The organism is Arsenicicoccus sp. UBA2120 (genome assembly GCF_002330965.1).
Lineage (GTDB): Bacteria > Actinomycetota > Actinomycetes > Actinomycetales > Dermatophilaceae > Arsenicicoccus > Arsenicicoccus bolidensis.
In genome coordinates this window covers 1-50,686 of the sequence record NZ_DCYC01000097.1, presented here as the reverse complement: position 1 = coordinate 50,686, position 50,686 = coordinate 1, and the positions used below count along the sequence as shown (strand labels likewise).

General features: G+C 72.0%; 51 protein-coding genes and 3 tRNA genes. 22 read left to right on the top strand and 32 right to left on the bottom strand.

Annotation, left to right across the window (positions count from 1 at the left end; all coding sequences use genetic code 11):
• From B2P18_RS16935 to B2P18_RS16920, 4 genes are all read left to right on the top strand, one after another.
• Positions 1–720 (top strand): hypothetical protein (locus B2P18_RS16935; RefSeq protein ID WP_286961679.1); only part of this gene is annotated, 720 nt, incomplete at its 5' end.
• Positions 721–727: 7 nt separating this feature from the next.
• Positions 728–2,230, top strand: a complete 1,503-nt coding sequence (terL, locus tag B2P18_RS16930) for a phage terminase large subunit (protein WP_286961678.1) — start codon at positions 728–730, stop codon at positions 2,228–2,230.
• Between the two features lie 270 nt (positions 2,231–2,500).
• The gene (locus tag B2P18_RS16925) at positions 2,501–3,034 is read left to right on the top strand and encodes a Panacea domain-containing protein (RefSeq protein ID WP_286961677.1); all 534 of its coding nucleotides are present in this window, start codon (positions 2,501–2,503) and stop codon (positions 3,032–3,034) included.
• Positions 3,031–3,405, top strand: a complete 375-nt coding sequence (locus B2P18_RS16920) for a type II toxin-antitoxin system death-on-curing family toxin (RefSeq protein WP_286961676.1) — start codon at positions 3,031–3,033, stop codon at positions 3,403–3,405. Before B2P18_RS16925 ends, B2P18_RS16920 begins: the two co-directional genes overlap by 4 nt.
• 128 nt (positions 3,406–3,533) lie before the next feature.
• Here the strand turns inward: B2P18_RS16920 and B2P18_RS16915 are convergent, their stop codons facing one another.
• The 3 genes from B2P18_RS16915 to B2P18_RS16905 form a co-directional block, all read right to left on the bottom strand.
• On the bottom strand, positions 3,534–5,771 hold the full coding sequence (locus B2P18_RS16915) for an FtsK/SpoIIIE domain-containing protein (RefSeq protein ID WP_286961675.1): 2,238 nt from the start codon (positions 5,769–5,771) through the stop codon (positions 3,534–3,536).
• Complete coding sequence (locus B2P18_RS16910) at positions 5,768–6,127, bottom strand: hypothetical protein (protein WP_286961674.1); 360 nt, start codon at positions 6,125–6,127, stop codon at positions 5,768–5,770. Before B2P18_RS16910 ends, B2P18_RS16915 begins: the two co-directional genes overlap by 4 nt.
• 298 nt (positions 6,128–6,425) lie before the next feature.
• Complete coding sequence (locus B2P18_RS16905; RefSeq protein WP_029210765.1) at positions 6,426–6,932, bottom strand: nitroreductase/quinone reductase family protein; 507 nt, start codon at positions 6,930–6,932, stop codon at positions 6,426–6,428.
• Positions 6,933–6,963: 31 nt separating this feature from the next.
• Here B2P18_RS16905 and B2P18_RS16900 point away from each other — a divergent pair, with 31 nt between their 5' ends.
• The 7 genes from B2P18_RS16900 to B2P18_RS16875 all read left to right on the top strand — a co-directional run bounded on the left by B2P18_RS16900 (position 6,964) and on the right by B2P18_RS16875 (position 11,987).
• The gene (locus B2P18_RS16900; protein ID WP_286961673.1) at positions 6,964–7,383 is read left to right on the top strand and encodes a hypothetical protein; all 420 of its coding nucleotides are present in this window, start codon (positions 6,964–6,966) and stop codon (positions 7,381–7,383) included.
• A gap of 36 nt (positions 7,384–7,419) precedes the next feature.
• Positions 7,420–8,091, top strand: coding sequence for a cyclase family protein (locus tag B2P18_RS16895; RefSeq protein WP_313535057.1), 672 nt, complete (start codon positions 7,420–7,422; stop codon positions 8,089–8,091).
• Entirely contained in the window at positions 8,088–9,770 is a 1,683-nt protein-coding gene (locus B2P18_RS16890; RefSeq protein WP_286960140.1) for an AMP-binding protein, read from the top strand. The genes B2P18_RS16895 and B2P18_RS16890 overlap by 4 nt, the downstream gene beginning before the upstream one ends.
• Positions 9,767–10,141, top strand: a complete 375-nt coding sequence (locus B2P18_RS18800; protein ID WP_349677495.1) for an iron-containing alcohol dehydrogenase — start codon at positions 9,767–9,769, stop codon at positions 10,139–10,141. Before B2P18_RS16890 ends, B2P18_RS18800 begins: the two co-directional genes overlap by 4 nt.
• Positions 10,141–11,052 (top strand): hydroxyacid-oxoacid transhydrogenase, encoded by a 912-nt coding sequence (locus B2P18_RS16885; RefSeq protein WP_349677494.1) that lies wholly within the window; start codon positions 10,141–10,143, stop codon positions 11,050–11,052. The genes B2P18_RS18800 and B2P18_RS16885 overlap by 1 nt, the downstream gene beginning before the upstream one ends.
• Before the next feature lie 25 nt (positions 11,053–11,077).
• A complete protein-coding gene (locus B2P18_RS16880) occupies positions 11,078–11,470 on the top strand; it encodes a DUF952 domain-containing protein (protein ID WP_019286890.1) in 393 nt (130 codons plus the stop codon).
• 160 nt (positions 11,471–11,630) lie between these two features.
• The gene (locus tag B2P18_RS16875; protein WP_286960137.1) at positions 11,631–11,987 is read left to right on the top strand and encodes a hypothetical protein; all 357 of its coding nucleotides are present in this window, start codon (positions 11,631–11,633) and stop codon (positions 11,985–11,987) included.
• 4 nt (positions 11,988–11,991) lie between these two features.
• Here the strand turns inward: B2P18_RS16875 and B2P18_RS16870 are convergent, their stop codons facing one another.
• Complete coding sequence (locus B2P18_RS16870; protein WP_286961671.1) at positions 11,992–12,723, bottom strand: hypothetical protein; 732 nt, start codon at positions 12,721–12,723, stop codon at positions 11,992–11,994.
• A gap of 62 nt (positions 12,724–12,785) precedes the next feature.
• On the opposite strand from B2P18_RS16870, the gene B2P18_RS16865 reads away from it, so the two are divergent.
• On the top strand, positions 12,786–13,079 hold the full coding sequence (locus tag B2P18_RS16865) for a hypothetical protein (RefSeq protein ID WP_239261317.1): 294 nt from the start codon (positions 12,786–12,788) through the stop codon (positions 13,077–13,079).
• 5 nt (positions 13,080–13,084) lie between these two features.
• On the opposite strand, the gene B2P18_RS16860 is transcribed toward B2P18_RS16865, so the two are convergent.
• Positions 13,085–13,267 carry a hypothetical protein gene (locus tag B2P18_RS16860; protein ID WP_286961670.1) on the bottom strand — a complete coding sequence of 61 codons (183 nt, stop codon included), beginning with the start codon at positions 13,265–13,267 and terminating at the stop codon, positions 13,085–13,087.
• Between the two features lie 162 nt (positions 13,268–13,429).
• Here B2P18_RS16860 and B2P18_RS16855 point away from each other — a divergent pair, with 162 nt between their 5' ends.
• Positions 13,430–14,050, top strand: a complete 621-nt coding sequence (locus tag B2P18_RS16855; RefSeq protein ID WP_286961669.1) for a hypothetical protein — start codon at positions 13,430–13,432, stop codon at positions 14,048–14,050.
• Positions 14,051–14,135: 85 nt separating this feature from the next.
• Here B2P18_RS16855 and B2P18_RS16850 read toward each other — a convergent pair whose 3' ends face one another.
• The 6 genes from B2P18_RS16850 to B2P18_RS16825 form a co-directional block, all read right to left on the bottom strand.
• Positions 14,136–15,419 carry an NAD(P)H-dependent oxidoreductase gene (locus B2P18_RS16850; protein WP_019284944.1) on the bottom strand — a complete coding sequence of 428 codons (1,284 nt, stop codon included), beginning with the start codon at positions 15,417–15,419 and terminating at the stop codon, positions 14,136–14,138.
• Positions 15,416–16,012 (bottom strand): dTDP-4-dehydrorhamnose 3,5-epimerase, encoded by a 597-nt coding sequence (rfbC, locus tag B2P18_RS16845; protein ID WP_286961667.1) that lies wholly within the window; start codon positions 16,010–16,012, stop codon positions 15,416–15,418. Before rfbC ends, B2P18_RS16850 begins: the two co-directional genes overlap by 4 nt.
• Positions 16,012–17,052, bottom strand: a complete 1,041-nt coding sequence (locus B2P18_RS16840; protein WP_019284946.1) for an NAD-dependent epimerase/dehydratase family protein — start codon at positions 17,050–17,052, stop codon at positions 16,012–16,014. Before B2P18_RS16840 ends, rfbC begins: the two co-directional genes overlap by 1 nt.
• Before the next feature lie 5 nt (positions 17,053–17,057).
• Entirely contained in the window at positions 17,058–17,909 is an 852-nt protein-coding gene (locus tag B2P18_RS16835; protein ID WP_051274011.1) for a sugar phosphate nucleotidyltransferase, read from the bottom strand.
• Positions 17,910–18,225: 316 nt separating this feature from the next.
• Positions 18,226–19,266 carry an L-glyceraldehyde 3-phosphate reductase gene (mgrA, locus tag B2P18_RS16830; RefSeq protein WP_286961665.1) on the bottom strand — a complete coding sequence of 347 codons (1,041 nt, stop codon included), beginning with the start codon at positions 19,264–19,266 and terminating at the stop codon, positions 18,226–18,228.
• A gap of 37 nt (positions 19,267–19,303) precedes the next feature.
• Positions 19,304–20,677: an L-serine ammonia-lyase gene (locus B2P18_RS16825; RefSeq protein ID WP_029210772.1), complete on the bottom strand. Its 1,374-nt coding sequence runs from the start codon at positions 20,675–20,677 to the stop codon at positions 19,304–19,306.
• 65 nt (positions 20,678–20,742) lie between these two features.
• Between B2P18_RS16825 and B2P18_RS16820 the strand changes: the two genes are divergently transcribed.
• The 4 genes from B2P18_RS16820 (at position 20,743) to B2P18_RS16805 (ending at position 22,301) form a co-directional block, all read left to right on the top strand.
• Positions 20,743–21,846 carry a PHP domain-containing protein gene (locus B2P18_RS16820; protein WP_029210773.1) on the top strand — a complete coding sequence of 368 codons (1,104 nt, stop codon included), beginning with the start codon at positions 20,743–20,745 and terminating at the stop codon, positions 21,844–21,846.
• A 105-nt stretch (positions 21,847–21,951) separates the two neighbouring features.
• Positions 21,952–22,024, top strand: a tRNA-Glu gene (locus tag B2P18_RS16815).
• Between the two features lie 77 nt (positions 22,025–22,101).
• A tRNA-Asp gene (locus tag B2P18_RS16810) sits at positions 22,102–22,178 on the top strand.
• A 46-nt stretch (positions 22,179–22,224) separates the two neighbouring features.
• Positions 22,225–22,301, top strand: a tRNA-Phe gene (locus tag B2P18_RS16805).
• Positions 22,302–22,464: 163 nt separating this feature from the next.
• Here B2P18_RS16805 and B2P18_RS16800 read toward each other — a convergent pair.
• The 7 genes from B2P18_RS16800 to B2P18_RS16770 form a co-directional block, all read right to left on the bottom strand.
• A complete protein-coding gene (locus tag B2P18_RS16800) occupies positions 22,465–23,214 on the bottom strand; it encodes a response regulator (protein ID WP_286960135.1) in 750 nt (249 codons plus the stop codon).
• A gap of 16 nt (positions 23,215–23,230) precedes the next feature.
• Entirely contained in the window at positions 23,231–23,752 is a 522-nt protein-coding gene (locus tag B2P18_RS16795; protein WP_019284953.1) for a hypothetical protein, read from the bottom strand.
• Complete coding sequence (locus B2P18_RS16790) at positions 23,743–24,810, bottom strand: hypothetical protein (RefSeq protein ID WP_156911161.1); 1,068 nt, start codon at positions 24,808–24,810, stop codon at positions 23,743–23,745. Before B2P18_RS16790 ends, B2P18_RS16795 begins: the two co-directional genes overlap by 10 nt.
• A 185-nt stretch (positions 24,811–24,995) precedes the next feature.
• Positions 24,996–26,573, bottom strand: a complete 1,578-nt coding sequence (locus B2P18_RS16785; protein ID WP_286960134.1) for a protein kinase domain-containing protein — start codon at positions 26,571–26,573, stop codon at positions 24,996–24,998.
• A 58-nt stretch (positions 26,574–26,631) separates the two neighbouring features.
• Positions 26,632–27,453, bottom strand: a complete 822-nt coding sequence (locus tag B2P18_RS16780; RefSeq protein WP_029210777.1) for a hypothetical protein — start codon at positions 27,451–27,453, stop codon at positions 26,632–26,634.
• Positions 27,454–27,461: 8 nt separating this feature from the next.
• The gene (locus tag B2P18_RS16775) at positions 27,462–28,133 is read right to left on the bottom strand and encodes a SatD family protein (RefSeq protein WP_051274012.1); all 672 of its coding nucleotides are present in this window, start codon (positions 28,131–28,133) and stop codon (positions 27,462–27,464) included.
• 107 nt (positions 28,134–28,240) lie between these two features.
• Entirely contained in the window at positions 28,241–28,456 is a 216-nt protein-coding gene (locus B2P18_RS16770) for a BldC family transcriptional regulator (protein WP_019284958.1), read from the bottom strand.
• Positions 28,457–28,867: 411 nt separating this feature from the next.
• Between B2P18_RS16770 and B2P18_RS16765 the strand changes: the two genes are divergently transcribed.
• Positions 28,868–29,065: a DUF3073 domain-containing protein gene (locus B2P18_RS16765; RefSeq protein ID WP_019284959.1), complete on the top strand. Its 198-nt coding sequence runs from the start codon at positions 28,868–28,870 to the stop codon at positions 29,063–29,065.
• Between the two features lie 183 nt (positions 29,066–29,248).
• Here B2P18_RS16765 and purM read toward each other — a convergent pair whose 3' ends face one another.
• The 6 genes from purM to B2P18_RS16735 form a co-directional block, all read right to left on the bottom strand.
• A complete protein-coding gene (purM, locus tag B2P18_RS16760; RefSeq protein WP_029210780.1) occupies positions 29,249–30,361 on the bottom strand; it encodes a phosphoribosylformylglycinamidine cyclo-ligase in 1,113 nt (370 codons plus the stop codon).
• A gap of 61 nt (positions 30,362–30,422) precedes the next feature.
• On the bottom strand, positions 30,423–31,895 hold the full coding sequence (gene purF, locus B2P18_RS16755; protein ID WP_029210781.1) for an amidophosphoribosyltransferase: 1,473 nt from the start codon (positions 31,893–31,895) through the stop codon (positions 30,423–30,425).
• Positions 31,896–31,948: 53 nt separating this feature from the next.
• Positions 31,949–32,263, bottom strand: a complete 315-nt coding sequence (locus B2P18_RS16750; RefSeq protein WP_029210782.1) for a hypothetical protein — start codon at positions 32,261–32,263, stop codon at positions 31,949–31,951.
• Positions 32,264–32,272: 9 nt separating this feature from the next.
• Positions 32,273–33,310, bottom strand: a complete 1,038-nt coding sequence (locus tag B2P18_RS16745; protein WP_286961663.1) for a beta-1,6-N-acetylglucosaminyltransferase — start codon at positions 33,308–33,310, stop codon at positions 32,273–32,275.
• Positions 33,311–33,418: 108 nt separating this feature from the next.
• Entirely contained in the window at positions 33,419–34,273 is an 855-nt protein-coding gene (locus B2P18_RS16740) for an LLM class flavin-dependent oxidoreductase (RefSeq protein WP_029210784.1), read from the bottom strand.
• Positions 34,270–34,677, bottom strand: coding sequence for a sterol carrier family protein (locus tag B2P18_RS16735; protein WP_286961661.1), 408 nt, complete (start codon positions 34,675–34,677; stop codon positions 34,270–34,272). Before B2P18_RS16735 ends, B2P18_RS16740 begins: the two co-directional genes overlap by 4 nt.
• A gap of 14 nt (positions 34,678–34,691) precedes the next feature.
• Here B2P18_RS16735 and B2P18_RS16730 point away from each other — a divergent pair, with 14 nt between their 5' ends.
• Together B2P18_RS16730 and B2P18_RS16725 are read left to right on the top strand one after the other, a co-directional pair.
• Complete coding sequence (locus B2P18_RS16730; RefSeq protein WP_029210785.1) at positions 34,692–35,738, top strand: zinc-dependent alcohol dehydrogenase family protein; 1,047 nt, start codon at positions 34,692–34,694, stop codon at positions 35,736–35,738.
• Between the two features lie 19 nt (positions 35,739–35,757).
• Complete coding sequence (locus B2P18_RS16725) at positions 35,758–36,603, top strand: spermidine synthase (protein ID WP_286961659.1); 846 nt, start codon at positions 35,758–35,760, stop codon at positions 36,601–36,603.
• A 192-nt stretch (positions 36,604–36,795) separates the two neighbouring features.
• On the opposite strand, the gene purL is transcribed toward B2P18_RS16725, so the two are convergent.
• The 6 genes from purL to B2P18_RS16695 all read right to left on the bottom strand — a co-directional run bounded on the left by purL (position 36,796) and on the right by B2P18_RS16695 (position 45,170).
• Positions 36,796–40,752: a phosphoribosylformylglycinamidine synthase gene (gene purL, locus B2P18_RS16720; protein WP_286961657.1), complete on the bottom strand. Its 3,957-nt coding sequence runs from the start codon at positions 40,750–40,752 to the stop codon at positions 36,796–36,798.
• A 53-nt stretch (positions 40,753–40,805) separates the two neighbouring features.
• A complete protein-coding gene (locus tag B2P18_RS16715; RefSeq protein WP_019284968.1) occupies positions 40,806–41,231 on the bottom strand; it encodes a hypothetical protein in 426 nt (141 codons plus the stop codon).
• A gap of 122 nt (positions 41,232–41,353) precedes the next feature.
• Positions 41,354–42,262: a phosphoribosylaminoimidazolesuccinocarboxamide synthase gene (locus B2P18_RS16710; protein WP_239261286.1), complete on the bottom strand. Its 909-nt coding sequence runs from the start codon at positions 42,260–42,262 to the stop codon at positions 41,354–41,356.
• Between the two features lie 23 nt (positions 42,263–42,285).
• Positions 42,286–43,557, bottom strand: coding sequence for a phosphoribosylamine--glycine ligase (gene purD / locus B2P18_RS16705; protein WP_029210788.1), 1,272 nt, complete (start codon positions 43,555–43,557; stop codon positions 42,286–42,288).
• A 66-nt stretch (positions 43,558–43,623) separates the two neighbouring features.
• Positions 43,624–43,989 (bottom strand): hypothetical protein, encoded by a 366-nt coding sequence (locus tag B2P18_RS16700; RefSeq protein ID WP_051274013.1) that lies wholly within the window; start codon positions 43,987–43,989, stop codon positions 43,624–43,626.
• A 248-nt stretch (positions 43,990–44,237) separates the two neighbouring features.
• Complete coding sequence (locus B2P18_RS16695; RefSeq protein WP_239261279.1) at positions 44,238–45,170, bottom strand: transcriptional regulator; 933 nt, start codon at positions 45,168–45,170, stop codon at positions 44,238–44,240.
• Between the two features lie 240 nt (positions 45,171–45,410).
• On the opposite strand from B2P18_RS16695, the gene B2P18_RS16690 reads away from it, so the two are divergent.
• On the top strand, positions 45,411–47,630 hold the full coding sequence (locus B2P18_RS16690) for a HelD family protein (protein WP_286961655.1): 2,220 nt from the start codon (positions 45,411–45,413) through the stop codon (positions 47,628–47,630).
• Between the two features lie 45 nt (positions 47,631–47,675).
• The gene (locus B2P18_RS16685; protein ID WP_019284974.1) at positions 47,676–48,008 is read left to right on the top strand and encodes a chorismate mutase; all 333 of its coding nucleotides are present in this window, start codon (positions 47,676–47,678) and stop codon (positions 48,006–48,008) included.
• A 39-nt stretch (positions 48,009–48,047) separates the two neighbouring features.
• On the opposite strand, the gene B2P18_RS16680 is transcribed toward B2P18_RS16685, so the two are convergent.
• The gene (locus tag B2P18_RS16680; protein WP_029210791.1) at positions 48,048–49,340 is read right to left on the bottom strand and encodes an adenylosuccinate synthase; all 1,293 of its coding nucleotides are present in this window, start codon (positions 49,338–49,340) and stop codon (positions 48,048–48,050) included.
• A 78-nt stretch (positions 49,341–49,418) separates the two neighbouring features.
• Positions 49,419–50,417: a helix-turn-helix domain-containing protein gene (locus B2P18_RS16675; protein WP_029210792.1), complete on the bottom strand. Its 999-nt coding sequence runs from the start codon at positions 50,415–50,417 to the stop codon at positions 49,419–49,421.
• Between the last annotated feature and the right edge of the window lie 269 nt (positions 50,418–50,686).

Below are 50,686 nucleotides of genomic sequence, written 5' to 3'. Positions count from 1 at the left end.
CCACTCCACGGGACTCTTACCGCGAACCGCGACAGCGGCCCACCCCGCCGCACCGGACGAGCCGAGACCAGGACACCGCTAGCCCAACGCGTCATCGAGGCCCGCACCACCGCCATCGACTCCCTCACGGCCGCGGTGATGACAGCCCGTGAGCAGATCCACGGACCCTGGCCGGCGCCACCCGAGCAACTCGGGATCCGGGAACGCGTCGCCATGCTCGAACCCCACGCCGACTGGCTCGACACCACGCACCCCGGCCTCGCCGCCAACCTCGACGCAGCCGTCAGCCAGCTCGAGGACATCGTCTACCCCGACCGCTCCGACCGGCAGCGCATCGGCTACTGCCCTCGCGCAGTCGACGCCAAAGACGGGCACGGGCAGGTCACCTGCGGTGGCCCGGTCGACGCGTACCCCGACCCGCCCGACGCGCTCGGCAGGGTGCACTACACCAGCGCCCAATGCCGGTGGTGCCGCTGCGACGCCGTCCTGCCGTGGTGGGCCGACCAGCTGCAGGCCACCGCCTACAAGACCCTCGTCACCACCCGCGAGCTCGTCAGCGTCCTCGCGTTCGAGGTGGGCCTCGCCACGAGCACCTCCACGATCCGGACGTGGGTCTCGCGCGGCATCCTGCAGGTCTCGGGCCGCGGCGAACGCGGTGCCGTCCTGTTCAACCGCGCCGACGCCATCGCCACCCTCCGCGCCCGACACATCGCGGCCTGAGGACGACATGGACTACGAACTCCTCGCCCGCCACCTCGAGCCCCCCGTACGCCGGTGGGCCACGCCCGGGGACCTCGCCCGCCACGTGAACCCCAAGACCGTCAGGACCCCAGCCCTCGACCTCATCGACCAGGCCCTCGTCGACCTCATGGACACCCCTGACGGGCGGCTCATCGTCACCGTCGCACCCCAGGAGGGAAAGAGCTCCCGCATCTCGATAGACCTGCCCACGTGGGTCCTGACCCAGTGGCCGGACACGAGGATCGTGACCGCGTCATACGGGCAGGACCTCGCGAACCGCAACGGCCTCGCGGTCCGGCGCCGCATCCAGGCGCACCCCGACCTCGGGCTCCGCATCGCGAAGGACAACGGCGCGGCCGCTGAATGGTCCATCGAGGGACACGTCGGCGGCGTCAAGAGCGTCGGCATCGGGGCCGGCATCACCGGGTTCGCCAGCGACCTCATGATCATCGACGACCCCGTGAGGTCGTGGAAGGAGGCCTACTCCAAGACGTACCGCGACAGCGTGTGGGACTGGTGGCAGGCCGAGGCGAACACCCGTCTGGCGCCCGGAGCGCCGGCCGTGGTGGTCCTGACCCGCTGGCACCACGACGACCTCGCTGGCCGGCTCCTGACCCGCGGTGAGGGGTGGAAGCTGCTGAACATCCCGGCGCAGTGCGTGGACCCCGTCACGGACCCCTTGGGCCGGGCCGAGGGAGAGTTCATGCAGTCCGCGCGTGGCCGCACGCAGGAGCAGTGGGAGCGGCGCAAGCGTGAGGCGGGGTCGAGGAGGTGGGCGTCGCTGTACCAGGGGAACCCGACCCCGGATGAGGGGAACATCCTGCAGCCGGACTGGTGGCGCAGGTGGGACGCAGCCCCGTTCGTAGAGCGTCCGGACGGTGCTCGCATCATCCCGGACCACGCGGGGGTCGAGCTCTGCCAGTCCTGGGACATGGCGTTCAAGGGCACCGACAGCAGCGACTTCGTGGTCGGGCAGGTGTGGATGCGTCGGGGCCCGCGCATGCTGCTCCTGGACCAGGTCCGTGGCCGGTTCACGTTCACGCAGACGGTGGACGCGGTGCGGGGCCTGACGGCGAGGTGGCCGCAGGCAGTCGCGAAACTGGTGGAGGACAAGGCGAACGGGCCGGCTGTGATGAACGCTCTGGCGGCCGAGATTGGTGGCTTCATCCCGGTGCAGCCGGAGGGGTCGAAGCAGGCCCGCGCGTCGGCGATCAGCCCGCTGGTGGAGGCGGGGAACGTCGAGCTGCCGCCGACTGCGGGGCACCCGTGGGTGGAGGAACTCATCGACGAGGCCACCCAGTTCCCCGGTGGGGCGCATGACGACCAGGTGGACGCGCTGACGCAGGCCGTGCACCGGCTGGGGCTGGTCCCGGTCCTGTCGCCGGAAGTCGTGAACGCCGAGGACCTGCTCGGCGACGAGCTGCATCTCGACTGGATGGATGACAGCTACGGCGGCGACTGGCTCGACTGGATGCAGGCCCACTACTGACCGGCGGGAGCCTCGGCCTCCGAGCGCGTTCGTGTCCTCCTTGGGAGCGCTCGGACCGGGTTGGCTGAGGCTCCCGCCATCTCGACCGAGTGAACAGTGCGAGCCTTGCAGGATCAATCACACATAGTGACCTAATGTTGCTCACAGTAGTAATGTGGGACCCTTAGAGGAGCAGTTACCCCCACCGTTGAGGTATAACATGCGGCCGCTGACCAATGTTGCACACAATGATCAGAACGCCCGCTATCGCATCAGAAGGAGGTACCGATCATGACTACCACCGCCAAGATGGTTGTTGACTACATCGGCACCCAGATGCGCCTCAGCGGCAGGACGCAGCTCCTGAAGTTGCTGTACTACACGCAGGCATGGTCGCTCGCGTGGGACGGCGAGCCGCTATTCCACGATCGTATCGAGGCCTGGGAGCAGGGACCGGTGGTTGTGGATGCCTACTACCGCAGGAGTCCGCAAGGCCCTGCGCTGACCCCGGAGCAGCAGGCCACGATCGACGCGGTCATCGACCACTACGGCCGGTTCTATGGGAAGCAGCTGTCGGACCTCACCCACGAGGAGCACCCATGGAAGGTCGCTTGGGATGCTCGACCTGACCACGCGTCAAACCGGGGGCAAGAGGAGATCTCGCTGCGAGACATGCGTAGGGAATACACCCGTCAGTCGATGGCCGGGAGGGGCCCGAGGCGACTCGCTCAGGGCGTGAAGCACCTCAGCGACGACGAGGTGCGATGCACCGTTGAACGCAACGCCGAGCGATGGGCTGAAGCTCTCGCTCTGCTCGCCGGATGACGTACATGCTCACCGTGGATCAGGTCCTTCTGATCCACGGTGAGTTGCGTTGCACAGAGACCCTGACGAACCGAGGAGCCCTGGAGGCTGCCCTGGCCGCCCCTTTAGTGGAGTTCGAGGGTCACATCCCCTATCCCACCGTCGTGGCCAAGGCCGCCAAGCTCCTGGAGGCAATCTGCCGTGCGCACCCCTTCGGAGACGGCAACAAACGCGTCTCGTGGCTGGCATGCCTTCAGTTCCTCCAAGCCCACGGCATGGACATCGCAGATACGCCGGCCGAAGAGGTTGAGGTCTTCATCTTGACCGTGATCGAAGACCGCGGCGTGGACGTCCCACAGATCGTGGAGTGGATCCTGGACCACCTGGCCTAGAGCCCGCTACGGAGCTTCACCGCAGGTCAGAGCCGTAGCGCACCTGTAGCCTTGCCGCTACAGGTAGCAGCGACACAGAGAGGGCCGCTACCCCATCACGGGGTCGCGGCCCTCTCGACTGCCAGAGGTCAGGCCGCGTCGCGGTCACCCAACGCCTGCCGCAGCGCGGCCACGTCGAGCCCCCGACGGTTGACCCGGGCACCGTCCACGGTGCGCGCGATCTGCACCGCCCCCAGGCCGTGGGAGCGGGCCGCGGCCGACACCGCCTCGGCGTCCGTCCCGCTGTACGTCGCCGGCAACCGGTCTGCCAGCAGCCGAGCGAGGTCCTCCCACCACACCCGCGTCTCCCCGGCCGGCCACACCTCGAGCAGGTGGTCCAGGATCGACCGGGAGTCGTCGTCGGCAGGGATCTCCCCCGCCGCCATCCCCGACAGCAGACCGGCCGCGAGACGCGCCTGCCGTGCCCTTGCGGCGATCGTCTCGGCGGTGACCGTGTCGACGTACGCGGCCCGCACGATGACCGGGTCGTCGCCCTCACCGGCGAGGTACGCGACGCCGAGGTCACGGCGCCCGAACATCGTGGCCCTCACCCCCGACTTGTACGCGGACGTGCCGAGCACCATGTCGTTCTCCGTCTGCCCGGTGACCTTCAAGCAGAGCCGCAGCACCGCGTTCGCGCGGATCCCCGTCGGCAGGGAGTCCTTGTCGGGGCGCTGCGTGGCCACGAGCACCATGATCGCCACGGCCGGGCCCCGCTTCACGAGGTCGGTCACGAGGTCGGTGGCCTCGCTCTTGTGGGTGGCGTGCTCGAACAGCACCTGGCACTCGTCGATGCCCACCACGATCGGGTGCAGCCCGAGGTCACGCTTCGCGGCGAGCTCGTCGCTGACCTTCGCGTCGGGGCACACCGATCGGGGCAGCTCCTTGAGGGTCTTGTACCGGCGCCGCATGTCCGCGTGCACGGCCCGCAGGTCGGCCATGAGCGCGTCGACGTCCTCGGGCTCGTCCCCGGACCGGCAGTAGTGCGCGACCGCGGCCAGCGGCTCGAGGTCGGCGCCGCCCTTGAGGTTGTGGACGTGCAGCTCGCACCGCGGGTCCAGGGCCGCGCCGAGCAGCAGCAGCCGCAGCGCGGCCGTCTTGCCCATGCGTGGGATGGCGCCGATGACCATGCTCGCGAACATGAGCGTGATCGGGACGGGCCGGCCGCGCTGGTCGACGCCGAACGGGAACGGGTCGAACAGGTTCACGCGGCCCGCCCGGGCGAGGGGCCACGCCTCGGGCTTCGCTGACGACAACGCCCGATCCCCCACCCACAGGATCAGCCGGCCCGCGTGGGCGTCCTGGTCGACCTCGGGCCACACGCACCCCTCGGGGCGCCGCAGCCCGGACGCGAGCCGGTCGCGGCGCTCGATGATGTCGGTGGCGGTCACGCCGGGCGGCAGGTCGATGTCGGCGCGCCAGCCGGGCCCGTCGCGGTGGATCGGGGACGTGAACCGGACGCCGTTGCCGTCGCCGGCGCGCTGGGCCTTGTTCAGCTCTGCGATGCCGAGGGACTCCAGCGCGGTGATGACCAGGTCCGAGGTCAGGCGCGGGATCCCGACGTCGGTGGTGGACCGGGACGCGATGACGGTCTCCAGGCCGCGCCCCACCCACCCGAGCCACGACAGGACCGCCACGGCGGCAACGGCCGCGAGGACGGGCCGGGCGTCACCGGCCCGCCAGTAGCCCGCCAGGAACGCCAGCAGGGCCGCTGCGGCGGCGATGAGGGACACGATCGCGCGGGTCTGCATCGTCTCGCGGTGCTGCGCCTGGATCCGCGCGAACGCTGCGGCCTCGGGTGATCCGACCTGCGCGGCGCCGGACAGGTGCCGGCGTACGGTGCGGCCGTCCCGGTCGGACACCCAACCGACCCAGGCGACCAGGAGCCGGGCCGCTCCGATGGGTGACCGGGCCGCGAGGCGCAGCCAGTACAGCGGGACGCGGACGAGGTGGTAGGCGACGGAGTGCACGGTCCTGGCGGCGCCGTCGCGGGCCGTGTGCGCGAGGTAGGACCCGTCGCGCATCCACGACGGGATCACCTCGAGGCGGCCCTCCTGCCGCTCGTGCGGGGCGCGTGCGACGTGCGCGTCGACGAGCGTGCCGCCGGGCTCGACGACGAGGTCCTCCCCGGCCCCCTGCGGGGTCTTGGGCGGGGCCGGGGAGGTGTCTGGGGTGTGCTCGCCGCGCCAGCCCTGCGCGGCGGTCTGTCCGGCGGCCTGGGCCCGCCGGTGCAGCCGCGCGGAGCGCTTCGATGCGGCAGGCATGTCGACGATCTCGACGCCGGCGGGGGCGGTGACGCCACGGCCGGTGGCTGCTGTCGAGCTCATGCCGCGTCGCCGGTCGCCGGGGCGTGGGAGGCGGTGAACTCGCGGAGCGCCTCGGCCGCGGCGGCGACGTCGAGCGCGTAGGCCGTGAACACGGCGGGGCCGGCGCTCGGCGTGGGCGGGACGGTGTACAGGGACGGGTTGTCGTCGATGGCGTCGCCGGTGAGGGTGGTGCTGCAGGCGGCCTCGACCTCGTAGTCTTCGGAGCTCTGGTCGAACCGGGCCCGGTGGACGAGGGTGCCGTCGTAGTCGCGCAGCTCGGCGATGTGCTCGTCGGCGGTGACGGTGCACCAGGTGGGGCAGGCGGTGGTCTTGATCGCGTCGTGGATCGGGGTGGTGGCGATAGCGTTGCTGTTCATGGCGTGGAGGTTCTCTCTCTGCGTCTAGGCCCTCGTCCAGCGGTTCGATCGCTGCGGCGGGGGCCGCCTTCGTGTGTGGGGTGGCGGGGTGCGCGACCAGGGGTCGCTGCTCCAGGGGCCGGCGGGCCTCGCGTGCTAACGCGTTGCTACGTCGCCAGTCAGGACCGTCCGAGACAGGACCGGATACGGGGGTCCTCGTGCGTGCTCAGGCAGCACCAGACCGCGCGCCATAGCACGAGTCAGGACGTGCGCATCACGACTTTTAATCCGCGGGTCGTGGGTTCGAGCCCCACGGGGCCTACCGACATACCCGCAGGTCACAGGCCTGCAGGGTGCGGGTCGTCCGACGCTGATAGGCCTCAATCGGGGCGCGGCGGGCCAGGGTCCCCCACAGGCGGTCTCGCTCGGCGCCGTGACTCTCCCGGGGGACGACCCGCACCCGCCGCCCGTCGACGACCACGATCGCCTCGCCGGCGGACCGCAGGTTGCACCACCAGTCGGGCTGCCGGTCGGCACCGGCGTTCGTGGCGGCGACCACCAGGTCCTCGCCGCTGCGCACAAAGACCAGCGGCGTGCTCCGCAGCCGTCCGCTGCGCCGTCCGATCGTCTCCAGGACGAGCAGCCGGGCGCCGAACCACTGGTCGGGGACCCGACCGTCCCAGCACCGAAGGAGACGGGCATGAGCCCCGGAGAGCACGCGCAGGACCGCGGGCGCACCGGCCGCCAGCGATGCCAGACCTGACAACGCACCCTGGAGCGCGGACAACGGGGAGACCGCGGGGACCGGGCGCAGGGACGGCGACATAGCCCTAATATACGGTTACGTATATCCTCCTGTGCAGCCCCTCGTCCCGACGGCGGCGGCCACCGGGCTCGGGTCGTCCGGAGGTCGCGTGGTCGACCCCGACCCGTTGACGGGTGGGCCGGGCGACGATCTACTAGCTGGTAGCGCCCAACGGCGGGCGCAGACCGCACGGTCGCTCGACGACGAGACACCGGAGGACATCGTGACCGAGACGCCATCCATGCACGAGCTGCTCAAGGACGCACCCACCAACTGGGGCCGGTGGGGACCGGACGACGAGGTCGGTGCCCTGAACTTCCTGACCGACGACGAGGTGATGCGGGGGATCCGGAGCGTCAGGTCGGGGCGGGTCTTCACCCTCCAGCGGATGATCGGTCACCCCAAGGGCGACCCCGTCTGGCCCGGTCGCGCGCCGGCGGTCCGCACCCAGATCCTGGACGAGTCGAGCTGAGACGAGGGCGCGGGCGGACCGGCCTTCCCCGGCGGGCTGCACTATGCCGACGACAAGATCGACGCCTTCCTGCAGGGGTCCACGCAGTACGACGCCCTCGGCCACGTGTGGTACGACGGCCAGATCTGGAACGGCTACGACGCCCGGACGACCGTCGGCGGGCTCGACAAGGCCAGCATCGGCCCCATCGCCGAGCGGGGCGTCGTGGGACGCGGCATCCTCATCGACATCGCGCGCTGGCGCGGCAAGGAGGCGCTCGACCCGGCCGAGACCTTCACCCACGAGGACCTCGTGGCCTGCGCCGAGGACCAGGGGACGCCGATCGAGAAGCACGACGTCCTCGTCGTGCGCACCAACTTCCTCAAGCACTTCTTCGACCAGGGCGAGCGCTTCTACGACGACTTCTGCGAGCCGGGGCTGGTCTACTCCCCCGAGCTCGTCCGGTGGTTCCACGAGATGGAGATCCCCAACCTGGCGACCGACACGATCGCCAACGAGATCACCTACGACCCCAACAACGGCGCCGCCCTGCCGCTGCACTGCGCGCTGATGCGCAACCTGGGTGTGGCGCTCACCGAGATCTGCGACCTGGAGGAGCTCGCTGCCGACTGCGCGCAGGACCGGCAGTTCACCTTCATGTATGCCGCGGCGCCGCTGAAGGTCGCGAAGGCCGCGGGCACGCCGGTCAACCCCATGGCCATCAAGTGACCACCAGCACCGACCGTCCCTGGCTGTCGCTCTACCGCCAGGGCGTGCCGGCCGAGATCGACGCCGGGCACGGCTCGGTGCTGGCGGCCTTCGCCGCGACCGTCGCCCGCGACGGCGGCGCCCCGGCGATCCGCTACTTCGACGGCGTCCTCACCTACGCAGACCTCGACGCCCGCTCCTCGGCCCTGGCCGCGCACCTCGTCGACGAGGGGTTCGCGGCCGGGGACCGGCTGGCCGTCTACACCCAGAACGACCCCGCGTTCGTCGTGGCGCTGCTGGCCGCGTGGAAGGCCCGCGGGGTGGCCGTGATGGTCAACCCCATGAACAAGACGGACGAGCTGGCCTACCTGCTGGGTGACTCCGGTGCGACGGCGCTGGTCTGCCTCGACGAGCTGTGGGAGTCGGTGGCCGCACCCTTGGTGGGGTCGGGCGCGACCCAGGTGCGTTGCGTGATCACGGTGGCTGCCACCGACGACCAGACGCGCGACGACACCCGCGTGATGAGCACCACGGCTGGCACCTCGACCGCGGGAGCGGTGCCGCTGCGCGAGATCCTGGACCGGGCGCGTGCGACCGGCGGCGTCACCCTGCCGCGGGCGGAGCCCGGCAGCGACGAGGTCGCCGTCCTCACCTACACCTCCGGCACCACCGGCGAGCCCAAGGGTGCGATGAACACCCACGGCAACCTCGTCGTCAACGCCGAGGTCTATCGCACCTGGATGGACCTCGGCCCCGACGACGTCGTCCTGGGCGTGGCCCCGCTGTTCCACATCACGGGTCTCGTCGGGCACGTCTGCCTGTCGCTGCTGGCCGGGGCGTCCCTGGTCCTCACCCATCGGTTCGACGCCGCCGTCATGGTCGACGCGATGCGCGAGCACCGGCCGACCTTCACCGTCGGATCCGTCACCGCGTTCATCGCCCTGAGCGGTGTCGACGGGATCGCCCGGGACGACTGGTCGAGCTTCCGGTCCATCTACTCCGGGGGCGCGCCGATCGCTCCGGCGGTGGCCGACCGGTTCGAGGCGGCCACCGGCCACTACCTGCACAACATCTACGGCCTGACCGAGACCAGCTCGCCGTCGCACGCCGTGCCCCGCGGCGCGCGCGCTCCCGTCGATCCAGGCAGTGGCGCCCTCTCGGTGGGGGTTCCGGTGTGCGGCACCACGGTTCGCGTGCTGGGGGACGACGGTGAGGCGCTCCCGCCGGGAGAGGCCGGCGAGCTCGCCACGAGCGGCCCGCAGGTGGTGCCGGGCTACTGGCAGCGGCCGGAGGCCACCGCCGAGGGGATCCGCGACGGCGAGCTGCGCACCGGCGACGTGGGGATCATGACCCCCGAGGGCTGGTTCTTCCTGGTCGACCGCAAGAAGGACATGATCAACGCCGCCGGCTACAAGGTGTGGCCGCGCGAGGTCGAGGACGTCCTGTACTCCCACGACGCGGTCCGTGAGGTCGCGGTCGTGGGGGTGCCCGACGACTATCGCGGCGAGACCGTCAAGGCGTTCGTCTCCCTCGTCCCGGGCGTGACCGTCACGGGCGAGGAGATCGTGGCCTGGGCCCGGGAGCGCATGGCCGCCTACAAGTACCCCCGCGCGGTGGAGATCGTCGACGAGCTGCCCAAGACGACCACCGGCAAGATCCTCCGACGACAGCTACGCGACACGCAGGAGCAAGCACCATGAGCTATCACCCCGCCGACCCCGAGAGCATCTTCACGTATGGCGCCCCCCGGCTGAAGTTCGGCAACGGCGCCTCGGAGGAGATCGGCTACGACCTGTCCCTCACGGGCGGGAGGCGCGTGCTCGTGGTGACCGATCCCGGCATCGCGGCGACCGGCACGCCCCAGCGCGTCGCGGACCAGATGGCGACGTTCGGGATCGAGGCGCTGGTCTACGACCAGGTGCACGTGGAGCCCACGGACGCGAGCTTCCAGCATGCTATCGACCACGCGCGTGCCGCCGGACCGTTCGACGCCTACGTCGCGGTGGGCGGCGGCTCGAGCATCGACACCGCCAAGGCGATCAACCTGCTCACCACCAACCCGGCGAGCTGATGGACTACGTCAACGTGCCGGTCGGTCAGGGACGGGCGCCGTCCCAGCCGTTGCACCCGCTCGTGGCGGTCCCCACGACCACCGGGACGGGCGCGGAGAGCACCACGATCTGCGTGCTCGACGTCCTCGAGCAGCAGGTCAAGACCGGGATCAGCCACGCCGCGCTGCGCCCCACCATGGCGGTCGTCGACCCGCGGCTCACGCTCACCCAGCCGGCGGGCGTGACCGCGAGCGCGGGCATGGACATCCTGTGCCACGCGCTCGAGAGCTGGACCGCGAGGCCCTACACGACCTACGAGCGCAAGACGCCCGAGGAGCGCGTTCCCTACTGCGGCGCGAACCCGGTCTCGGACATGTGGTCCAGCCGCGCGATGCAGCTGCTCGCCACGTCCTTCCGGCGGGCGGTGCACCACGGTGACGACGAGCAGGCCCGCACCGACATGGCCCTGGCCTCGACCTTCGCGGGCATGGGGTTCGGCAACGCCGGCGTGCACATCCCGCACGCCAACGCCTACCCGATCGCGGGCCGGGTCAAGGACTTCCACCCGGAGGGCTACCCCCGCGAGGAGCCGATGGTGCCGCACGGGATGTCGGTGTCGCTGACGGCTCCGGAGGCCTTCCGCTTCACCTTCGACACCAACCCGCAGCGTCACGTCGAGGCCGCCCGCATGCTCGACCCGCAGGCCGAGATGACCGACGACCCGGCCGACCTCCTCCCGACCGTCCTCGCCCGGCTGATGCGCGACATCGGGATCCCCGATTGGTTGGCCGCCGTCGGCTACGACGAGAGCGACGTGGACCACCTCGTCGGCGGCACGATGAAGCAGCAGCGCCTGCTCGCCGCCGCGCCCAAGGACGTGACCGAGGACGACGTCGCGGCGATCTTCCGGGGGTCCTTCGCCAACTGGTGACCCGCACCCGTGGTCCCATGGGGTCATGACCCGACGCCCGAGGCGCAACGCCGGCAAGCCCCAGAGCGCCGACATCATCGGCCACCTCACGACCCTCGCCGCGTGGGAGGAGGGCCGGGATGCCGGCGCCTACACCACGTCGACGCACGGCCGCACGCTCGACCAGGAGGGGTTCATCCACTGCTCCTCCCCCGAGCAGCTTCCCGCGACGGCCCGGCGCTTCTACCGCGACGTGCCGGGACCGTTGGTCGTCCTGATCATCGAGCCGGCGCTGCTGGGCCGCAGCCACCTCAAGCTGGAGGCGGCGGAGGAGGGCGGCGAGACCTTCCCGCACGTCTATGGCCCCATCCCGCCGGAGGCCGTGATCTCGGCCGTGCCCGCCCACTTCGAGGACGGCGAGCTGCGGCTGGCGAGGTGAGGGCGTCCCCGACCCTCGCGACCGGCTGACGACACCACGGCTACCGCCTGGCGATCCGATCGATCAGGACTCCCCGTTCGCCGTGCGAAGGAGTAGGCCTGGTGGTACACGCCGGGCAGCCGCTCCGACGCGCACGAGCCGCGAGTCCCCAGGAGTCGCCATGTCGTCCACGATCCGGGTGCGCCGCCTCGCCGCCGCCACCCTCGCCACCCTCGCCACCGGAGCGTTGCTCCTTGCACCCGTGCCCGGCGCCTCCGCGTCCGTGGCTCTTGCCACCGGTCCGCCGGCCTCCACCTCGTCGAGCCTCGTCTCGTCCGCGCTGGGCGCTGCGGCGATCCCGCCTCCGGCCCCGGCGCCCGCGCCCGCCCAGGTGCCCGCCGCCCGACCACGCGGCCAGCGCACCCTCGGGGAGAGCGGCGACCTGCGCTTAGGCTACCTGCTGGGCGCGATCATGCTCGCCACGATGTTCGCCATGGCGGGGTACTTCCTACCCAACCCGCGCAAGGACCCGCACTGACCGGTCAGCGGTCACCGGGCGAGCGGTCGAGCGGTCGCCGGCACGCATAGAGCACGTCCGGCGAGGCGTCCGCGCGCCCCACGTCGAAGCGCCCCACGTCGACCCGCTCGATGTCGGCGTAGACCTGCCGCAACCGCCCCTCGAAGGCGTCGGACGGTGAGGCCGACCAGTAGACGCAGCTGCCGCCCGGCGCCAGGCGCCGGGCGGCCACGAGGAGGGCGGGGACGGCATACAGACCCGCGTTGCGCTCGTGGACCAGCCACTCGGGACCGTTGTCGGTGTCGAGCACGATGGCGTCGTAGGTCTCCTGCGTCGTCGAGAGGTGCTCCCCCACGTCCGCCCGGATGACGCGCAGCCGGTCCAGGTCCCGGCCGGACAGGCCCCAGTGCGCCCGGAAGTAGCGCTCCCACCACCGGACGACGAGGGCCTCGACCTCCACGACGTCGACGCGGCCCACCCCCGACTCCAAGGCCTGCACCACCGACGCCCCGACGCCGAGACCGCCGACGAGCAACCGCGCGCCGGGAGGCACCCGGGCCAGGGTCGCGCTGACCATCAGTCGCTCGGAGACCGTGAGGCGGGTGTCCATCAGGAAGACCCCGTTGGCGATCACCTCGAGATCCGACCCGTCGGTCCGCAGCACCAGCTCACCGTTGACCCCCTCGCCACGGTCGAGCACGACCAGCGAGCCGCCGGCACCCTCTCCGAATCCGCCGCCGGCGGTCACCGACGGCATGAGCCGCGTCCGCCGGGGTATGCGCGACGGGACCAACGACTGCCGAGCCGAAGGAGATTCACATGTCCTCCCGCACCTGGCTGCGCCGCGCGGCCGTGACCGCCCTGGCCGCTTCCGTCCCTCTCGCCACCGTCCCCGCAGCGTCTGCCGCACCGTCCGCGACGCCGCAGCGCCTCGTGGTCGCCGTGCCCGCCGACACCGCCAGCCCGACCCCCAGCAGCACCACCGAGCGCCCGGTCACCAAGGGCGAGCAGGGAGACCTCAGCTTCGGCTACCTGCTCTTCGGCGTGATCCTCGCGCTCGGTCTGGCACTGGGCGCGTGGTTCCTGCGGACGCGACGCGGCCGCCCCCAGTGACGGGCTCACCCCTGTGAGCTGCGGTGGCCGTTCTTGAGCTCCATCACCAGCTCGTCCAGGGCGCGAGCCAGGGTGGGCATCGCCACACGCACGCTCTCGTGCTGCTGGGCGGTGTAGTCGGGATTGCTGCCGTTCTCCGTCCACGCCCGGACCACGGCGTCCAGGACCTTGACGCGACGCTCGTCCATGGTGACCTCCTCGTCACTGGTTGGTGCAGGTCATCCTCGCACCTCGACGAGGAAGCGGCGCACCCACCCCCGGTGTCGGCCCAGGTGCGTCTCGAGGCCCGGCACCCGACCGACATACGGGCACCGGTTGGGCGCCCTGTCACCCTCGGTTACGGTCGCGACATGGACATCTCGATGGAGAGCTTCCACGTGGGGGGACGCAAGGTCGGTGCCCTCGTGCGACGTCTGACCTCCACCCAGCTGCGCAGCCTCCTCGTCTATCGCGACGGGCAGCGGCTGCAGCGCACCGACCACCTGCTCACGCACACCGGGGACGTGCGCGACTGGACATCCTGCTCGCTGAGCACGCCCGAGGGATCCACGTCAGCCCGGCGCACCGACCCCACGACGGTCGACGTCGACGGCACGTCCCACGAGATCCCCCGCGACACGATCCCGAGCAGTGCCCAGGCCGTGGTGCTGGAGCAGATGCTGGCCGGCTCGCACACCGACGAGGAGTTCCACGTGCTCGACGAGTCCGCCCCCGAGCACGCACCCCGCAGCGCCCACCTGAGCGTCGGCAACCCCGAGACCGTCCCGCTGCCCGGCCGTCCGGACCAGGAGCTCGGCACCGTCACGCTCTTCGTCGACGACTCTCCCTCGCACCACTTCTGGTTCGACAGCCACCACGTCCTCGCAGCCGACTGGCAAGGGCCGCGGAGCTACCGCGTCACCTCGCACGACGAGCTCCTGGCCGGGCTCGACGACGAGGTCGCCGCCGCCGTGCGGGAGTTCATCGCCTGACCAGCGGACGACCTGCCCCGTATGCCGGAGCCCGCCCCCTACCTCGTCGAGGCAGGCGGCGGGCTCCGGCATACGGAGTGAGTCGTCAGGCCAGGGAGGCCTGCTCCTCGCGCAGCGCGTCGACGAGTCGGCCCTGCGGCAGCTCGACGTCCGCGTAGGTGAAGTACTCGTCCTTCTTGACGTCGCGCCTGAGGACGCAGCCCTCGGCGACGCCCATAGGCAGCAGGCCCTCGTCGGCGGTGACGCCCGCGGCCTCGCACTGGCCGTAGGTGTCGTAGCCGCCGAGACCGTCGATCGTGTCGCCGGCCTTGAGGTCGCGCTTGGCGACCGTGATGACCTCGACGGTGGGCTTCCCGGCCGGGGTGATCGCGTAGTCCCCGAAGAGGACCGCGCGGGCCACGGTCAGCGGCACCTCGAAGTGGCACAGGTGGTAGGGCGTGTAGAAGGAGTACAGCGGCCCGTCGCCCAGCTTGTAGAGCTTGAGGTAGTGCTGCTGCTTGGGGTCGTCGTGCGTCGCGAAGCAGTAGACGCCCGGGCCGGGCTGAGCACCCACGACGTAGTCCACGACGCCACCGAGCTCCTTGAGCTGCTCGACGTCGTAGAGCTTGGTCGCCGTGTCGATGTGCTCACGGTGGTCGGCGCCCTTGAGGCCACGCTTCTCGACCGTCATGCCCGTGGCGTTGGCGACCAGCGCCTGCTCGAAGGACACCTTGGTGCCGTCCGCGAAGCTCGTCACCATGTAGGGGTCCTGGCCCCACTGCTTGGCGAACCCCTCCTGGGTGGTCGGGTTGCGGTACTCGTCCTGCAGGCCCTTGATGTTGCCCATGACCAGCGGCGTGAGCCCGATGGACTTCACGAAGCGGTAGAGGTTCATCTGGACGCCCGGCTGGTCGCCGTCGCAGCCCGTGATGATGACGCCCTTGGCCAGCGCCCGCTGCTTGAGCGCGTAGCCCACGGTCCCGTCGACCTCGGCGTTGAGCAGCACCACGTGCTTGCCGCCCTCGATGGCGTCGGCGACGACGTGCGCGCCGTACTCCACCGCGCCGGTGGCCTCGACGATCGCGTCGATGGACCCGGCCTCGGTGACGGCCTTGTGGTCGCTCGTGATCACGGCCTTGCCGGCCTCGACCGCGGCGTCGACGGCCGCGGCGTCCTCGCAGACCTCCCACTCCGAGGTCCCGGCCTCGGTGTAGGCGCGCTCGGCGTTGGCCTGGGTGCGGTTGACGATGGCGGCGACGACCATGCCGGGCACCGAGTTGGTGACCTGGTTGACGAAGCCGCGACCCATGAACCCGGCGCCCACGAGGGCGACGCGGATCGGGTTGCCCTCGGCCTCGCGCTGGGCCAGGGCGGTGTCGACGATGATCATGCATCCTCCTTGAGCTGCGCCTGGCGCGGGGCCGGGAGCGTCGCGGGCTTCTCGACGTCGTTGCGCTCGGCGAAGAGCGGCCAGGCCGCGTCCTTGTCCGAGATGACCTCGACCTCGCGGCCCCAGTCGATCCCGAACGCCGGGTCGTCGTGGCGGAAGCCGCGCTCGGTGTTGGGCGTGTAGGCGTGCGAGACCTGGTAGGTCACCTCGCAGTCGTCCTCGAGCGTCAGGTAGCCGTGCGCGAAGTACTCGGGCACGTACAGCGCCTGACGGTTGTCCGCCGTGAGCTCGACCTTGACGTGCTGCAGGTAGGTCGGGCTCTCGGGGCGCATGTCGACGATGACGTCGAGGATGCGGCCGCGGATGCAGCGGACCAGCTTGGCCTCGGGGGCCGGGTCGATCTGCTGGTGCATGCCGCGGATCGTGCCGGCCTTGTAGTTGTAGGACATGTTGCACTGGATCACGGCCGGGGTGAGACCGGCGTCCTCGAACTCCTGGGTGCAGAAGGTCCGGGCGAAGAAGCCTCGCTCGTCCTGCAGGAGCTTGAGGTCGATCAGGGCAGGGCCCTCGATGTCGAAGGTGCGGAACTCCATCAGACGATGCTCCCCGCAGGCTTGGTCCAGAACATCTGGTCGTCGATCTGCTTGGTGCGCATGAGGTGCTCCAGCTGCTTCAGGCGCGTGTGGCCGCGACCGGTGAAGGTCGCCTCGTCCAGGTCGATGGTCGTGAAGACCTCGGCGAGCTGCTGGGCGCCACGCTCGGCGTCCCAGTCGCTCGCGTAGCCCGGCAGCTGCGACGCGATCTTGTCGAAGTTGACCTTGTAGGAGCGGTTGTCCCCGGCGTTGTCGCCGAAGGTGACCTCGCAGCCCGGGAAGGCCGCGCCGACGATCTCGGCGATCTCGCGGACGCGCCAGTTGTGCTCGGTCTTGCCGACGTTGAAGATCTGCTGGTGCACGGCCTCGCGCGGCGCGGTGATGGCGCAGCGGATCGACTTGGCGATGTCGAGGGCGTGGACCAGGGGACGCCACGGGGTGCCGTCCGAGGTCATCGCGATCTTCTTGGTGGTGTAGGCGAGGCCCGACAGGTTGTTGAGCACGATGTCGAAGCGCATGCGCGGGGAGGCACCGTAGGCGGTGGCGTTGCGCATGAACGTGGGCGAGAAGTTGTCGTCACCCATCGGCAGGACGTCGCGCTCGACCATGGCCTTGCACTCGGCGTAGGCCGTCTGCGGGTTGACCTGGGACTGCTCGTCGACGACACCGTCGGCGACGCCGTAGACCGAGCAGGAGGACATGTAGACGAACCGGGAGACGCCGGCCTGCTTGGCCAGCTCGGCCAGCTTGACCGATCCCTTGTGGTTGACGTCGTAGGTGACGTTGGGGATCAGCGCGCCCAGCGGGTCGTTGGACAGCTCGGCCATGTGCACGATCGCGTCGTGGCCGCGGACGTCCTCGACGGTCAGGTTGCGGATGTCCTTGCGGAGCGTCTTGGCGCCGAGGTCGACGCCGTTGTAGAGCCATCCCTGGGCGTAGAAGCCCGTGTCGACGCCCGTGACGTCGTGGCCGTCGCGGATGAGCTCCGCGGCGACGAGACAGCCGAGGTAGCCCTCGGTACCAGTGACCAGAACCTTCATGTGTGTCAGCCCTTCCAGATCTTCCAGGGAGCCTTGTCGGCGTCCCACAAGCCGTTGAGTTCCTTCCAGTCGCGGAAGGTGTCCATGCCCATCCAGAAGCCCTCGTGCTCGTAGACGGCGAGCTCGCCGTCGCGCGAGACCTGCTGCAGGGGCTTCTTCTCGAGCATGTCCTCCTCGTCGATGTCGGCGAGGTAGCGGTCCACGAACTCCCGCTTCATCATGAAGAAGCCGCCGCTGACCCAGCCGGTCGCGAGGGTGGGCTTCTCGTTGAACTCGGTGACCATCTCGCCCTTGTCGTCCACGTGCATCTCGCCGTAGCGGCTCGCGGGGTGGACGCCGGTCACGCAGGCCATCTTGTCCATGCGCACGGCGTGCTGGACCTCCGCGCTGATGTCGATGTCACCGATGCCGTCGCCGTAGGTCAGCATGAACCAGGGTGCGTCGAGGTACTTGCTCACGAGCTTGACGCGACCGCCGGTCCCGGCGTCGAGGCCGGTCTCGACCAGCGTGATGGTCCAGTCCTCCTCGATCTCCTCGCCACCGACGAACTCCGGCTCCGCGCCGGGTCGCAGGACCACGTCGGCCGAGAGGCGGCGCCGGTCCAGGAAGTAGCTCTTGATGACGTCGGACTTGTAGCCCAGGCACAGGACGAAGTTGCGGAAGCCGTGCTCGTAGTAGGTCTTCATGATGTGCCAGACGATCGGCTTCTCGCCGATCTCGATCATCGGCTTGGGCAGCTTCTCGCTCGCCTCGCGGATGCGGGTGCCCTGGCCACCGCAGAGGATGACGACGGGGATCTGGGAGACGTCCACGGGAGCGCCCCCGGCTCCTGCTGGCTGTGCGTGGTCGACAGTCACGTGCTCTGCTTCTTTCTCTCGGACGAGAACGCCCGGCACCATCCGGTGCCCGGGCCAGCCGCGCCCCACCGACAGGGACGTCCCGACGTCGGGACGGTCACGTCTCTCCCCCGACCTCCGAGCCCGTCGCACCAGGTGCGGCGGCGCCCCCCTTCGAGATCTCGGGGAGATCACGGCCACTCATGACTCTAGGTGCGCCGCCGGGAGCCTGACGGGTGAGCCGGTTTTTCTCACAAGGATGCGCCAATCCGTGCGCGGAGAGTAGTTATCGAACCCGCAGCGTAGTGCCCGCGATGCCCCAGGACGTCCCTCGCCGTCACGCTTGCGAGGATCGTGCCCACAGGTTGATGCCGGCGTCGACGGCGTCGCGATCGATCTCCTCGAGCTCCTCGGGGGTGAGGTCGAGATGCCGCAGGGCGTCGAGGTTCTGGTCGAGCTGCTCCACGCTCGAGGCCCCGACCAGCGTCGACGTCATCCGGGGGTCGCGCAGCACCCAGGCCAGAGCCAGCTGGGACAGGGACGTCCCGCGCCGCTGCGCCACACCGGCCAGCGCCCGGACGTGCCGCAGGGTCTGGTCCGAGAGCTGGTCCGCCGACAGGCTCGACCCCGCCCGTGCTGCCCGGCTGTCGTCCGGCACGCCCTGGAGGTAGCGCTCCGTGAGCAGGCCTTGCGCCAGGGCGGTGAACGCAATACACCCCATACCCTGCCTTTCCAGCTCATCCAGCAGGTCCTCCTCGATCCAGCGGTTGAGCATCGAGTACGACGGCTGGTGGATGAGCAGCGGGGTGCCGAGGGCCCTCGCGATCTCGGCGGCCTCCCGGGTCTTGGCCGCGGAGTATGACGAGATCCCGACGTAGAGCGCCTTGCCCGACCGGACGGCGTGGTCCAGCGCCATCATCGTCTCCTCGACCGGCGTCTCCGGGTCGAAGCGGTGGCTGTAGAAGATGTCGACGTAGTCCAGGCCGAGCCGCTGCAGGGACTGGTCCAGGCTGGCGAGGACGTACTTGCGGGCGCCACCGCCCTGCCCGTAGGGGCCCGGCCACATGTCGTAGCCCGCCTTGGTGGAGATGACGAGCTCGTCGCGGAGCCCGGCGAAGTCGTCGCGGAGGTACTCCCCCATGTGGATCTCGGCCTGGCCGTAGGGCGGCCCGTAGTTGTTGGCCAGGTCGAAGTGCGTCACGCCGCGGTCGAAGGCGCGCCGCAGGATGGCCCGCTGGGTCTCGCGCGGCCGGTCCGTGCCGAAGTTCTGCCACAGACCGAGCGAGATGACAGGGAGCCGCAGGCCGCTGCGCCCGCAGCGTCGATAGAGCATGTCGCCGTCGTAACGGTCCTGCGCGGGGCGGTAGGCGTTCGTCATACGACCATCCAAGCGCACCGAGCCGGGGCGTGCCGGGTCAGCACTCGATGACGTTGACCGCGAGGCCGCCTCGGGCCGTCTCCTTGTACTTCACCTTCATGTCGGCGCCCGTCTCGCGCATGGTCTTGACGACCTTGTCCAGCGAGACGATGTGCGTCCCGTCGCCGCGCAGCGCGGTGCGGGCCGCCGTGACGGCCTTGACCGCCGCGACGGCGTTGCGCTCGATGCAGGGGATCTGGACGAGCCCGCCGACGGGGTCGCAGGTGAGGCCGAGGTTGTGCTCCATCCCGATCTCGGCGGCGTTCTCGACCTGTCCGGGCGTCCCGCCGAGCACCGCCGCCAGGCCGGCCGCGGCCATCGCGCAGGCGGAGCCCACCTCGCCCTGGCACCCCACCTCGGCGCCGGAGATCGAGGCCCCCTCCTTGATGATCATGCCGATCGCCGCCGCGGTCAGCAGGAAGCGGACCACCCCCAGGTCGTCGGCACCCGGCACGAACCGCACGTAGTAGTGCAGGACAGCGGGGATGATCCCGGCGGCGCCGTTGGTCGGCGCGGTGACGACGCGTCCGCCGGCGGCGTTCTCCTCGTTGACGGCGAGGGCGTAGAGGGTGATCCAGTCGAGCCCCCGCAGCGGGTCGACGTTGCCCTCCTCGAGGGCGAGTCGCAGCGCCAGCTCGGGGGCGCGCCGACGGACCCGCAGCCCACCCGGGAGCACCCCCTCGGTGGTGATGCCGTTGTCCACGCACTCCTGCATGACGCGCCAGATCTCCAGGAGCCCCGCCCTGACCTCGGCCTCGCTGCGCCAGGCGCGCTCGTTGTCGAGCATGACCTGGGCGATCGAGCGGCCGGTCTCCGCGCAGACCGCAAGCAGCTCGTCACCGGTCCGGAACTCGTGCGCGACCGGGGTCTCGTCCTCGACGATCCGATGGCCGCCGGACCCGTCCTCGACCACCACGAAGCCGCCACCCACCGAGTAGTAGGTGCGCTGCACCGGCTCCTCCAGCCCCTCGACGACGGCCTCGCAGGTCATGCCGTTGGAGTGACCGGGCAGGGACCGGGTCCGGTGCATGACGAGGTCGGTGGCCTCGTCGAAGTCGATCTCGTGGCGTCCCAGCAGCGCCAGCCGCTTGGTCGCGCGCATGTGCGCGAGACGGCCCTCGACGGCGCGGGGGTCGACGAGCTCCGGCGCCTCTCCGGACAGCCCGAGCAGGACCGCCTTGTCGCTGCCGTGGCCGTGGCCCGTCGCGCCCAGCGACCCGTAGAGCTCGACCCGCAGGCTCGTGACCCGGTCGAGCTGCCCGTCCGCCTCCAGCGACCGGACGAACATCAGCGCCGCGCGCATCGGGCCCACCGTGTGCGAGCTCGACGGCCCGATACCGATCGAGAAGAGGTCGAAGACGCTCAGTGCCATGCCCTGACCGTAGGTGACCCGCGCCACCTCGGCCAAGCCACCCCCTGCGGTGCGACGATGGCCGTATGCCGAAGCCCGCCGCCACCGGACCCCAACGCCACGGCTCCGCCTCCGCCGAGCCGATCGCCGACACCCTGACCCCCGACGCCGCCGGGGTCGTCCTGGCCCTGCGCCGCATCTCGTTCCTGCTCGAGCGGGCGCTGGAGTCCAGCTACCGCATCAAGGCCTTCCGCGGGGCCGCGGCCACGCTGGGGGCGCTCGGCGACGACGAGCTGACGACCCGCGCCGCTGCCGGGACGCTGCAGGACCTGCCCGGGATCGGCAAGGGCAGCGAGGCGATCGCGCAGGCGGTGCTGCGCGGCGAGGAGCCCGTCTACCTCGCCCAGCTCGAGGAGCGCGAGTCCGCACCCCTGGCCCGCGACGGCCAGGAGCTCGTCGTCCTGCAGCGCGGCGACCTGCACAGCCACTCTGACTGGTCGGACGGCGGGTCCCCCATCGACGAGATGGTGATGACCGCGGTCGAGCTGGGGCGGGAGTACCAGGTGCTCACGGACCACTCCCCCCGCCTCAAGGTCGCCAACGGCCTGTCGCCCGAGCGTCTGCGCAAGCAGCTCCAGGTGGTCGCCGGTGCCAACCAGATCGTGCCCGGCAGCTTCCGGCTGCTGTCGGGGATCGAGGTCGACATCCTCGACGACGGATCGCTCGACCAGGAGCCCGACCTGCTCGAAGAGCTCGACGTGGTGGTCGCCTCGGTGCACTCCAAGCTCAAGATGGAGTCCGCCGCGATGACGCGCCGCATGGTCGCGGCCGTCAGCAACCCGCGCACCAACGTGCTGGGGCACTGCACGGGCCGGCTCGTCACCGGAGGCCGAGGCAAGCGGCCGCAGTCGTCGTTCGACGCCCGCGTCGTCTTCGAGGCGTGCGCCGCCCACGACGTCGCGGTCGAGATCAACTCCCGGCCGGAGCGGCAGGATCCGCCGGACGACCTGATCACGCTGGCGCTGGACGCCGGGTGCCTGTTCGCGGTCGACACCGACGCGCACGCGCCGGGGCAGCTGGACTTCCAGCAGCTGGGGGCCGAGCGGGCCTGGCACCTCGGGGTCCCAGCCGAGCGCATCGTCACCACCTGGCCGCGAGATCGCCTGCTGGAGTGGGCCGCTCGACGCTGACTCCGACCCGATTAGGAGTTCTCCGCCGCCGTCCCCTATGCTTTCGGAGTCCTCGACGGGCTCGAGCTACTAGAGCGCTAGCGGCAGAGGGCCCGAGAGATTCGGGTCCCCATCGTCTAGCGGCCTAGGACCCCGCCCTTTCACGGCGGTAGCACGGGTTCGAATCCCGTTGGGGATACAGAGCATGTACGATGGACAAGTTGGTCACGGCCAGCGAGTTGTCGGAGTGCTTGAGGTAGTCACTCCTCACCCTTTGGCCCCGTAGCGCAGTTGGTTAGCGCGCCGCCCTGTCACGGCGGAGGTCGCCGGTTCGAGCCCGGTCGGGGTCGCCAGTCTCTCCCTCGGGAGAGACTTCGCGATATCTTGAGGATGTCGCGAGGCCAGGTAGCTCAGTTGGTACGAGCGTCCGACTGAAAATCGGAAGGTCGGCGGTTCGACCCCGCCCCTGGCCACCAGCAAGCCGCATCCCGACCGGGGTGCGGCTTCGTCGTTCTCGCTGCGGCTCCCCCCGCCTGCGTGCGCCTGGGGCCGCGCATCCCCCTCGTCGGCGCGGCCCCGGCGCAGCACCATGACATCCCGCCCGGCACTCAAGTGCGACGCCCACCTTTTGAGGGGTGCTCACTCGGGGTCGGTGGGCAGGTGCCGGCCGAGGGCCAGACCCAGCTGCTGGGACAGCCAGCTCTTGCGCGGGGCTCGCGCCTGGCGTGGACCGGCCCCGGCGCTGACACCGCCCGGCAGCGCATCACCCAGCCGGTGACGCACCGACCGGATCGCCCACTCGTCGCTCGGGTGCGCGACGTGCGCCTCGTCGTTGAGCACCATGTCGGCGACCGGCGACGACTCGGCGATGTCGATGGCCGCCTGCACGTCGGGGGCGCGCTCGTAGCCCAGGGCCGCCCAGTCGATCGAGGCCCGGCGCGAGGAGAACGTCCAGGGCTGGGTCACCGCCCGCACGAAGGTCTCACGGTCCTGGTCGACCTCGAAGTGGTCGAAGACGTAGTCGACCCCCGCCTGCACGATCCGGCGCGAGATCAGCTCGTTCTCTCGGGCGTAGGCGCTGATCAGGATGATGCTGGTGACGCCGGCGGGAGTGTGCCGGCGCACCTCCTGCGCGAGCCGCGCGCCCGGGAAGTGGTCGTGCGCCGGGATCGAGTCCACGCCCGAGCGCCGCGCCGCCGCGGCCCGGCGCTCGGGAGACCTGCGGTCGTGCCCGTCGAGCACGGCGATGTCGACCTGCCCCCAGCGGGTGCCGAGCGCGAGGGCACCCTCGAAGTCGAGGGCGTCGACCTGGGCGTCGGTCGCCTCCCGCAACCACAGCTGACGGGCGTCCCGGACGCTCGGGCTGTCGTCGACGATCACGATCCTCATCCGCGCCCGCCCGTCCTCATGCCAGCCTCGCGCGGGTCTCGGCGAGCAGCCTGCTCACCCGGCGCAGGTCGTCCGCGACCCCCTCGCGCAGCTCCCCGGCGTCAGCCCCGGCGACCAGTCGCTGCCCCTGCTCCACGACCGTCGTGAGGTAGTCGAGCTCGGCACCGGCCGCCGCACGTCGGGCCGCCTCGGTGCGGGCCTGCGCCTGGGCGCGGGCCTCGACCTGGACCTCGTTGCACGCGTCGTCCAGGGTGCGGCTGACGCACTGCGACCCCACATAGGCCATGAGCGGCCACACGAGCTCGGGGATCGCGAACCTCAGGGTGCCCTCGGTCGCCAGAGCGGTCAGCACGAGGCCGAGCACCAGTGCGGCGCGGCAGGCCAGGACGGCCCGTCGCGGCCGCACGACGAGACCAAGCATCATCGCCCACCCCACCATCGGCATGTTGAGCATCATGTCCTCCGGCCCGCGCGGCCCGTGACCGGCGAACCAGAGTCCCCCGAGGCAGGCTATCGGCACGGCACCGCTCAGGGCCACCAGGGGTTCCCCGGCGGTCCCCAGCGGCGCAGGACCCGATGGGCGACCACCGTGGAGAGGAGCAGGAGCGCGGCGACGGGCAGCGCGATCGCCGCCGGCACGACGGAGTGCTGGGGCACCGCGAGGATCAGCACGTATGCCGCCATCGCCGCCACGCCGGCCGCCGTCACCGACAGGGACAGCGGCTGCCCGTCCACCGCGGGCAGCACGACGGTCTCGTCGTCGACCTGCACCGAGACCTCCCCGTTCGGGCCGACCGTCGCGCTCCGGACCCGGACGACCCCACCTCCGCGTCCGGCGAGGTGCTGCCACAGCAGGCGCGCCTGAGACCGGCTCACGACGACCGTGCCGGCCGACGGGTCGACGTCGAAGAAGGTGAAGCGCGAGGCGTCGGGCTCGCTGGACCGGGTGGCCTGGGAGTAGACGTCGCAGGCGTCCCGCAGGTAGTAGGCCTCGGCGCGGGTCGCCCGGCCGAGCTGCTGCTTGTGCTGGGACACGGCCTTGCGCAGCTCGGTCGCCTCGTCCACCCCGGCGCCACCCAGGGCGAAGATGGTCACCTGCAGCTGGTCGATGGCCTCCGCACCGACCCCCGTCACGACGGCGTTGCGCCCCGCCAGGCGGGCGGCGGCCAGCGACGCCTGCGCCGAGCGCTCGACGAGGGCCTCGTGACGCCGGACCTCCTCGGCGACGAGCCACACGAGGGACCGGCCGAGCAGCACGCCGATCAGCACGAACCCCGTGGTGACCACCAGGTAGGGCTCCGAGCCGACCAGCGACCTCGCGGCCGCCGTCACGCCGATCGTCACGGCGGTCAGCACCAGGCCGGTCGACAGGCGCCGCGCCGACACGAAGGCGACGAGCGGGATCACGACCATCACGGCGGCCGTGTGGGGGTAGTGCGCCCAGCCCAGCAGCGACCACACCGTCGCGTCGACGAGGTCCGCCGCCACTCGCCACCGGACCCCGGGGCCGCGCCCGGCCCGCAGCCGCGACCACAGCCACAGGTCGTGGACCACGCACAGGGCCAGCAAGGCCCAGCGCCGGGGGTGTCGGCCCACCCCCACGTCCCCACCAGCAGCCAGAGGCGCGCGGTGAGTCGCACGACGAGGGTGACCGTCGCCTCGTTGCGATGGACGGCCCTCAGGGCCACGGCGCTCAGGCCGCCGACTGGTGGTGCCACGTCGTCAGGATCGCACCTGCCGCCCGCAACTCGGAGCAGCGGCACTTGAGGCCTTCAGCAGCGTCAGGCGGCGGGGAGCGCGCCGGCCACGACGTCGGCCGCCGACGTGATGGACTGCGCGGTCTCGCTGGAGACCGACCCGTCCTGGACACTGCTCTGGACCGCGCCGCTCAGCTCACCCAGCGCCGCGCGCGCGGCACCGGCATCCTGCTGACGGATGGCCTTGTCGAGCGAGCGCAGGCTCTTGGACGCGTCCTTGCCCGAGGACCCGGACAGCTGCGCACCCTGGACGACGTCGCCCAGCGTCGACGCGGCCGCGGAGGCCGAACCGGTCCAGGTCGGCGCCGGGTCGCTGGGCTCCTCGGTCGGGGTCGACGGCTGCTCGGTCGGGGTCGTCGGCTGCTCGGTCGGGGTCGTCGGCTCCTGCGTCGGGGTCGTCGGGGCACTGGAGGTCGGCCTCTGGGTGGGGGTCTGCGTGACGGTCACCGTCGGGGCCGAGGTCGTCCTCGTGGGGGCGGTCGTGCGGGCGGTGGTGCTCGTCGCCGTGGGGGTCGGGACGGTGGGCGTGTCGGTCGAGGGGCCGGTCCCCCGGAGCACGAACCACCACAGGGCACCGACCGTCGCCGCCAGCAGGAGGAGCATCACCCACAGCGCCCCCATGCCGCGGCGCCGCGGGCGGTCGGGCTCGCCACGGTAGGCCGTGGCCTGCGTGACCGTGCGCGGTGCGGGCTCGGGGGCCCGCACCGCGGGAGGGAGCACGGTGGTGGCGGCCGCCGCGGCTCCGGCGACCGGCAGCACCGTCGTGGAGGGCGCGGCGCCGCGGCGGATGGCAGCGATCCGGCCGGCGACGTCAGCGGCGCTGGCGGGTCGGTCCTGGGGCGACTTGGCCAGCAGCTGGGCGACCAGGTCGTCGACGGCCTGCGGCACCCCGGGGCGGCGCTCGGACGGCAGCGGCGGGGGCGTGCTCAGGTGGTGGTGCAGGATCGACAGAGGGTGCTCGCCCTCGAACGGCGGCTCGCTGGTCAGCAGGGTCATGAGGACGCAGCCGAGGGAGTACAGGTCGCTCTGCGGGGTGGCCGTCCCGCCGGTGGCCTGCTCCGGAGACAGGTATGGCGCGCTGCCGATGACCGTGGCGGTCGCCGTCAGCTGGCTGGTGCGAGCCTGGTCCAGGCGGGCGATCCCGAAGTCCACCATCTTGAGGGTGCCGCGCTCGTCGAGCATGAGGTTGCTGGGCTTGACGTCACGGTGCACGACGCCCGCCCGGTGCGCGGCGCCGAGGGCGGAGGCCACCTCCTGGGTGTAGGCGAGCGCCCGGTCGACCGGGAGCGGCCCCTGGTCGCGGACCAGCTCGTCGAGGCTGGGCCCGCTCAGCAGCTCCATGACGAGATAGGCCGTGTGGCCGTCGACGCCGTTGTCGAAGATCGTGACGATGTTGGGGTGGGACAGCGCCGCGGTGGCGTGGGCCTCCTGCTGGAACCTCTCGGCCGCCACCTCGTCGCCGGTGGCCGCCAGGTCGACCGTCTTGACGGCCACCCGGCGTTGCAGCCGGGTGTCGACGGCAGACCAGACCTGGCCCATCCCGCCGCGGCCGATCTGGCGCTCCAGGCGGTACCGGTTGGCGAGGACGATGTCTCCACTCATGGACGCCATTGTCACGCATGGCCCGGGGCGTGGGCCCCGATCGGCCCGGCGCGCCTGGTCAGAGCGCGAGCAGGGCGCACCCGAGAGCCACCAGCCACGAGGTGAAGCTGCCCAGGAGGAAGTACTCGGTCACGACGTCGATCCGTTGACCCGGCCCGCGCTGGTCCTGCAGCTCGGGGAAGCGCAGGATCCCCTTGGCGGCGATGACGACGGAGGCTGCGGTCGCCTGGCCCGCGAGGGCGAGCCCGACGACGAAGACACGCTCCATCGGGCCCAGCCAGCGCCCGCCGCGCAGGACCCCGGGCTGGCTGTGCGCGCCGGCCGCGTCGAGGACGAGACGCACGACGACGTTGCCGGTGCCGATCTGCGCCAGCATCACGGCGAGGACCATCAGCGCGCGGTCGAGCGGCACCCGGCCGAGCCGGGGCAGGCCGAGCGAGCCCCACCACCGGGCCAGCGGCCCACCGGCGGCGGCGTCGACCCCGGCCAGCGCGAAGAGTGCCACGAGTCCCACCAGGAGGGAGGCGCCGGCCACCAGCCGGTGCCGTCCGGCGCTCCGCAGCAGAGCGGCGGCCGCGGCCGAGGGGTCGTGGGCGCGGTCGTCGCCGTCGCCCTCGCCGTCGCCGTGGTCGCGTGCCCGGAGCCCGCTGCTCACGGCGGCCGCCGACGAGCGGGCCCACACGACGAGCAGCAGCACGATCCCGAGCAGTGCGAGCAGGTGCCAGCCGCCACGCTGCCCGAGCAGGGGCCAGGACAGCACGGCCACGGGGACGGAGACCAGGACTGGCAGCCACGAGGGCCGCCGACCCCCAAGCTCCGCGCCGGGGCGCGCCAGGTCGCCGGCTCCCAGCGCCAGCAGCCACACGGCGAGATAGGTCATGGTGCTCCTCAGCGGTCGCGGGCAGGCTGGGTGAGGATCTCGTGCGCCTCCCTGATGGCTCCGAGGCTCTCTCGCGCCACCAGCTGGGAGACCGCCGACTGCGTGATCCCCTCCTGCTCGGCCACCATTGTCTGCGTGAGGTCTGACATGACCCCCAGGAGCACCCGCAGGGGCCGCGCGTCCAGCCTGGAGACGAGCTCGTCGCGCAGGACCAGCGTGGCGAGGATGGTGGCTGCGGCGCCGGAGGGCCGGTCCGGGTCCTCGACGTACCACGTGCGGCAGGACCGCGTGCCCGCCGAGGCGGCCCGGCGCTCGGCCTCCTCCACGGCCTCTCGGGCGGCCCACCAGGCGCTGCCGTCCTGCAGGGGCGGGACGTGGCCGTGGTCGATCACCTGCACCAGGCCGCGCCCGATGCCACACCTGACGTCGACCTGCGGCAGCGTGTGCAGCCGGACGAGCAGCGAAGCAAGGACGGCGGACCCGACGTCGGCGTACACCCCTTGGAACTCGTCGCTGACCGTCGTGGTGAGCGGCTCGAGCGCGGGCACCACCTGCTCGACCTGGCGGAGCGCGGCGCCGAGGTGCTCGTGCAGGACGCGCCGGTTGCCGGCACGCCGGGACCCGACGACGTCCCCCAGCAGCGCGTAGACCGCGGGGTCGGACGATCCGGAGGAGGTCACGACATCAGAGAATAGCTCATTTCCGACTCAGTATCAGTCATCTGCTGATATCGAGGAGGACATCAGTGGCGCAACCGGCCACCGCTGGGTCACGCGCCTGCAGCGGCTCAGGTCGCCTGGCTCATGCGGGCGGTCTCGCCGACACCGTCGAGCAGCTGGCGGATCTCGCTCTCGCGGTAGCGCCGATGCCCCCCGAGCGTGCGGATCGAGTTGAGCTTGCCCGCCTTGGCCCACCGGGTCACGGTCTTGGGGTCGACCCGGAAGAGCTCGGCGACCTCGGCCGGGGTCAAGAGCTTCTCGCTGTCCTGCTCGCGGTGTGGCATGTGATCTCCCCGCTCTCGACGGAAGGTGCTCCCCCCGTGCAACGACGCCCCCCGGCGCCTCACCACCTGGCCGCTTCCATCTCAGAAGTGACCCTGGGTAGTCGAATCGGGCTACGGGTAGACTCAATTTCCTTCTTAGAATACTACGTATCGTGACATATGCGGGTTCTGTGCATCTCGATACGCCCGTATGGGTGCATCAACGCCCGAACCAACGCGAATCCAGTCAGCCCGGACATCACGTCCCGTGACTGCCCGTGGGCACGCGAGGATGCTCGACTCCACAGATGGCCCTCCCAGCATGTACCGTGTCCCTCACGAAGACACGAGATTCCCGGGGTCGCTCCGCCCGCTACGGCACCAGCCGCAGCCAGCGATGCCACTCCGGCAGACGCGCGAGGGGGTCACGCCATGGGGCGCGGCCGGGCCAAAGCCAAGCAGACCAAGGTTGCCCGGGAGCTGAAGTACTTCTCTCCCGACACCGACCTGAGTGCTCTTGAGCGAGAACTGCACGCATCGACGCAACGGGACACCGGCGAGCCACGCCGTGAACCGGATGACGACGACGGCTACGACGACTACGACCGGTGGTCCGCCGGTGGGCGCTGACCCATCGGGCCCGACCTGCCTCCTCGGCGGGTGGGTGACCCGATGTCGTCAGGTCGTCGCGCCGCCCGACCCCTGACGGGCGGGTCGGCATACCGCACATCGGACGGGGAGGGTGTCACCAGCTGGTGACACCCTCCCCGTCCGTCCGCCGTCCCCGTCTCAGACGCGGCTCCGGACTCGCTCTCAGACCCGGTGGGCGCCGACCAGCTGGACCGATCCCCCGTCGACGCCCTTGGCGCCCCGCACGACCTCGTGCCCGGGGTCTGCCGCGACGTCAGCGGCGTCCGACACCCGACCCATGACCCACGCGGGCAGGTCGCGCTCGCTGCACAGGTCCAGGGCGCGGTCGACCGCCGTCTCGGGAAGCACCGCCACGAAGCCCACCCCCATGTTGAGGGTGCGCTCGAGGTCGGACTGCGGCACCCGGCCGAGCTCCTGGACCAGACCGAAGATCGGCGGCGGCGTCCACGTCGCACGGTCCACGGTGACGAGCACCCCCTGGGGCAGGACCCGCGCGAGGTTGGCGGCGAGCCCACCCCCCGTGACATGGCTCAGCGCGTGGACGTCCACGCCGTCGGCCCGGATCAGCGCGAGCAGGTCGCGGGCATAGACCCTGGTGGGTGTCAGCAGCGACTCGCCCAGGGTGCTGCCGAGCTCGGGGACGTCCCGGTCGTAGTCCCACGACGCGTGGGCGAAGACACGTCGCACCAACGAGTACCCATTGGAGTGAAGTCCCGACGAGGCCAGCCCCAGCACGACGTCGCCCGCCCGCACCCGCTGGGGGCCGAGGACCTCGTCGTGCTCGACGACCCCGGTCGCGGCGCCCGCGCAGTCGTACTCGTCGGGTTCGAGCAGACCGGGGTGCTCGGCGGTCTCCCCGCCGACCAGGGCGACGCCCGCCTGCTCGCACGCGGCCGCGATGCCGGAGACGATGGCGGCGATGCGCTCGGGCACGACCTTGCCGGTGGCGATGTAGTCGGTCATGAAGAGCGGCTCGGCCCCGCACACCACGATGTCGTCGACGACCATGCCGACGAGGTCGAAGCCGATAGTGTCGTGCCGGTCCATGGCTTGCGCGACGGCGACCTTGGTCCCCACCCCGTCGGTCGACGTGGCCAGGACCGGGCGGCGCATCCCGGCGAGCGCCGAGGCGTCGAACATCCCCGCGAACCCGCCGAGCCCGCCGAGCACCTCGGGACGGGTCGCGCGTCGCACCGACGCCTTCATCAGCTCGACGGCCTTGTCGCCGGCCTCCACGTCGACCCCTGCCGACGCGTAGGTGATGGGCTCGCTCACGAGGGACCTTTCGTTGCGGGTGTGCAGGTGGGCCGTCCGGCTCCGGGCAAGACGCGGACGGTCAGGCGTGGGCGGGGTCGAGGACGACCGCCTGGTCGTCGGGGACGCCGAGGGGGTACGTGCCCGAGAAGCACGCGGTGCACAGCTGCTCGCGGGGCTGGTGGGTCGCGGCGATCATGCCGTCCTCGCTGATGTAGCCGAGGCTGTCGGCTCCGACGGACCGCCGAACGCCCTCGACGTCGATACCGGTCGCGATCAGCTCGGCCCGGCTCGCGAAGTCGATGCCGTAGAAGCAGGGCCAGCGCACCGGCGGCGAGGAGATCCGGACGTGGACCTCGGCCGCCCCGGCCTCGCGCAGCATGCGGACCAGCGCCCGCTGGGTGTTGCCGCGCACGATCGAGTCGTCGACCACGATCAGCCGCTTGCCCTTGATGACGTCACGCAGCGGGTTGAGCTTGAGCCGGATGCCGAGCTGCCGGATGGTCTGGGACGGGGCGATGAAGGTGCGGCCGACATAGGCATTCTTGACCAGGCCCTGGCCGTAGGGGATCCCCGACTCCTCCGCGTAGCCGATCGCCGCAGGGGTGCCCGACTCCGGGGACGGCATGACCATGTCCGCCTCGACCGGGTGCTGGCGCGCCAGCTCGCGCCCCATGTCGACCCGCGCCTCGTAGACGCCGCGCCCCGCGATCGTCGTGTCCGGTCGGGCGAGGTAGACGTACTCGAAGACGCAGCCCTTGGGCTCGGGCTCGGCGAAGCGCCGCGTGCGCAGGCCCTGCTCGTCGACGACGACCAGCTCGCCCGGCTCGACCTCGCGCACATAGCTGGCGCCGACGATGTCCAGGGCGGCGGTCTCGGACGCCACGACCCAGCCGCGCTCCAGCCGTCCGATCACCAGCGGCCGGACGCCCTGCGGGTCGCGCGCGGCATACAGGGTGTGCTCGTCCATGAAGACGAAGCAGAAGGCGCCCTTGACCAGGGGCAGCTGCTCCATGGCCGCCTCCTCGAGAGAGACGTCCTCGGCCCGGCTGCCCAGCAGCGAGGTGACGATGGCGGTGTCCGTCGTGTTGCCACGACGCAGCTCCCCGCCCGCCGTGCCGAACCCGTCGACGTGACGGGCGGACAGCAGCCCGCGCAGCTCGGAGGTGTTGATGAGGTTGCCGTTGTGGGCGAGCGCGATCGTGTGGTGGGCCGTGCCGCCCAGCGTGGGCTGGGCGTTCTCCCACTTGCTGGCCCCAGTGGTGGAGTAGCGGGTGTGCCCGATGGCGAGGTGCCCGGTCAGGGACCCGAGGGCGGTCTCGTCGAACACCTGGGACACCAGCCCCATGTCCTTGTAGACGAGGACGCGCTCTCCGTCGGACGTCGCGATCCCCGCCGACTCCTGCCCGCGGTGCTGCAGGGCGTAGAGACCGTAGTAGGTGAGCTTGCCGACCTCCTCGCCGGGCGCCCAGACGCCGAAGACCCCGCAGGAGTCCTGGGGCCCGGTCTCGCCGGGAAGGATGTCGTGATTGAGTCGACCGTCACCTCGTGTCACGGGCCCAGTGTCCCACAGCGCGGTCGACCCGTCGTCGCCTCGGCGTCAGCGCCTCAGCGTCGGCGGTCGAGGAGCACTGCCACCAGGGCGCCGAGGAGGGCACCCAGGCCACCGCCGAGGACGCCGAAGAACATCATGACGCGCCCTATGCCATAGGTCGCCGTCTGGCTGGCGCCGCTCACCGCGACAGGGTCCGGCCGCAGCAGCAGCGCCACCCCGGTCGCCAGCGCGAAGCCGAGAACCGCGCCGACGACGATGAAGCGGGAGAAGATCGGGCGCCGCCCACCCCGCGCCGGGGAGGGGTCGGTGGCGGGGGCCGGCACGGGGTCCTTGCCGGCGTCCGTGCTGACATCAGGGCGGTCGCTCACCGCCGCAGTCTATCCGCGCGCGGCGGCGAGCCCGGTCGCGACGGGGGGCAGCCCGGGGGCCCGCTCGGCGCCGGTGAGCTTGACCTCGCCCGGGACCGCTTCCTCCATCGCAGGCACCTCGTCGCCCCGCCGGGCGCAGAGGCGGTCCGCCTCGGCCACGACCGCGTCGTCCACGTCCGCGGGCAGCTTGCGGGCGAAGGCGGCCGGGGTCCGGGCCGCGAGGGCCAGCTCGTCGAGATCGAGCCAGGTGGGGCTCCACTCGTCGTAGCGGAACCGGGCGAAGGTCGTCGGGCAGTCCATGATCCGCAGCTGCGCGTCGGCCAGCAGCAGGGACTGGATGTAGGACTCGTCGGGGATGCGGACGGTGCGGAAGAAGGTCTGCGTGAGCCGGTCGTCGTGGTGGCGGCGCAGGAGGCTCTCGACGGCGCGACCCGTCAGGGTCACCCACAGCGCCCCCTTGAGGACATCCACCGGGGCGGGGCGCCGCAGCAGCTCGGGACGTCGCAGACCGAGGATCCACCGGGGGTCCCGCCGACCTTGATAGAACATGACGACCGACCGGAAGCGGCGCGCCACGAGGCGCCAGGCGAGCTTGACGACCCGGCGGACCAGCACCGGCCCCACGTGCGGCGGTTCGACGGTCCACCAGCGGTAGTGCCAGTCGTCGGTCATCGGGGGGTAGACGTCGATCAGCGCGTCGACGCCGGCGCGCCGCACCTCGTCCTCCCAGGCGGCGAGGTCGCGGATCGGGTAGTCCTGGCCGGAGAGCAGCACCACGTGCTCGGCGTCGACGGTGCGCCTCACGTGCTCAAGCACCTCGAGAGCCGCCCGGGTCATCGACCAGTCACCCCAGACGATGTCGATGTCGCTGCGGTGCACGGTCGCGCCGAGCGGCTCGAGGTCCTCGCGCGAGACGAGGCCGGGCACGCTGTGCCGCACGACGATGGCGGCGTCGGGACTGAGCTCGCGGATCCGGCCCACGACGCGCAGGATCCCCCCAGGATCGGCGTGGCACATCAGGACGTAGCAGAACCGCGTCGATGTCATGGTCGTTCTCCCCCCCCAGGAAGCGTCCTCCCTCGGACGCCTCAGGACGAGACTAACGGAGCGTCACCTGCCCCGTGAACGGTTGTGCACAGGGAACGCGTCAGACGGTCACCGACGCGTCAGGAGGCGTGCCGCGACCTGCTCGAGGACGGCCGGGTCCCCGGCATATGGCCCGTCTGGTCGCGGCCAATGGGTGATCACGTCGGTGAACCCCAGCTCGGCCACCCGCCCCACCACCTCCTCGAAGCGGTCGACGGACGAGAGGGACAGGTCACCGGACGGGTCGACGTGGACGTAGCGGCGGAAGCCCTGCGGCGGCCCGAGGTCGTCCATCCGCCGCGACAGCTCCTCGAGGCTGCGCCACCAGGCCTCACGGTCGTCGCCGTGGGTTCCGGTCGTGACCCAGGCGTCCCCCAGCGCGACGGCGAGCCGCTGCGACCGTGGGCCGTTGGCGGCCATCACCACCGTGGGGCGGGGGTCCGCGACCGGGAGCGTCCGGGCGTCCCGGCAGGTGAAGTACTCCCCCTCGTGGTCGACGTGGTCCTCGCGCAGCAGCCGGTCGAGCAGGCGGGCGAACTCCTCGAACCGGTCGACCCGCTGACGCACCGTCAGCTCCGGCCCACCCAGCACGCGCGAGTCGAGGTCACCACCGGTGCCGAGACCGAGCAGCAGCCGGCCGTCGCTGACGTCCTGCAACGACTGCACGTCCCGGACGAACGCCGCCGGGTGCCGGAAGTTGGGCGACGCCACGAAGGTGCCGATCCCGACGTGCCGGGTGACCAGGGCGGCGGCCGTCAGGGTCGAGACGGTGCCGTACCACGGCGAGTCCGGCAGACCGCCCCACGTGAGGTGGTCGTAGGTCCACAGGTGGTCGAAACCCATCTCCTCGGCGGCCCGCCAGCGGGGCTCTGCCTCCCTCCAGCGCACCTCCGGCAGGATGGTCAGGCCGATGCGCGGCGTCATACGAGATCCTCCTGGTCGGACGAGGCGCCGGCCGTCCCGGCGCCGGGCGGCAGCGGCAGCAGCGAGGTGAGGTCGGAGCGCTGGCCGCTCGCGCGGACCCGGCCGCCCGAGACCGCGGCCGTCCAGGTCAGGGCCCCGGTCGCCAGCTGCAGCCAGGTGGTCGCGTCGGTCTCGACCGTGCTGGGCGGGGTGCCGCGGGTGTGCACCGGGCCCTCGACGGCCTGGACCGCGCCGTATGGCGGGACGCGCACCTCCAGGGAGCGCCCGGGGTATCGCGCGCCGAGCTCCTCCAGCGTGTATCGCACGGCCGTGGCCACCGTCTGGCGCGGCGCTGCGGGATCGGCCTGCCAGGCGGCGAGCGCCTCGGCGCCCTGGTCGGCGGGGATGCGGCGACGGGTTGGCATGTCACGATGGTGGCATGCGCGCAACGATGATCCATGCAGCCCGTGACATCCGTCTCGAGGAGGCCCCCGCCCCATCGGTCCTGACCCCCACCGACGCCGTGGTCCGGGTCGTCCGGTCCTGCATCTGCGGGTCAGACCTGTGGCCCTACCGCGGCGAGAACCCCACCGACGAGCCCCACCCGATCGGTCACGAGTACGTCGGCGTCGTGGAGGAGGTCGGCGAGGAGGTCAAGAACGTCGCGCCCGGCCAGTTCGTCATCGGCGGGTTCACATACTCCGACAACACCTGTGAGATCTGCCAGGCCGGGGTGCACAGCGCCTGCCTGCACGGTGGGTTCTACGGCTCCAAGGACCGCGCCGGCCTGCCCGTGGGTGGCTGCCAGGCGGAGTACCTCCGCGTCCCGCTCGCCGACGGCACCCTCGTCGCCACCCCCGAGATGCCGTCCGACGACCTGCTGCCGTCGCTGCTCACGCTGTCCGACGTCATGGCCACCGGGTGGCACGCCGCGGTCTCCGCCGACGTCCGCGAGGGCCACACGGCGGTGGTCGTGGGCGACGGCGCCGTCGGTCTGTGCGGGGTGCTGGCCGCCCGCGAGCTCGGCGCCGAGCGCATCATCGCCATGTCCCGCCACGCGTCCCGGCAGGCCATCGCCCGGGAGCTCGGGGCGACCGACGTCGTCGAGGAGCGTGGCGAGGAGGGCGCGGAGCGCGTGCGCGAGCTCACCGGCGGCCTCGGTGCCCACAGCGTCCTGGAGTGCGTCGGCACCGGCGGCTCGATGGAGCAGGCCTTCGCCGCGGCGCGTCCCGGCGGACGCGTGGGGTTCGTCGGGGTGCCGCACGGCGTCGAGCTCCCCGTCGAGCGGATGTTCCGCAAGAACATCTCCCTGGCCGGCGGCATGGCCCCGGTGCGGCGCTACCTCCCCCACCTCGTCTCCTCCGTGCTCGCCGGGCAGATCGCCCCGGGCGCGGTCTTCGACCTGACGCTGCCGCTCGACGACGTCGCCGAGGGCTACCGCGCGATGGACGAGCGCCGCGCGATCAAGGTCATGCTCACGCCGTGACGGCGACCTGCGAGCAGCGGTGAGCGACAACGGCATACGCATCGACTGGGTCGAGGGGCGAGCCGCCGGGCGCGCCGCGACGGTGATGCGCGACGGCCACCCGCAGTCCTTCGTCGACCTCGATGACCCGACCGTCCTGGCGTTCGAGTACGTCCAGCACCTTGCGTGCGTCCTGGACTCCCTCCCGCCCGGTCCGCTGGGCGTGACGCACGTCGGCGGCGCTGGGCTGTCGCTGGCTCGCTACGTCGAGGCCACGCGCCCCGGGTCGCCCCAGATCGTGCTCGAGCCCGACGCCGAGCTCACCGAGGTGGTCCGCCGCGAGCTACCCCTCCCCCGACGGCACCGGATCCGGGTGCGGCCCGTGGACGGCCGGTCGGGGGTGGCAGCCCTGCGGGACGGGTCGGCTGATGTGGTCGTGGTCGACGCGTATGACGGCGGCCGGGTGCCCCCCGAGCTCGGCACCGTGGAGTTCCTGACCGACGTGCGTCGCGTCCTGAGTGCTGACGGGCTCGTCCTGCTGAACCTCGCCGACGAGCCGTCGTGGCGCTATGTCGCGGCCGTGGCCGCCGGGGCGGGGGTGGCGGGGCTCGACCACCAGGCCGTGCTGGCCACTCACGACGTGCTCAAGGGGCGACGCTTCGGCAACTCGGTGCTGGTCGCGGCGGGCTCGACCGCCGACCTCGACCTGGTCGAGCTGCGCCGCCACGTGGCCCGGTCACCGTTCCCCACGGGCATGTGGTCCGGTGCCGAGCTGGCCCGCCGCGCCCGGTCGGCGCGTGCGCTCACCGACGCGCTCGCCGCCGCGGACCCCGACGCCGCCTCGTCCCCGCGGCCTCCGGACCTCGGACGCTGGCGCCTGCGCTGACGGCCTCGGGGCGACCTCACCGCAACGGCACGAACCGGCAGTGGCCGTGCGGACTCGTGCGCAGCTGCCCCGCCTCGAGCACCACCAGCATCATCTGGCCGCGTGCACCACGTCCATGAGACCTACCCTCGCACACGCCGGCGCGCCAGCCGCGACCTGCCGAACCGGCCCGTCCGCCATACCGGTTCGCGGTCAGCCGAGGTGGCTCCGGGCGTTGCGGAACATCCGCAGCCAGGGGCTCGGCTCGTCGACCGGGCCATCGGTCCACGACAGCTGGATGTTGCGCTGCACCCGCTCGGGGTGCGGCATCATCGCGGTGAACCGCCCGTCCGGCGTCGTCACGGCGGTCAGCCCCCCGGGCGACCCGTTGGGGTTGGCCGGGTAGGTCTCGGCCGGCGCGCCGGACCCGTCCAGGTAGCGCATCGCCGGCACCACGTCCGTCGGCGACCCGTGCCGGGAGAAGTCCGCGCGACCCTCGCCGTGCGCCACCGCGATCGGCAGGCGCGACCCGGCCATCCCGGCGAAGAAGATCGACGGGCTGTCGAGCACCTCGACCTGCGAGAGGCGGGCTTCGTACTGCTCGCTGCGGTTGCGCGTCCAGCGGGGCCAGGCCTGCGCCCCGGGGATCAGCTCGGCCAGCTCGCCGAACATCTGGCAGCCGTTGCAGATGCCCAGCCCGATCGTGTCGCCCCGCTCGAAGAACGCGCGGAACTGGTCGGTCAGGCGCGGGTCGAACAGCACCGACCGCGCCCAGCCCGCACCGGCGCCGAGCGTGTCGCCGTAGGAGAAGCCGCCCGCCGCGACGAGGCCCGTGAAGTCCGACAGGTGCGCGCGGCCCGACTGCAGGTCGGTCATGTGCACGTCGTAGGTCTCGAACCCGGCCCGGTCGAACGCGAACGAGGTCTCGACGTGCGAGTTGACCCCCTGCTCGCGCAGCACCGCCACGCGGGGACGCGCTCCGCGCGAGAGGTATGGCGCCGCCACGTCCTCGCCCGGGTCGAAGGCCGGGGCCACCACCAGACCGCACGACTGCGTCCCGAACGCCGCGTGCTCCTCGTCGGCGCAGTCGGGGTTGTCGCGGAGGCGGGCGATGCGCCAGGACACCTCGTCCCACGCCTGCGCGAGGTCGTGCAGGGGCTCGTCGAGCACCTCGTCCTCACCCACGCGCGCGCGGACGCGCCGGTCGTCGGTGGTGCGTCCGACGACGGTCACCAGCTCGGCCAGCCCGTGGTCGGCGAGGACGCGCAGCACGGCGTCCAGGTCGCCCTCCGAGCACTCGAGCAGGGCGCCGAGCTCCTCGGCGAACAGCCCGGCGAGGGACTCCGCCGCGAGCTCCAGGCCCGTGGCTCCGGCGAAGGCCATCTCGCAGGCCGCCGCCCACAGGCCGCCGTCGGAGCGGTCGTGATAGGCGCTGACGAGCCCGCGCGCTCGCAGCGCGCCCAGGGCGGAGGCGAGCGCGAGCAGCCGCGCCGGGTCGTCGAGATCGGGCACCTCCTGCCCGAACGCCCCGCCGACCTGCGCGAGCATCGACCCGCCGAGGCGGTCGCGCCCGGCGCCGAGGTCAACCAGCACCACGAGCGATCCGCCACCAGCCAGCTGCGGGGTCCAGGTGCCGCGGACGTCCTCCATGGAGGCGAAGGCGGTGACCACCAGCGAGACCGGCGAGGTCACCTGCTTGTCGACCGGGTCGGCGCCGCCGGACGCCTCCGAGCGCCCGGACGCGTGCGGTCCCTCGGTCCAGCGGGTCCGCATCGACAGCGAGTCCTTGCCGACGGGCACGCCGATGCCGAGCGCGGGGCACAGCTCCATCGCCACGGCCTCCACGGTGTCGTAGAGCGCGGCGTCCTCGCCCTCCTCGCCGCACGCCGCCATCCAGTTGCAGGACAGCTTGACCCGCGAGAGCTCCACCGGGGCGGCGAGCAGGTTGGTGATGGCCTCGGCGACCGCCATACGGCCTGAGGCGGGGGCGTCGACGGAGGCGAGGGGCATCCGCTCCCCCGTCGCCATCGCCTCCCCGGCGAACCCGACCAGGTCCCCGAGCGTCACCGCGACGTCGGCCACCGGCACCTGCCACGGCCCCACCATCTGGTCGCGGTGCGTGAGCCCGCCGACCGTCCGGTCGCCGATCGTGATCAGGAACCTCTTGCTCGCGACCGAGGGGTGGCGCAGGACGTCGTAGGCCGCCCGCCGCACGTCGACCGCCCCCACGTCGAACGAGTCCCCCTGCCGAACGACGCGACTCACGTCACGCGTCATCCGCGGCGGCTTCCCGAGCAGGACCTCCATGGGCATGTCGATGGCCCGCTCGGAGACGGGCTCCGCCACGTCGTCGCCGAGGCGGTCGTCCGTCAGGCGCAGCTGCCCGTCGTCCGTGGCGACCCCGACCACGGCGTAGGGGCAGCGCTCACGGTCGGCGAGCGACGCCAGCAGGCCGAGCGACGCCGGCGCGATGGCCAGGACGTAGCGCTCCTGGCTCTCGTTGCACCAGATCTCCTTGGGCGCGAGGCCGGTCTCCTCCAGCGGCACCGCGGCGAGGTCGAACCGCGCCCCCAGCCCGGCGCCGTCCACGAGCTCGGGGAAGGCGTTGGACAGGCCGCCGGCCCCCACGTCGTGGATGGCCAGGATCGGGTTGTCCTCGCCCATCGCCCAGCAGTGCGAGATGACCTCCTGCGCCCGCCGCTCGATCTCGGGGTTGCCGCGCTGCACGGAGTCGAAGTCCAGCTCGGCCGCGTTGGCGCCCGCCGCGAGGGAGGAGGCGGCGCCGCCACCCATGCCGATCCGCATCCCCGGACCGCCGACCTGCACCAGCAGGGTCCCCGGGGGGAAGACGACCTTGTCGGTCTGCGAGGCCGAGATCGTCCCGAGCCCGCCGGCACTCATGATCGGCTTGTGATAGCCGCGGCGCACCCCGTCGACGGTCTGCTCGTAGACGCGGAAGAAGCCGCCCAGCGCCGGACGACCGAACTCGTTGTTGAACGCCGCCGCGCCGATCGGGCCCTCGACCATGATCTGCAGCGGGCTCGCGAGGTGGCCGGGGGCGCCGTACGGCGACTGCTCCCACGGCTCGGAGGTGCCCGGCAGGTGCAGGTTGCTGACCGCGAAGCCGGAGAGCCCCGCCTTGGGGGCCGAGCCGCGCCCGGTGGCGCCCTCGTCGCGGATCTCGCCGCCCGCTCCGGTCGCCGCGCCGGGGAACGGCGAGATGGCGGTGGGGTGGTTGTGCGTCTCGACCTTCATCAGGACGTGGACCTCGTCCTCGTATGCCGCGTAGCGCCCCGGCCCGTCCTGCTGCTCCGGCACCCAGCGCGTGCGGCGGCCACCCTCCATCACGGACGCGTTGTCCTTGTAGGCGATGACCGTGCCCTGGCCGTTGGCCTGCTCGGTGTGCCGGATCATCCCGAACAGCGACCGCGGCTGCGGCTCGCCGTCGATGACGAAGTCGGCGTTGAAGATCTTGTGCCGGCAGTGCTCGGAGTTGGCCTGGGCGAACATCATGAGCTCGACGTCGGTCGGGTTGCGGCCCAGCCCCGTGAACGCGTCGACCAGGTAGTCGATCTCGTCGTCGGACAGCGCGAGCCCGAAGCGCCCGTCGGCCTCCACCAGCGCCTCGCGTCCCGCCCCCAGGACGTCGACGTGCTCGAGCGGCTCGGCCTCGCGCTCGGTCGCGAGCAGCGCGGCGTCCTCGCGGCGCAGCAGGACGGTCTCGGTCATCCGGTCGTGGAGGACCGCGGCCGCGGCGGCCCACTGCTCGTCGTCGAGGGCCGGCCCGTGCAGGGAGTACTCGACGACGCGCTCGACCCGGTGCAGGTCCAGGGCACAGCTGTGAGCGATGTCGGTCGCCTTGGACGCCCAGGGGGACACGGTGCCGAGGCGTGGCGCCACGACCACCAGGGTGCCGTGGGTGCCGTGGGCGCCGTCGGCACCCTCCGAGCCGTTCGCCCAGGGCTCGCCATAGGTGAGCAGGCTCTCGAGGGTGGCCCGGTCCTGCGGCGTCAGCTCCTCGGCGCTGGACACCCAGTGCACGAACCGCGCGTCGATCCCGGTGACCTGCGGCACGACGGCCTGCACCCGGGCCAGCAGGGCGGCGGCCCGGAAGTCGGAGAGCGCCCGACCCCCCTCGACGACGGAGAGGACGTGGGCGGGCGACGACATGGAGGCTCCTCGGGGGCGCGGCGATCGAGCGCCCTCAGGCTACCGGCTCGGGGTCAGTCGTCCTCACCGGTGTAGACGCCGGTGCTCGAGGTGTCCGTGGCCCGGGCGAGGTCGACGTCGTGGTGGGTGGTGCGACGCGCCTCGTGCCGTCCAGCACCCTCGGGGATGGGGGCGACGGCGCCGATCCCCGCCTCGTAGGCGTCCCAGTCGTCGTCGTAGTCACCCACCGTGATGGTGGCGCCCTCGGCGTGCACCCCGGCGACCTCGTGGTGCTCGGGGGCCAGCGCCCCGCCCAGCTCACGCGCTCGGGCGAGGAGCTCCGCCGTGACCTCGCCGGGGACGCTCAGCACGAGGCGGCGGCCCTGGCGGATGCGCGTGAACTCGCCGTAGCCCAGCTCGGCCGCCCGCGGCAGGGCGTCGTGGCCCTCGGCGTCCGGCGCGTCGCTGGTGGGCATGACGTTGACGACGATGCGTCCCATGTCGGGGGTCTCCTGGGTCCGGCGGGCGGGTCCCCCCAGGATATCGACGACCCCGTATGCCGTCCTGGCGCCCCCGGCATACCGCTCCGGCGTCTCGATCTGCCCCCCTGTGGAGGAGCGGCTCAGCCGAAGCGGCGCCCCGTCAGCGCCTCGTAGGCCTCGACGTACTTGGCGCGGGTCCGCTCGACCACGTCCTGCGGCAGGGGCGGCGGCGCGTCGCCGGAGTCCTTGTCCCAGCCGGAGGCCGGCGAGGTGAGCCAGTCGCGGACGTACTGCTTGTCGTAGGACTCCTGCCGGGCGCCCGGCTGCCAGGTCGCGGCGGGCCAGAAGCGGGAGGAGTCGGGGGTGAGGACCTCGTCGGCGAGGACCAGCTCGGGCTCGGCGCCCTCGCGCCGGCGCACCCCGAACTCGACCTTGGTGTCGGCGATGAGGATGCCGCGGTCGGCGGCGATCGCGTTGCCACGGGCCAGGATCCGTCGCGTCAGGTCGCCGACCCGGGCCGCGAGACCGCGGCCGATCTCGGCCTCCACCTCGGCATAGGTCATGGGCAGGTCGTGCTCGCCCATCGGCGCCTTGGTGGTGGGGGTGAAGACCGGCTCGGGCAGGGCGGACCCGTCGACCAGGCCCTCGGGCAGGGGGATGCCGCACACCGCGCCGGTGGCGCGGTAGTCCTCGAGGCCGCCGCCGGTGAGGTAGGCGCGGCCGATGCACTCGACGGGCAGCATCTCGAGCCGCTCGCACAGCACCGCCCGCCCGGCCACGGCGGCCGGCACGTCCGTCGACAGGACGTGGTCGGGCACGACGTCGGCGAGCTGCTCGAACCACCACAGGCTCAGCTGGGTCAGGACCGCGCCCTTGTCGGGGATGGGGGTCTCGAGGACGTGGTCGTAGGCCGAGAGCCGGTCGCTGGCCACCAGCAGGAGCTGGTCGGTGCGTGCCTCACCGGTCGCCGGGTCGAGCGGGGCATAGAGGTCGCGCACCTTGCCGGAGTAGACGTGGGCGTAGCCGGGGAGCTCGAGCGTGGGTGCCACAACAGGCCTCTCGTGGGTGGGTCTCAGACGACGACCTCGCCGCGCTGGGCGGCGAGGGCGATGTCGGTGCGGTGGTGCGATCCGGGCAGGTCGATCCGGTCGACGGCCGCGTAGGCGCGCACGCGGGCCTCGGCCAGGTCGGCGCCGAGCGCCACGACCGACAGCACGCGTCCCCCGGCGGAGACGAGCAGGCCGGCGTCGTCGAGGCGGGTGCCGGCGTGCAGGACGTAGGCCTCCGTCTCCTCCTCGAGACCGCTGATGGGGCCGCCCGTGACCGGGTCGGCGGGGTAGCCCTCGGACGCGACCACCACGGTCACCGCGTGCTCGTCGCGCCACTGCAGGTCGGGCTGCTCGTCGAGCCGCCCCGTGGCGGCGGCGCGCAGCAGGGCGCCCAGCGGGCTGGCCAGGCGGGCCAGCACGACCTGGGTCTCGGGGTCGCCGAAGCGGGCGTTGAACTCCACCACGCGCGGTCCCCGAGACGTGAGGGCGAGCCCGACGTAGAGGACGCCGACGAACGGCGCCCCGCGGCGCGCCATCTCGTCGATCGTCGGCTGCGCGACCCGCGCCACGACGTCCTCGACCAGCCCGGCCGGGGCCCAGTCGAGCGGCGAGTAGGCGCCCATGCCACCGGTGTTGGGGCCGCTGTCGCCGTCGCCCACGCGCTTGAAGTCCTGGGCCGGGGCCAGCGGGACGACCGTCTCGCCGTCGCAGAGGCAGAAGAGCGAGACCTCGGGCCCGTCGAGGAACTCCTCCACGACCACCTGCCCGCCAGGCTTGTCCAGACAGACCTTTGCGTGCGCCAAGGCGGCGGCCCGGTCGTCGGCGACCACGACCCCCTTGCCGGCCGCGAGGCCGTCGTCCTTGACCACGTATGGCGTCCCGAACCCGTCGATGGCGGCCGCCACCTCGTCGACGGTGGTGCACACGTGGGCCATCGCGGTGGGGACGCCCGCAGCCGCCATGACCTCCTTGGCGAAGGCCTTGGAGCCCTCCAGCCGGGCCGCCTCGGCCGAGGGACCGAAGCACGCGATGCCCCGCTCCCGCACGACGTCCGCCACGCCCGCCACGAGCGGCGCCTCCGGACCGACGACGACGAGGTCGACGCCCAGCTCCTCGGCCAGGTCGGCGATCCCGGCCCCGTCGGTGATCCCGCCCGGCAGGTCGCGGCAGAGCGCCACCTGGTCGATGCCGGGGTTGCCGGGAGCGGCGACGACCGCCTCGACGGTGGGGTCCTGGGTCAGCGCGTGGACGATGGCGTGCTCACGGGCACCGGTGCCGATGACGAGTACCTTCACGCGCTCAACCCTAGTAGGTCCCTGCTGAGGGCGACGCTGCCCGCAGGCCAGGGCGTCGGGACGCCGTCAGCCCCTCCGGCATGCGCCCAGGAGTAGGTCCGCAACGAGGTCAAGGTCGTCCATCGAGATGTCAGCATCTCCAGACTGTCTCAGAGCGCGCAGCGACTGGGCACGCCGACGGACGAACCACAGGTCCACGTGCAGCGCGACGTCCGCAGAGACACGCTGCGAGAGATCTGCCAGCCCGGCCCTGACCAGGGGACCTGACCCGGCATCCAGGGCAAGCCGCACGATGTCCATCAGGTCCGTCGCCTGCTTCTCCGCAGACCGGTTCATGATGGCTTGCAGCTTCATGGCCACGAGCGGCCCCGGCTGCGAGACGCGGGCGACCACGACGACCGGAGGCCCGTCCGAGGGGATCGCCTCGAGCATCAGCGGCGTGGCGGTGTCGTTGGCCCACGCGTGCGCCGAAGCGTGCCGATCTCAACACCTCGAGGTGCGGCGCATCGCGAGACCCTCGGTCGACGATGTCCAGGTCCACCGTGGCTCGATACGGACGAGCCAGGCGCGAGAGGACCGCCAACCCCCCGACGACCACCGGGGGCTCCCCGAGGAGATGGGTGACCTCGCGCACCCCGTGCACCACGGTCGTCATGGCGTCGCCGAAGAAGACGACCCGGTCACCAGACACGCGTGAACTCCTCTGCCGGGTCCCAGTGCTCGAGGACCTCGCGTCCCCGCCCAGCGTCCTTGGCCAGGTCCAGAGCGACGAAGAGAGGATGCGCGAGCGGCCAAGGCCCCCCAGAGCCCGCTGGCGTTCTCAGCGTCACCACGGAGGGCACGGGCGCCAGGCGCAGCGTGATCCGAGCCTCGTTCCCTGACGGTGCCGCGCCAAGGAGCCTCTCGGCCCTGCGCAGGGTGATCTCGTCGGGCACGTAGCAGTCAGGCACCTGGTCGCGCCTCGCCGCCACTGGAGCCCCGTAGGCAGCGGCGGCCAGGGTGCCGGTCAAGGCCCACCCTGGCGAGCCCGGACCCGCCCCGTGGTCGAACAGCCCCATTCGTAGTGCGTCGGCCTGCACCGGGTCAGCCAGGTCGGGGGCGCGAACGAAGGAAAACGTGGCGCTCGGCCATCGTGGCACCAAGGCCCAGAACAGCTCGGTGCCAAGGGGGCGATTGTCCTGGCCGATCAAGCCATCTCCCCGCAGGAGCGCGAGAAGGTGCGAGACGGTGCCCGCAGACCTGCCGAGCTCCCGCCCCAGCTCGCGCACACCGCGGCGCCGGGCCGGGTCGAGCAGAAGGGTGGCCGCGATCTCAGCACCCGCCCGACCGGCCAGCGCATCCGACCTGGCCGCAGTCGTTCGCACCGGCTCGATGTCGGCGGTGACGAACAACCCCGGGGCCCGTAGCGACAGCCGCCCGCGCCGGTCCAGGTATCCGGCATGAGCGGCATCCAGCACGGAGCGTGCACCCTGCGTGACCCGATCGGCATCCAGCATGAGCGTGGCGTCGCCACCGTCTCGGGCGTCGAGCAGCCGTCGGGCAACCTCGTCCGTGACCAGGCTCCTCCTTACGACCTCTACCCGCAGCGCCACCCCGTCCGGGTCGACAAGCACGGACGCGCCCTCGAGACCCGCGGCGGGGACCCCCGCTTGAGCCATCGCATCTGCCACCACCCTGGCGTCTGACATAGATCCACCGTCCGCCCTGTTCGACGTTCTGTCAATATCGAACGGTGAACATCTGTTGTTCACACCTACGTGGTCCGGCAACGGGCGGACGCGACTAGAGTGGATGGTTCCGTGGTCGCGCCCCCGCGACCCGCACCGACGCGAGATCAGCAGGTGAGAGCACACGTGACGGATGCCGAGCAGACCCCCGCCACCCCGGCGGAGGAGGCCCTGCGCGCCGAGCTGGCGGTCGAGCAGGAGCACGTCGACCGCGTCTACACCGAGCTCGAGCGGGCGTCCGTGCGGGCCCGGCTGCTGGAGACCGAGGGGCTGAGCCGCGGGCGCACCGACCGGGTCGGAGACGTCCGTGACGAGGAGGCGTCCGCGCTCTTCGAGCGGGACGCCCTGATGTTCAACGCCGCTCGCCGCCGCGCCTCGCTCGACAGCCAGCACGAGGGCCTGGTCTTCGGCCGGCTCGACATCGATCACCCCACCGGCCCCGGCGAGGGACGCGAGGTCCGCTATGTCGGACGGCTCGGCGTGCGCGACGAGGAGTACGAGCCGCTCGTCATCGACTGGCGCGCCCCGGCCGCCGCCCCCTTCTACCGCTCCACCCCCGTCGAGCCCATGGGTGTCCTGCGCCGCCGCGTGCTGCGGTGCCGCGGCCCGCGGGTGATCGGCGTGGAGGACGACCTCATGGTGCCCGAGGCGCCGGACGACATCGTCGTGATCGGCGACGGGGCGCTGATGGCCGCCCTCACCCGCTCGCGCGGCGCCCGCATGCGCGACATCGTCGCGACGATCCAGCAGCACCAGGACGAGGCCATCCGCGCCAAGGCCTCGGGGGTCACCGAGATCACCGGCGGCCCGGGCACCGGCAAGACCGTCGTCGCGCTGCACCGCGCGGCCTACCTCCTCTACTCCGACCGTCGCCGCTTCGAGAGCGGCGGGGTGCTCGTCGTGGGCCCGAGCGCCGCCTACACGGCCTACATCGAGCGCGTGCTGCCGTCGCTCGGTGAGGACTCGGTCTCCCTGCGGGCGCTCGGCGACCTCGTCGACGGCATGTCGACCGACCGCGTCGACTCCCCCGCCGCGGCGGCGATCAAGGGCTCCCTGCGCATGCGCTCGGTCCTCGCCCGCGCCGCTCGCGGCCGGGACCCGTTGGCCCCCACGGAGTTCCGCGCCATGATCTCCGGCCACCCCGTCCGCCTCGACGCCAGCGCGCTCGACCGCGTCCGCCGCCGGGTCCTGCGCCACCAGCGCCGCAACGGCTCGTGGGACGCCGCCGGTGAGGCCCTCGGCGAGGCCGCCTGGGCCACCGTGCACGGCGGGGACCGCGAGGAGTTCTTCGACGCCTACGACGACCACCTGGAGGTCGACGCCTTCCTGCGCGAGTGGTGGCGTCCCGTCGACCCTCGCGAGGTCCTGCTCTGGCTGGCCGACCCCGAGGTCCTGGCCCGGCACGCGCGCGGGATCCTGTCTGACACCGAGCAGGCGGAGGTCGTCGCCTCGATGCAGGTCGCGCTCCGCACCGGCACCTGGTCGGTGGCCGACGTCGCCCTCGTCGACGACGTCGCGGCCCGCCTCGGCCCGGTCGTCGAGCTCGAGCAGGAGGAGCGCGGCTTCTACGAGATCGAGGAGCTGGACGCCACCGAGCGCCACGGCGTGCAGGAGGTCGTCGTCGGCCGTCAGCGCCTGGCCGCCGTCGAGCCCCGCGCCGAGCTCGCGCCCGCCACGGCTCGCGAGCGCCTGCTGTCCGGGCGGATCGGCGACGTCGACGAGTACGCCCACGTCCTCGTCGACGAGGCCCAGGACGTCTCCCCCATGCAGTGGCGATCCCTCGGGCGACGCGGGCGCTGGGGATCCTGGACCGTGGTCGGCGACGCCGCCCAGGCGTCGTGGCCCGACCCCGTCGAGGCGGCCGCGGCCCGCGAGGAGGCCTGGGGCGGCAAGGAGCCCGCGCGCTTCCACATGACGACCAACTACCGCAACGCCGCCGAGATCTTCGACTACGCCTCCCGCGTCATCCGCGCCGCGGTGCCGGACGCCGACATCCCGCAGGCCGTCCGCGAGACCGGCGTCGACCCGGTCGAGCTCGACGTCCCCCGCGCCGAGCTCGCCGAGCAGGTCGTCGCCGTGGCCGGGGGCCTCCTCGACGAGGTCGACGGCCTGGTGACGGTCATCCTGCCGGCGTCCTGGGACGGGCTGCGCCCGGCGCTGGAGCCGCTGGGCGACCGCGTCGTCGCGATCGACCCGCTGTCCACCAAGGGCCTGGAGTACGACGCGACGGTGGTCGTCGACCCGGACGCGATCGTGGCCGAGACCGCGGGCGGCATACGGACCCTGTATGTCGTGCTGACGCGTGCAGCCCACCGCATGACGGTGATCCGCCCCGACACACGCTGAGACGGGGCTACCCGCTCCCGGGGTGACAGGACAGACTCAGGCCCCATGAGCGAGCAGGACCACCGGTCGACCGAGACGGCGGGCGACGACCCGGTCCTCGCGGCCTACCGCCAGAGCATCGACAACATCGACGCCGCCCTGATCCACATGCTGGCCGAGCGGTTCAAGGTCACGCAGAAGGTCGGGGAGTACAAGGCGACCGCGGAGCTGCCGCCGGCCGACCCGTCCCGCGAGGAGCGTCAGATCGCGCGCCTGCGCCGCCTCGCCGAGGCCGCCGAGCTGGACCCGGAGTTCAGCGAGAAGTTCCTGCGCTTCGTGATCGACGAGGTCATCCACCACCACGAGCGGATCCGCGAGCGCGAGCACCGCGACCGCTGAGCCCCCGCCGACCAGTCGCGGCCGATCAGTCGCGGCCGATCAGTCGCGGCCGAGCAGGTCGTGACGCACGACCACCTCGTCGCGACCCGGCCCGACGCCGATCACCGAGACGCGCGCGCCGACCTGCTGCTCGACGAACTCCACGTAGCGGCGGGCGTTCTCGGGCAGCTCGTCGAAGCTGCGGCAGCCGGTGATGTCCTCCTGCCAGCCGGGCAGGACCTCGTAGACCGGTGTGGCGTGGTGGAAGTCGCTCTGCGACACCGGCATCTCGTCGACGCGCTCGCCGTTGATCTCGTAGGCCACGCACACCGGGATCTCGGCGAAGCTGTCGAGGTTGTCGAGCTTGGTGATGACGAAGTCGGTGACGCCGTTGATGCGCGTGGCGTAGCGCCCGATGACGACGTCGAGCCAGCCGATGCGCCGCGGACGGCCCGTGGTCGTGCCGAACTCGTGCCCGATCTCGCGCAGCCGGTCGCCGACCTCGTCGTGCAGCTCGGTCGGGAAGGGCCCCTCGCCCACGCGCGTGGTGAAGGCCTTGAGGATCGCGATGACCCGGTCGATGCGGGTCGGCGGGATGCCCGCGCCGGTGCACGCTCCGCCCGCGGTCGCGTTGGAGGACGTGACGTAGGGGTAGGTGCCGTGGTCGACGTCGAGCAGGGTCGCCTGGCCCGCCTCGCAGAGCACGACCTTGCCGGCGTCCAGCGCCTCGGAGATCTCCAGCGAGGTGTCGGCGACCATGGGCCGCAGCCGGTCGACGTACGAGAGGAGCTCCTGCACGACCTCCTCGGCCTCGATGGCCCGGCGGTTGTAGAGCTTGGTGAGCACCTGGTTCTTGGAGACCAGCGCGGCCTCGACCTTCTGCCGCAGGATCGACTCGTCGAAGAGGTCCTGGACGCGGATGCCGACGCGGTTCATCTTGTCGGCGTAGGTCGGGCCGATGCCCCGGCCGGTGGTGCCGATCTTGCGCTTGCCGAGGAAGCGCTCGCCGACCTTGTCCATCGTCGTGTTGTAGGACGCGATGACGTGGGCGTTGGCGCTGATCCGCAGGCGGGAGGTGTCCAGGCCGCGCGCCTCGAGGCCGTCGAGCTCCTCCATCAGCACGGACAGGTCGACGACGACGCCGTTGCCGATCACCGGCGTGACGCCGGGGGTGAGGATGCCCGAGGGCAGCAGGTGCAGGGCGTACTTCTCGCCGTCGATCACCACCGTGTGGCCGGCGTTGTTGCCGCCGTTGAACTTCACGACGTAGTCGATCTCGGAGCCGAGCAGGTCAGTCGCCTTGCCCTTGCCCTCGTCGCCCCACTGCGCCCCGACCAGCACGATGCCTGGCATGTCAGATAGTCGCCTTCCCTGCTTCAGGTCCGCACGAGACAGGCGCCCGTGCCCCCCGAGTTTACGCGACCGGCCTGTTCAGGGACGTTGCCGACCCGGTATGCCGCCGCTCCCGGCCGCCCGCCGGGCCACCGCCATGCCGAGCTGGAACCGCGTCTCGACGCCCGCCTCGTCCATGAGCAGCGCCACGCGTCGGCGCACCGTCCGCAGGGACACCCCCAGGTGGCGCGCGATCACCTCGTCCTTGTGCCCGGCGGCCAGGAGGGTGAGCAGCCGGCGGGTGTCGCCGTCGTCGGCCGCGGCGTCCGGCGGAGGCTGGCCGGCCTCCCACGCGAGGTCGAAGAGCCGCTGGAACGCGGCGACCAGCATGGGGTCCCGCACCTTGACGTAGTCCGCCTCCAGGCTCCCCCAGTCCGTCGTGGCGAGCACGAGGTCGTCGCCGAAGACGACGAACTCGCTGAGCGGCTCGCGCACGAGTCGCTGCTCCTCCCCCACCTTCGCGAACCGCGCCATCCACATCCGGGAGGACGCCGACGCGATGGCGGCCATGGGATACAGCGAGCGCATCGACCGGCCCGACTCGATGGTGCGGCGGGACAGGTCGAGGACCTGCTCGATCCCGTCCGGGCTCCAGTCGGCGGTGATGGCCGACGAGCGGATCACGCCCGTCGTGGTCTGGATGCCCTCCAGCACGACGCCCGTCATGAGGTCCGCGGGTACGACCTCCCAGGTGGGGCGGCGGACGCCGGATCGCGCACCGGTGTGGTCCACCGCGAAGTGCGCGATGGCGTTGCGGGTGCGCTCGAGGTTGCCCTGGCGCCGGCGCACGTCGTGCAGGCCCGACTCCACGAGCCTGCCGATGGCGGCGCGAGGGTCGTCGGCGTCCAGCATCCCGTCGGCCGTCTCGGTGACCAGTCCCCGGTCGACCAGGTGCGCCGCCGCCGACCGGACCGCGTCCTCCGACCACCCGAGCCGGCCCGCCAGCTCGTCGACGCTGACGGGGGCGCTGCGGAGTACTCGTCGGTAGAGCCGCTCGGCATCGCGATCGATGTCCAGGGAGCTGAGGAAAGAGGTCATCGCACCTGCTCAGGAAGGGTGTTACAGATTCTTCCTGGCAGGTTAGTGCCATTGGCCGAAAAGCGACACCCGAGCACGCTGCGTTGCGACATACTGGGGACAACGCGAACGAACAACACGCGATGTGACTGAGCACCACGTCGTGATCGATCGCGGACACGAGGCCACGCGCTTGATGGCGGCGCAAGCCTCACAGGGGGAACAGGTGCCGGGGCAGGGGATGCCCCGGCACCACCCATGTCCAGACCGTATGACGAGAGCGCGCCCTC

Coding starts and splice junctions, on each gene's coding strand:
- terL (WP_286961678.1), top strand. CDS start 728: ATGGACTACGAACTCCTCGCCCGCCACCTCGAGCCCCCCGTACGCCGG.
- B2P18_RS16925 (WP_286961677.1), top strand. CDS start 2,501: ATGACTACCACCGCCAAGATGGTTGTTGACTACATCGGCACCCAGATG.
- B2P18_RS16920 (WP_286961676.1), top strand. CDS start 3,031: ATGACGTACATGCTCACCGTGGATCAGGTCCTTCTGATCCACGGTGAG.
- B2P18_RS16915 (WP_286961675.1), bottom strand. CDS start 5,771: ATGAGCTCGACAGCAGCCACCGGCCGTGGCGTCACCGCCCCCGCCGGC.
- B2P18_RS16910 (WP_286961674.1), bottom strand. CDS start 6,127: ATGAACAGCAACGCTATCGCCACCACCCCGATCCACGACGCGATCAAG.
- B2P18_RS16905 (WP_029210765.1), bottom strand. CDS start 6,932: ATGTCGCCGTCCCTGCGCCCGGTCCCCGCGGTCTCCCCGTTGTCCGCG.
- B2P18_RS18800 (WP_349677495.1), top strand. CDS start 9,767: ATGAGCTATCACCCCGCCGACCCCGAGAGCATCTTCACGTATGGCGCC.
- B2P18_RS16885 (WP_349677494.1), top strand. CDS start 10,141: ATGGACTACGTCAACGTGCCGGTCGGTCAGGGACGGGCGCCGTCCCAG.
- B2P18_RS16880 (WP_019286890.1), top strand. CDS start 11,078: ATGACCCGACGCCCGAGGCGCAACGCCGGCAAGCCCCAGAGCGCCGAC.
- B2P18_RS16875 (WP_286960137.1), top strand. CDS start 11,631: ATGTCGTCCACGATCCGGGTGCGCCGCCTCGCCGCCGCCACCCTCGCC.
- B2P18_RS16870 (WP_286961671.1), bottom strand. CDS start 12,723: ATGCCGTCGGTGACCGCCGGCGGCGGATTCGGAGAGGGTGCCGGCGGC.
- B2P18_RS16865 (WP_239261317.1), top strand. CDS start 12,786: ATGTCCTCCCGCACCTGGCTGCGCCGCGCGGCCGTGACCGCCCTGGCC.
- B2P18_RS16860 (WP_286961670.1), bottom strand. CDS start 13,267: ATGGACGAGCGTCGCGTCAAGGTCCTGGACGCCGTGGTCCGGGCGTGG.
- B2P18_RS16855 (WP_286961669.1), top strand. CDS start 13,430: ATGGACATCTCGATGGAGAGCTTCCACGTGGGGGGACGCAAGGTCGGT.
- B2P18_RS16850 (WP_019284944.1), bottom strand. CDS start 15,419: ATGATCATCGTCGACACCGCCCTGGCCCAGCGCGAGGCCGAGGGCAAC.
- rfbC (WP_286961667.1), bottom strand. CDS start 16,012: ATGGAGTTCCGCACCTTCGACATCGAGGGCCCTGCCCTGATCGACCTC.
- B2P18_RS16840 (WP_019284946.1), bottom strand. CDS start 17,052: ATGAAGGTTCTGGTCACTGGTACCGAGGGCTACCTCGGCTGTCTCGTC.
- mgrA (WP_286961665.1), bottom strand. CDS start 19,266: ATGACGAACGCCTACCGCCCCGCGCAGGACCGTTACGACGGCGACATG.
- B2P18_RS16825 (WP_029210772.1), bottom strand. CDS start 20,677: ATGGCACTGAGCGTCTTCGACCTCTTCTCGATCGGTATCGGGCCGTCG.
- B2P18_RS16820 (WP_029210773.1), top strand. CDS start 20,743: ATGCCGAAGCCCGCCGCCACCGGACCCCAACGCCACGGCTCCGCCTCC.
- B2P18_RS16800 (WP_286960135.1), bottom strand. CDS start 23,214: ATGAGGATCGTGATCGTCGACGACAGCCCGAGCGTCCGGGACGCCCGT.
- B2P18_RS16785 (WP_286960134.1), bottom strand. CDS start 26,573: ATGAGTGGAGACATCGTCCTCGCCAACCGGTACCGCCTGGAGCGCCAG.
- B2P18_RS16780 (WP_029210777.1), bottom strand. CDS start 27,453: ATGACCTATCTCGCCGTGTGGCTGCTGGCGCTGGGAGCCGGCGACCTG.
- B2P18_RS16770 (WP_019284958.1), bottom strand. CDS start 28,456: ATGCCACACCGCGAGCAGGACAGCGAGAAGCTCTTGACCCCGGCCGAG.
- B2P18_RS16765 (WP_019284959.1), top strand. CDS start 28,868: ATGGGGCGCGGCCGGGCCAAAGCCAAGCAGACCAAGGTTGCCCGGGAG.
- B2P18_RS16745 (WP_286961663.1), bottom strand. CDS start 33,310: ATGACATCGACGCGGTTCTGCTACGTCCTGATGTGCCACGCCGATCCT.
- B2P18_RS16740 (WP_029210784.1), bottom strand. CDS start 34,273: ATGACGCCGCGCATCGGCCTGACCATCCTGCCGGAGGTGCGCTGGAGG.
- B2P18_RS16735 (WP_286961661.1), bottom strand. CDS start 34,677: ATGCCAACCCGTCGCCGCATCCCCGCCGACCAGGGCGCCGAGGCGCTC.
- B2P18_RS16730 (WP_029210785.1), top strand. CDS start 34,692: ATGCGCGCAACGATGATCCATGCAGCCCGTGACATCCGTCTCGAGGAG.
- purL (WP_286961657.1), bottom strand. CDS start 40,752: ATGTCGTCGCCCGCCCACGTCCTCTCCGTCGTCGAGGGGGGTCGGGCG.
- B2P18_RS16715 (WP_019284968.1), bottom strand. CDS start 41,231: ATGGGACGCATCGTCGTCAACGTCATGCCCACCAGCGACGCGCCGGAC.
- B2P18_RS16700 (WP_051274013.1), bottom strand. CDS start 43,989: ATGCTCGAGGCGATCCCCTCGGACGGGCCTCCGGTCGTCGTGGTCGCC.
- B2P18_RS16685 (WP_019284974.1), top strand. CDS start 47,676: ATGAGCGAGCAGGACCACCGGTCGACCGAGACGGCGGGCGACGACCCG.
- B2P18_RS16680 (WP_029210791.1), bottom strand. CDS start 49,340: ATGCCAGGCATCGTGCTGGTCGGGGCGCAGTGGGGCGACGAGGGCAAG.
- B2P18_RS16675 (WP_029210792.1), bottom strand. CDS start 50,417: ATGACCTCTTTCCTCAGCTCCCTGGACATCGATCGCGATGCCGAGCGG.